The 47,992-nt window shown below is 63.4% G+C and carries 50 protein-coding genes (1 of these 50 only partly in view); 32 read left to right on the top strand and 18 right to left on the bottom strand.

Features of this window, described 5'->3' with window-relative positions; translation table 11 throughout:
• Window positions 1–186: 186 nt before the first annotated feature.
• The 3 genes from RQH14_RS12310 to nucS all read right to left on the bottom strand — a co-directional run bounded on the left by RQH14_RS12310 (window position 187) and on the right by nucS (window position 2,638).
• Window positions 187–390 (bottom strand): cold-shock protein, encoded by a 204-nt coding sequence (locus tag RQH14_RS12310; RefSeq protein ID WP_018776337.1) that lies wholly within the window; start codon window positions 388–390, stop codon window positions 187–189.
• 251 nt (window positions 391–641) lie between these two features.
• On the bottom strand, window positions 642–1,898 hold the full coding sequence (gene nagA / locus RQH14_RS12305; RefSeq protein ID WP_311213501.1) for an N-acetylglucosamine-6-phosphate deacetylase: 1,257 nt from the start codon (window positions 1,896–1,898) through the stop codon (window positions 642–644).
• A gap of 44 nt (window positions 1,899–1,942) precedes the next feature.
• Window positions 1,943–2,638 (bottom strand): endonuclease NucS, encoded by a 696-nt coding sequence (nucS, locus tag RQH14_RS12300; protein ID WP_026540148.1) that lies wholly within the window; start codon window positions 2,636–2,638, stop codon window positions 1,943–1,945.
• Between the two features lie 57 nt (window positions 2,639–2,695).
• Here nucS and RQH14_RS12295 point away from each other — a divergent pair, with 57 nt between their 5' ends.
• Window positions 2,696–3,040: an ATP/GTP-binding protein gene (locus RQH14_RS12295; protein ID WP_311213500.1), complete on the top strand. Its 345-nt coding sequence runs from the start codon at window positions 2,696–2,698 to the stop codon at window positions 3,038–3,040.
• 18 nt (window positions 3,041–3,058) lie between these two features.
• Window positions 3,059–3,853, top strand: coding sequence for an alpha/beta fold hydrolase (locus tag RQH14_RS12290; RefSeq protein WP_311213499.1), 795 nt, complete (start codon window positions 3,059–3,061; stop codon window positions 3,851–3,853).
• Window positions 3,854–3,942: 89 nt separating this feature from the next.
• On the opposite strand, the gene RQH14_RS12285 is transcribed toward RQH14_RS12290, so the two are convergent.
• Window positions 3,943–5,235 (bottom strand): AI-2E family transporter, encoded by a 1,293-nt coding sequence (locus RQH14_RS12285; protein ID WP_311213498.1) that lies wholly within the window; start codon window positions 5,233–5,235, stop codon window positions 3,943–3,945.
• 202 nt (window positions 5,236–5,437) lie between these two features.
• On the opposite strand from RQH14_RS12285, the gene RQH14_RS12280 reads away from it, so the two are divergent.
• The 8 genes from RQH14_RS12280 (at window position 5,438) to RQH14_RS12245 (ending at window position 14,938) form a co-directional block, all read left to right on the top strand.
• Window positions 5,438–7,195 carry a hypothetical protein gene (locus RQH14_RS12280; RefSeq protein WP_311213497.1) on the top strand — a complete coding sequence of 586 codons (1,758 nt, stop codon included), beginning with the start codon at window positions 5,438–5,440 and terminating at the stop codon, window positions 7,193–7,195.
• A 37-nt stretch (window positions 7,196–7,232) separates the two neighbouring features.
• Window positions 7,233–8,246, top strand: coding sequence for a tetratricopeptide repeat protein (locus tag RQH14_RS12275; RefSeq protein WP_311213496.1), 1,014 nt, complete (start codon window positions 7,233–7,235; stop codon window positions 8,244–8,246).
• Window positions 8,246–9,346: an NADH:flavin oxidoreductase/NADH oxidase gene (locus tag RQH14_RS12270; protein WP_311213495.1), complete on the top strand. Its 1,101-nt coding sequence runs from the start codon at window positions 8,246–8,248 to the stop codon at window positions 9,344–9,346. Before RQH14_RS12275 ends, RQH14_RS12270 begins: the two co-directional genes overlap by 1 nt.
• A gap of 40 nt (window positions 9,347–9,386) precedes the next feature.
• Complete coding sequence (locus RQH14_RS12265; protein WP_311213494.1) at window positions 9,387–10,280, top strand: ATP-binding cassette domain-containing protein; 894 nt, start codon at window positions 9,387–9,389, stop codon at window positions 10,278–10,280.
• Complete coding sequence (locus RQH14_RS12260) at window positions 10,262–11,833, top strand: transporter (protein ID WP_311213493.1); 1,572 nt, start codon at window positions 10,262–10,264, stop codon at window positions 11,831–11,833. The genes RQH14_RS12265 and RQH14_RS12260 overlap by 19 nt, the downstream gene beginning before the upstream one ends.
• An 87-nt stretch (window positions 11,834–11,920) precedes the next feature.
• The gene (gene nagB / locus RQH14_RS12255) at window positions 11,921–12,703 is read left to right on the top strand and encodes a glucosamine-6-phosphate deaminase (RefSeq protein WP_311213492.1); all 783 of its coding nucleotides are present in this window, start codon (window positions 11,921–11,923) and stop codon (window positions 12,701–12,703) included.
• An 8-nt stretch (window positions 12,704–12,711) separates the two neighbouring features.
• Entirely contained in the window at window positions 12,712–13,050 is a 339-nt protein-coding gene (locus RQH14_RS12250) for a DUF3039 domain-containing protein (RefSeq protein ID WP_089595519.1), read from the top strand.
• A gap of 112 nt (window positions 13,051–13,162) precedes the next feature.
• A complete protein-coding gene (locus RQH14_RS12245; RefSeq protein WP_311213491.1) occupies window positions 13,163–14,938 on the top strand; it encodes a DEAD/DEAH box helicase in 1,776 nt (591 codons plus the stop codon).
• A gap of 81 nt (window positions 14,939–15,019) precedes the next feature.
• Here the strand turns inward: RQH14_RS12245 and RQH14_RS12240 are convergent, their stop codons facing one another.
• Both RQH14_RS12240 and RQH14_RS12235 read right to left on the bottom strand, forming a co-directional pair.
• On the bottom strand, window positions 15,020–15,646 hold the full coding sequence (locus RQH14_RS12240; RefSeq protein WP_311213490.1) for an isochorismatase family protein: 627 nt from the start codon (window positions 15,644–15,646) through the stop codon (window positions 15,020–15,022).
• A complete protein-coding gene (locus RQH14_RS12235) occupies window positions 15,646–16,974 on the bottom strand; it encodes a nicotinate phosphoribosyltransferase (RefSeq protein ID WP_311213489.1) in 1,329 nt (442 codons plus the stop codon). The genes RQH14_RS12240 and RQH14_RS12235 overlap by 1 nt, the downstream gene beginning before the upstream one ends.
• Before the next feature lie 37 nt (window positions 16,975–17,011).
• Between RQH14_RS12235 and clpS the strand changes: the two genes are divergently transcribed.
• The 6 genes from clpS to rdgB all read left to right on the top strand — a co-directional run bounded on the left by clpS (window position 17,012) and on the right by rdgB (window position 21,328).
• A complete protein-coding gene (clpS, locus tag RQH14_RS12230) occupies window positions 17,012–17,374 on the top strand; it encodes an ATP-dependent Clp protease adapter ClpS (protein ID WP_026540162.1) in 363 nt (120 codons plus the stop codon).
• On the top strand, window positions 17,367–17,933 hold the full coding sequence (locus tag RQH14_RS12225; RefSeq protein ID WP_311213488.1) for a DUF2017 domain-containing protein: 567 nt from the start codon (window positions 17,367–17,369) through the stop codon (window positions 17,931–17,933). Before clpS ends, RQH14_RS12225 begins: the two co-directional genes overlap by 8 nt.
• A gap of 103 nt (window positions 17,934–18,036) precedes the next feature.
• Window positions 18,037–19,068 (top strand): glutamate racemase, encoded by a 1,032-nt coding sequence (murI, locus tag RQH14_RS12220; RefSeq protein WP_396136299.1) that lies wholly within the window; start codon window positions 18,037–18,039, stop codon window positions 19,066–19,068.
• A complete protein-coding gene (locus RQH14_RS12215) occupies window positions 19,065–19,862 on the top strand; it encodes an MBL fold metallo-hydrolase (RefSeq protein WP_311213486.1) in 798 nt (265 codons plus the stop codon). Before murI ends, RQH14_RS12215 begins: the two co-directional genes overlap by 4 nt.
• Before the next feature lie 48 nt (window positions 19,863–19,910).
• Complete coding sequence (gene rph, locus RQH14_RS12210) at window positions 19,911–20,669, top strand: ribonuclease PH (RefSeq protein ID WP_311213485.1); 759 nt, start codon at window positions 19,911–19,913, stop codon at window positions 20,667–20,669.
• On the top strand, window positions 20,666–21,328 hold the full coding sequence (gene rdgB, locus RQH14_RS12205) for an RdgB/HAM1 family non-canonical purine NTP pyrophosphatase (protein WP_311213484.1): 663 nt from the start codon (window positions 20,666–20,668) through the stop codon (window positions 21,326–21,328). The genes rph and rdgB overlap by 4 nt, the downstream gene beginning before the upstream one ends.
• Window positions 21,329–21,392: 64 nt before the next feature.
• Here the strand turns inward: rdgB and RQH14_RS12200 are convergent, their stop codons facing one another.
• The gene (locus RQH14_RS12200; RefSeq protein ID WP_311213509.1) at window positions 21,393–22,154 is read right to left on the bottom strand and encodes a VTT domain-containing protein; all 762 of its coding nucleotides are present in this window, start codon (window positions 22,152–22,154) and stop codon (window positions 21,393–21,395) included.
• Between the two features lie 131 nt (window positions 22,155–22,285).
• Between RQH14_RS12200 and RQH14_RS12195 the strand changes: the two genes are divergently transcribed.
• From RQH14_RS12195 to RQH14_RS12175, 5 genes are all read left to right on the top strand, one after another.
• A complete protein-coding gene (locus RQH14_RS12195) occupies window positions 22,286–22,687 on the top strand; it encodes a GntR family transcriptional regulator (RefSeq protein ID WP_311213483.1) in 402 nt (133 codons plus the stop codon).
• The gene (locus RQH14_RS12190; protein ID WP_311213482.1) at window positions 22,684–23,616 is read left to right on the top strand and encodes an ABC transporter ATP-binding protein; all 933 of its coding nucleotides are present in this window, start codon (window positions 22,684–22,686) and stop codon (window positions 23,614–23,616) included. Before RQH14_RS12195 ends, RQH14_RS12190 begins: the two co-directional genes overlap by 4 nt.
• The gene (locus tag RQH14_RS12185; RefSeq protein WP_311213481.1) at window positions 23,613–24,299 is read left to right on the top strand and encodes a hypothetical protein; all 687 of its coding nucleotides are present in this window, start codon (window positions 23,613–23,615) and stop codon (window positions 24,297–24,299) included. Before RQH14_RS12190 ends, RQH14_RS12185 begins: the two co-directional genes overlap by 4 nt.
• A gap of 96 nt (window positions 24,300–24,395) precedes the next feature.
• A complete protein-coding gene (locus tag RQH14_RS12180) occupies window positions 24,396–25,406 on the top strand; it encodes an exonuclease domain-containing protein (protein ID WP_089595510.1) in 1,011 nt (336 codons plus the stop codon).
• A gap of 66 nt (window positions 25,407–25,472) precedes the next feature.
• Window positions 25,473–26,033, top strand: coding sequence for a DUF4395 domain-containing protein (locus tag RQH14_RS12175; protein ID WP_311213480.1), 561 nt, complete (start codon window positions 25,473–25,475; stop codon window positions 26,031–26,033).
• Window positions 26,034–26,039: 6 nt separating this feature from the next.
• Here the strand turns inward: RQH14_RS12175 and RQH14_RS12170 are convergent, their stop codons facing one another.
• Entirely contained in the window at window positions 26,040–27,110 is a 1,071-nt protein-coding gene (locus tag RQH14_RS12170; RefSeq protein ID WP_311213479.1) for an ADP-ribosylglycohydrolase family protein, read from the bottom strand.
• An 81-nt stretch (window positions 27,111–27,191) separates the two neighbouring features.
• Between RQH14_RS12170 and RQH14_RS12165 the strand changes: the two genes are divergently transcribed.
• The 6 genes from RQH14_RS12165 (at window position 27,192) to RQH14_RS12140 (ending at window position 34,783) form a co-directional block, all read left to right on the top strand.
• Window positions 27,192–27,548 carry a YidH family protein gene (locus RQH14_RS12165; RefSeq protein WP_207593876.1) on the top strand — a complete coding sequence of 119 codons (357 nt, stop codon included), beginning with the start codon at window positions 27,192–27,194 and terminating at the stop codon, window positions 27,546–27,548.
• A 13-nt stretch (window positions 27,549–27,561) separates the two neighbouring features.
• A complete protein-coding gene (locus RQH14_RS12160) occupies window positions 27,562–27,912 on the top strand; it encodes a DUF202 domain-containing protein (protein ID WP_311213478.1) in 351 nt (116 codons plus the stop codon).
• A gap of 185 nt (window positions 27,913–28,097) precedes the next feature.
• Window positions 28,098–29,048 (top strand): aquaporin, encoded by a 951-nt coding sequence (locus tag RQH14_RS12155; RefSeq protein ID WP_311213477.1) that lies wholly within the window; start codon window positions 28,098–28,100, stop codon window positions 29,046–29,048.
• A gap of 71 nt (window positions 29,049–29,119) precedes the next feature.
• Window positions 29,120–30,292: an exonuclease SbcCD subunit D gene (locus RQH14_RS12150; protein ID WP_311213476.1), complete on the top strand. Its 1,173-nt coding sequence runs from the start codon at window positions 29,120–29,122 to the stop codon at window positions 30,290–30,292.
• A complete protein-coding gene (locus tag RQH14_RS12145; RefSeq protein ID WP_311213475.1) occupies window positions 30,289–33,318 on the top strand; it encodes an SMC family ATPase in 3,030 nt (1,009 codons plus the stop codon). Before RQH14_RS12150 ends, RQH14_RS12145 begins: the two co-directional genes overlap by 4 nt.
• A 103-nt stretch (window positions 33,319–33,421) precedes the next feature.
• Entirely contained in the window at window positions 33,422–34,783 is a 1,362-nt protein-coding gene (locus RQH14_RS12140) for an MFS transporter (RefSeq protein ID WP_311213474.1), read from the top strand.
• On the opposite strand, the gene RQH14_RS12135 is transcribed toward RQH14_RS12140, so the two are convergent.
• Window positions 34,774–35,112, bottom strand: coding sequence for a TetR family transcriptional regulator C-terminal domain-containing protein (locus tag RQH14_RS12135; protein ID WP_311213473.1), 339 nt, complete (start codon window positions 35,110–35,112; stop codon window positions 34,774–34,776). The genes RQH14_RS12140 and RQH14_RS12135 overlap by 10 nt on opposite strands.
• Between RQH14_RS12135 and RQH14_RS12130 the strand changes: the two genes are divergently transcribed.
• A complete protein-coding gene (locus RQH14_RS12130) occupies window positions 35,023–35,700 on the top strand; it encodes a sulfatase-like hydrolase/transferase (RefSeq protein ID WP_311213508.1) in 678 nt (225 codons plus the stop codon). The genes RQH14_RS12135 and RQH14_RS12130 overlap by 90 nt on opposite strands.
• 46 nt (window positions 35,701–35,746) lie before the next feature.
• On the opposite strand, the gene RQH14_RS12125 is transcribed toward RQH14_RS12130, so the two are convergent.
• Window positions 35,747–36,721, bottom strand: a complete 975-nt coding sequence (locus RQH14_RS12125) for a helix-turn-helix domain-containing protein (protein ID WP_311213472.1) — start codon at window positions 36,719–36,721, stop codon at window positions 35,747–35,749.
• 235 nt (window positions 36,722–36,956) lie between these two features.
• Between RQH14_RS12125 and RQH14_RS12120 the strand changes: the two genes are divergently transcribed.
• Window positions 36,957–38,432 carry an APC family permease gene (locus RQH14_RS12120; RefSeq protein WP_311213471.1) on the top strand — a complete coding sequence of 492 codons (1,476 nt, stop codon included), beginning with the start codon at window positions 36,957–36,959 and terminating at the stop codon, window positions 38,430–38,432.
• A 75-nt stretch (window positions 38,433–38,507) separates the two neighbouring features.
• Here the strand turns inward: RQH14_RS12120 and RQH14_RS12115 are convergent, their stop codons facing one another.
• Together RQH14_RS12115 and RQH14_RS12110 are read right to left on the bottom strand one after the other, a co-directional pair.
• Entirely contained in the window at window positions 38,508–39,308 is an 801-nt protein-coding gene (locus RQH14_RS12115) for a MoaF C-terminal domain-containing protein (RefSeq protein WP_311213470.1), read from the bottom strand.
• Window positions 39,309–39,446: 138 nt separating this feature from the next.
• The gene (locus tag RQH14_RS12110) at window positions 39,447–40,193 is read right to left on the bottom strand and encodes a helix-turn-helix domain-containing protein (RefSeq protein WP_311213469.1); all 747 of its coding nucleotides are present in this window, start codon (window positions 40,191–40,193) and stop codon (window positions 39,447–39,449) included.
• Window positions 40,194–40,324: 131 nt separating this feature from the next.
• On the opposite strand from RQH14_RS12110, the gene RQH14_RS12105 reads away from it, so the two are divergent.
• Window positions 40,325–41,659, top strand: a complete 1,335-nt coding sequence (locus tag RQH14_RS12105; RefSeq protein ID WP_311213468.1) for an MFS transporter — start codon at window positions 40,325–40,327, stop codon at window positions 41,657–41,659.
• Between the two features lie 68 nt (window positions 41,660–41,727).
• On the opposite strand, the gene RQH14_RS12100 is transcribed toward RQH14_RS12105, so the two are convergent.
• A complete protein-coding gene (locus tag RQH14_RS12100) occupies window positions 41,728–42,396 on the bottom strand; it encodes a phosphoribosyltransferase family protein (RefSeq protein ID WP_311213507.1) in 669 nt (222 codons plus the stop codon).
• Between the two features lie 86 nt (window positions 42,397–42,482).
• Here RQH14_RS12100 and RQH14_RS12095 point away from each other — a divergent pair, with 86 nt between their 5' ends.
• Window positions 42,483–42,896 (top strand): MarR family transcriptional regulator, encoded by a 414-nt coding sequence (locus RQH14_RS12095; protein ID WP_311213467.1) that lies wholly within the window; start codon window positions 42,483–42,485, stop codon window positions 42,894–42,896.
• Window positions 42,897–42,932: 36 nt separating this feature from the next.
• On the opposite strand, the gene RQH14_RS12090 is transcribed toward RQH14_RS12095, so the two are convergent.
• The 5 genes from RQH14_RS12090 to RQH14_RS12070 all read right to left on the bottom strand — a co-directional run bounded on the left by RQH14_RS12090 (window position 42,933) and on the right by RQH14_RS12070 (window position 47,715).
• Complete coding sequence (locus RQH14_RS12090; protein ID WP_311213466.1) at window positions 42,933–43,760, bottom strand: alpha/beta fold hydrolase; 828 nt, start codon at window positions 43,758–43,760, stop codon at window positions 42,933–42,935.
• A 4-nt stretch (window positions 43,761–43,764) separates the two neighbouring features.
• Window positions 43,765–44,094 carry a biotin/lipoyl-containing protein gene (locus tag RQH14_RS12085; RefSeq protein WP_141282646.1) on the bottom strand — a complete coding sequence of 110 codons (330 nt, stop codon included), beginning with the start codon at window positions 44,092–44,094 and terminating at the stop codon, window positions 43,765–43,767.
• Window positions 44,087–45,145: an alpha-ketoacid dehydrogenase subunit beta gene (locus RQH14_RS12080; protein ID WP_311213465.1), complete on the bottom strand. Its 1,059-nt coding sequence runs from the start codon at window positions 45,143–45,145 to the stop codon at window positions 44,087–44,089. The genes RQH14_RS12085 and RQH14_RS12080 overlap by 8 nt, the downstream gene beginning before the upstream one ends.
• Complete coding sequence (locus tag RQH14_RS12075) at window positions 45,138–46,190, bottom strand: thiamine pyrophosphate-dependent enzyme (protein WP_311213464.1); 1,053 nt, start codon at window positions 46,188–46,190, stop codon at window positions 45,138–45,140. Before RQH14_RS12075 ends, RQH14_RS12080 begins: the two co-directional genes overlap by 8 nt.
• A gap of 139 nt (window positions 46,191–46,329) precedes the next feature.
• Window positions 46,330–47,715 (bottom strand): amino acid permease, encoded by a 1,386-nt coding sequence (locus RQH14_RS12070; protein ID WP_311213463.1) that lies wholly within the window; start codon window positions 47,713–47,715, stop codon window positions 46,330–46,332.
• A gap of 174 nt (window positions 47,716–47,889) precedes the next feature.
• Between RQH14_RS12070 and RQH14_RS12065 the strand changes: the two genes are divergently transcribed.
• A protein-coding gene (locus RQH14_RS12065; protein WP_311213462.1) for an Lrp/AsnC ligand binding domain-containing protein crosses the window boundary here: on the top strand, window positions 47,890–47,992 show its start. It continues 371 nt past the right edge of the window; the window shows 103 of its 474 coding nt (coding positions 1–103); it begins with the start codon at window positions 47,890–47,892; its stop codon lies beyond the right edge, outside the window.

Below are 47,992 nucleotides of genomic sequence, written 5' to 3'. Positions count from 1 at the left end.
TGGGCAGGCCGCACATGACACACCCGAGATTTACACACGTTTTGGCCTATAACCCTTTCTTCATGGTTAGTAACAGGCGTTGTCGAAATATCAGACATTACTGGCCTTAAACACATTGACCCCGACTCGAAAGCCGGGGTCAATGTGTTTGTTGAATCTGCAACCAGCAGAATTCAACAGGTAAGGCTAGACGACGGTAACGCCGGTTGCCTGGGGGCCCTTGGCGCCCTGACCGATCTCGAACTGAACGCGCTGGTTCTCATCGAGGGTCTTGAAGCCACCGGTCTGGATCTCGGAGTAGTGAACAAAAACGTCCCCATCCGAGTCATCCGGGGTGATAAAGCCGAAGCCCTTTTCAGCGTTGAACCACTTGACGGTTCCCAGTGCCATGTATTTCTCCTCATTGTGGAACATCAGTCCGATACACCTCGTACCGGCTTTGTTACTCCGCGAGAAGACCTTGGATTCCGTCCGGGGATACCGGTTGGTTTCGCAGGAGCTTCACGCTCGCAACTCGTCTTGCGAGCATGAAAACCACCTACACAAAGACTGCTACAACACTTTCATGTGCCCTGCCGGAGGTCAACGGTCTTTTGGGCAATTCTGGAAAATTTTCGGTAAAAAGAAGGTAACGCGCGCATTCAATTTGCGCTGTGAAGCCACAGGCCGTTGCGCATCACGCTGGTGAGTTCAAGATCTTCGTTTGTCACAACGAGGTCCGCCCGCAGGCCACGGCGCAGTCCACCTATTTCGTCGGAAAGTCCAAGGACAGCTGCAGGAACCGTCGTGGCGGAACAAACGGCGTCGGAAAGTCCGACGCCGGCCGCTACGGTTTTGCGGACAACCTCCAGGAGGGTGGCGGTGCCGCCTGCAATTGACCCTGTGGCATCCAACGTGGCGACACCATCGCTGACGGTCACAGGAGAGGGACCCAGCATGTAGCTGCCGTCCGAAAGGCCGGCGGCGGCCATGGAGTCCGTCACCAAGACAATGTTGGCAGCTCCTACCAGTTGGAAGACCGTAGCTACCGTGCTGGGATCCAAATGAGTGCCGTCGGCGATGAGCTCCACCACGGCCTTTCCCTCCTGTGCCATCCGCAGGCAGGCAGCAACGGGGCCCGGCGCGCGGTGGTGCAGGGGAGGCATCCCATTGAAAAGGTGCGTCACAGTGGGAAGCGAGCTGACGCCGTCGAATCCTGCTGATTCCAGTCCTTCGCGGGCGGCGGCCAGCGACGCCGCCGCCGTGGCGTCGTCGCAATCCGTGTGGCCGAGGGAGGGAGTGACACCGTGGGAGGTCATCAGGTCCACCAGCGCGGCAGCGCCCGGGAGCTCGGGAGCATAGGTCATGGTGGCCAGCTTGCCGGCTGCAGCGCCGACGAGCTCCTCCATCAGTTCCAGGTCCGGTTCCAGCAAGTAGTCCGGGTTCTGGGCTCCGCAGCGGGCATGGGACAAGAACGGGCCTTCGAGGTGGATTCCGGCTACGAGGCCTTCGTCCGCCAGCTTTACATACAGCTGGATGCCACGGAGTAGGTCCTCCGGGGGAGCGGTCACCATGCTGGCCAGGAACGTTGTTGTTCCCGAACGGTGCAGGAAGTCGACGGCTTTGCGCGCCGATGCCTCTTCCCCGCCTGGGAAATCGCCGCCATTGCCACCGTGGCAGTGAACATCCACCAGTCCGGGAATCAGGTAGCTGCCGCTGGGGACTCCCAACCGGACAGCGCTCTGGAAACCTTCAAATGATTCCGGATCAAAGCCAGCAGCAGCTCCGGCATAGGCGATTCTGTCGCCTTCGATGGCAACAAGGCCGTCCTCCACCACCTCGCCGTCACTGACAATCGTGCCTTTGATGATCTGGTGGCTTGGCGCGGAAGAAGTGGGCAAACGATCTGCGGCAGTCATGCTTTCGATTCTAGTGGCCTGCGGCACATGAGCCCGGGGAAAAGTCAGAAGAGCCGGGACTCGCTGTCATCCACGCCGCGCATGGCGTCATAATCAAGCGTTACGCAGGCGATGCCGCGATCGTTGGCCAGGACCTTTGCCTGGGGCTTGATCTGTTGTGCGGCGAAGATGCCTCGAACTGGTGCCAGCAGGGGATCGCGGTTGAGCAGCTCAAGGTACCGCGTCAGCTGTTCGACGCCGTCAATGTCGCCGCGCCGCTTGAGTTCAACGGCCACTGTGGCGCCGTTTGCGTCCCGGGCCAGGATGTCCACCGGACCGATTGCTGTGAAGTACTCGCGCCGGATGAGGGAGTAGCCGGTTCCGAGGGTCTCGATCTGCTCCGCAAGGAGTCGTTGAAGGTCCGCTTCCACTCCGTCCTTGATCAGGCCGGGGTCGGTGCCGAGCTCGTGCGAGGTGTCGTGCAGTTGCTCGTAGATGTTGATGATCAGGCGGTCATCGGTCTTGGCAGACTGGACCGTCCACTGTTCCACCACACCTTCCTCCACGTCCGTCTCCTCCGGCGTGGTCACCCGGAGCGTGGCTGGCGGGCTCATCCAGTTCAGCGGCTTGTAGGAGCCGCCGTCAGAGTGCACCAACACGGAGCCATCGGCCTTGACCAGCAGCAGCCGGGTGGCGAGGGGGAGATGGGCCTTAAGGCGGCCAACATAATCAACAGAACAACGGGCTATGACGAGTCGCACCCGCCCCACATTACCGCCTCACCATCTACAACAGTGTGGCTGGGGCAGAATGGAAGCATGCCCCGCTCCAACCGCCCTCGTCGCAACGCGTCCAGCACACGCTCCGGCAATGCCGGTGGCAAATGGGCCGAGCCGGCACCTGAGCTTGACCTGGAAAGGGCGCGGGGCGGAATTGCCCGGCGGGAAAGCGCACCGGATGGTGACTGGATGGTCCGGACCATGACAGCCAAAAAAGCGGAAAAGGAATACATCTGCCCCGGCTGCTCCACCGCTATCGTCCCCGGCATCGCGCATCTGGTGGTGTGGTCCGACAGCCACCTGTTTGGACAAGCCGCAGGGTTGGCCGAACGCAGGCACTGGCACACCAACTGCTGGACGGGCAGGACGTACCGCTACCGCTGATTCGCTAGTCTTGGAACCATGACTTTCGACCCCGCCTCGTTCGTGTTTACCCCGCAGGCTGCCCCCTCGGAGATCCGCGCATCCACGGTCCTTCCCGCCCGCCGCGAGAATGTGGAGTTCACCACTGAAGACGGCAAGGTATTGCTGGGCGAGCTGGCGTTGCCGGAATCAGGGGAGGTCACCGCGACGTTGATCACCCTCCACCCGCTGCCCACCCACGGCGGCTTCATGGATTCCCACGTCTACCGGAAGGCCTCCTACAGGCTCCCGGCGCTGGCCGGCGTGGCTGTGCTCAGGTTCAACACGCGCGGCACGCAGTCGCCGCGCGGTACCAGCGATGGCCACTTCGAAGAAGGTATCGGGGAGCGCTTCGACGTGGAGGCGGCAGTGCGCTTTGCTGTCGAGCGGGGTTTGCCGAACCGCTGGCTCGTCGGCTGGTCTTTTGGCACCGAACTTGCCTTGATGTACGGAGCTGTGGAGCCGGTGGCCCCGGAGATCGAAGGTGCAGTGCTGCTGTCCCCGCCGTTGCACCGTGCCACGGATGTCCACCTCAAGGAGTGGGCCGCCTCCGGCAAGCCGCTCACGGTCCTGGTGCCGGAGCACGACGACTACCTGCAGCCTGCCGAAGCAGCCCAGCGGTTCGGCCTGGTGCCGCAGGCCCGGCTGGTCGGCGTCGACGGTGCCAAGCACCTGTGGGTGGGCGAGAAGTACGCGGCACGCGTCCTGAATGAAATCGTCGACGACGTCACTCCCGCAGGTGCCGGCGTCGACGGCCTGCCCCGCGAGTGGGCGGGGCCGGTGGCGAACGGATAGTCCAGCAGCGAAGAGTTGTTGTACAGATAATGCCCCTTAACGGCGAGGTTAAGGGGCATTATCTGTACAAAAACCCGGCAGGGGACGAGTCAGTGCCGGTCTTGGCGGATGATGAAAACTTCCTTGATCAGGAGCATGATGGCGGCCGCCGTCGGAATGGCAATCAGCGCGCCCAGGACGCCGAGCAGGCTGCCGCCGGCGATCACCGAGATCACAGCTACGGCTCCCGGGACAGCCACGGCGCGTTGCATGATGCGCGGAGAGATGAAGTACGCCTCGAACTGCAGGTAGGCGAAGTAGGCGATCGCGTAGACGACGGCGGTCTGCCAGCCGGCGGTGAGGGCCACCAGGATGACCACGACGGCGGCGATCATGCCGCCCACCAGCGGAATGAAGGCGAGCAGGGCCACCACAAAGGCCAGCAGGACACTGAAGGGGATGCCCAGGATGGTCATCACAATGAAAGCGAAGATCGCGTTCAGGAGAGCGACGCATGCCTGGCCGATCACGTAGTTGCCCACGGAATCGGTGATGGCTTCGGAGAGCGCCTCAACACGGGGGCGTCGGGACCGGGGAGCGAGGCGGTAGGCCCACTTCTTCATGGACGGCAGGGCGGCCAGGAAGTAGAGGCTCAGGACCAGCACGATCAGGGAGCCGAACAGACCGTTGGCAACCGTGGATCCAAAGCCGACCACGCCGCCGAAGATGCCGCCCATGGCCTCGGGATCCTTGACGAACTTATCCAGCTCGGTGGTGATCCGGTCACGGACGCCGAACTGGCTGTCGGCGTTGCGGAAGAAGTCCGAGTCGAGGAATCCGCGGATCCACTCGGGGGCCTGGCGAACGATTTCCGATACCTGTTCCACGATGGTCGGAATCAGGGTTGCAAAGAACCCTGCCACCGCCAGGACGAGGGCTGAAACGGAGATCAGGATGCCTGCCGGCCGGGGGACCTTGCGGGATTCCAGCCAGCGGACTACAGGGTCCAGGCCCAGGGCTATGAAGAGTGCAGCGACGATCCACAAGATGAGCTGGGTGGTGTTGCTGGCGATATAGAACACTGCCAGAGCGATACCGACGCCGGCGGTCCCCATGAAGCCCACGTAGAGAGGGTGCTGGGACGACATTCGCGGCCCCGGGGCGCCGAAGCCGTGATCGTCTTCGGGCCGGAGGCCGCCGAGGCCCTCGTCGGTGTCGTCTTCCGGGGGCATTTCGAAACGAACGCGGGTGCGGGCTCCGGGAATGGGCTGCCTCAACCGGCGACCGAGGGCGGCGAGTCGTCCGGTGCGGACCGGAACCGTTGCGGCGGTGCCGTCCGAGGAAGCATCCACCGCACTTGACCCGGGCTCATCGGTGGGACGGGGCTCCAAGTGGTCTTTCACGCGGTTTTGCTGCCTTTTCATTAGTGGTAAAGGGCTGATTCAGGCGCTAAAAGGCCCGGATATCATGATCATCGCCACACTATCAGGAGCTCGGAAAGCCGCGATGGCGGCGCGATGGCGGGGTTTTCCCGATGTTGGGGAGATCACCCCGATCTGACTCTCTGATAACAAAACGGTTACCCTTGAAGTTCAACGACCGCTGATGATAGGTGATCCTGTGCGTTTGAAGACTGCAGCCTTGCTGGTGCTGCTGGGCCTGCTGACGATGCTGGCCGGCATTGGCCAGATGACTTTCTGGGCCCCCTCCGAGACCGTAACCGCCTCGGTTCCCAACGATACCAAAGCTGCCCCGCTGACGGTGATCGACCAAAAGTTGATCGACCTCCACGATGGGCCAGTGAAGATCAAGATCCAGGGTGAAGGCAACTTCATGGTCGCCACCGGGCGCCCGGACGACGTCGAAGCCTGGGTGGGTAAGACCGCCCACACCACGCTGACCGGCGTGTCGGCAGACCAGAAGTCATTGGAAGCCTCCTCGGTGGACGGCGAAGCAACAGCTCCCTCCCCGGCGGGATCCGATCTCTGGGTCAGCACCGAGGACGCCAGCGGCGAGTTGGACTACACCTGGAACCCTCCTGCTGATGGTGAGTGGTCCCTTTTGGTAGCCGCGGACGGAACCCAGCCTGCGCCGTCGTCGATTTCCATGACTTTCCCGAACAACGCCACCACCCCCTGGGCCGTGCCGCTGATCGTTCTGGGCATCATCATCATCCTGGTGGGAGCGGCCCTGCCCTTCATCGCCAAAGCCCTGTCCAACCGCCGCAAGGACGGCCAGGACGACGAACCGCATGATGGCGGGGAAACCACCACGCTGCCCGTCCAGTCGACGTCAGGTGACGCCGGCCGTCGTCGTGGTCCGGAAACCGAAGGACCTGCGCTCCGGGTCACCGCCATTGCCGCTGCCTTGGCAGCTGTCATGGTAGGCGGCACGGCTGTCGCCGCCCAGGCAACCACCACGCCTGAGGCGACCCCCACCTCTTCTGCCGCAGCGCCCGCCGAGGGCGACGGCGGCACCCCCGTGCTGCTGGAATCCCAGCTGCAGCGGATCCTGGAACAGGTAGCCAGCACGGTTGATGCTGCTGACGCCGCCAAGGATGCAGCCAAGCTGGCTCCCCGCGTCGACAAGATGGAACTGCAGATCCGTACGCAGAACTACAAGATCCGCACCGCGGTATCGGCTTATGAAGCCCGTATGCCCGTCCGGGCCACGAAGCTCCAGAGCAGCGTCATCAGCACCAAGCGCGAGTGGCCCCGTACGGTCTTTGCCCTGACCCAGGGCGACGGCAACGTTGTGCCGCAGGTCCTGACGCTTGTTCAGCTCTCGCCGCGGGAAAACTACAAGCTTTGGGGCAGCGCGCCGCTGCAGCCCGGGACCAACTTCCCGTCGTTCCCCGTTCCCCGCGAAGGAACCGACCCTGTGCCCGCCGGCGACAACACAGGCTTGGCGTACAGCGGCAACGAGGCCTTGGGCATCCTGGCTGAAATGCTGACCACGCCTGACTCGCCGAACCGGAGCAAGCTGGCTGACGGCCAGGCGTCCCCGTACATCGCCGGTGCCCTGGCCTACCAGGCAGACACCGTGAAGAACGGGACCAGCGCCAACTTCAAATTTACCCATACACCCGCGACCAACCAGACCGTTGTGCTGCGCACCGCTGACGGTGGCGCGCTGGTGGTGGGACGACTGGACTTCAACTTCGAGGGCACGCCCAAGGCGGCAGGAGACAAACTCCTCCTTGAAGATGATTCCGCCGTCTTTGCCGGGGGCAAGGAGACCACTACCGGTATGGTGCTGAACTTCGCTGAGTCCGTGGCTGTGTACATTCCACCGGCAGGATCCGCCGATCCCATGAAGCTCGTCGCAGCTACGCGGGGCTTGGTAGGGGCCAGCTTCAAGTAGGCAATTCCGCTGCAGGGCAGCGGCTAGAGTGGATGGTATGAGTTCGCCCGGATACCGACCCACTCCAGCCGCTGCCAGCCAGCTCAACCTTCGCGGCGCCGTTGACCTCTCGTCACTGCGCCGCCCGGCCGCACCCCCCGCGCCGCCAGCCTCCCCTTCCGCGGACGGTGCTGCGCGCGACGGCGGAACCCCCAATGGTGATGAAACTAATGGTGGCACCGGCTCGGCACCCCTGAGGGTGGATGCCACAGAAACAAACTTCCAGGATCTGGTGCAGCTGTCTGCGCAGATTCCTGTTCTCTTCCTTCTCTGGTCGCGCTATGCACCGGAATCGCCCGCAGTCCTGGACGCCGCTGAGCGCGTGGTGGAAACTTACGCCGGCCGGCTGGTTCTCGCGGCTGCAGACGTCGACGCCTTCCCGCAACTGGCGCAGGCCTTCCAGGTGCAGGCTGTTCCCACCGCGGTAGCCGTGGTGAAGGGCCAGCCCGTTCCTCTTTTCCAAGGTCCTGCCGATGACGCGCAAATCAGGGACCTCGTGGAGGAACTCCTCAAAGTCGCTGCCGCCAACGGGGTGAGCGGAAGCATCCGTGACGCCGCCGCCCAGGGTGGGGAAGCCGAGCCTGAGCCCCTCCCGCCCCTGCATCAGGCCGCCATTGACGCGATCGAGGCCGGTGACTACGCCGGAGCTGCTGCGTCCTACAAGCAAGCGCTCTTGGAGCAGCCTGCAGACACTGACGCCAAAGCCGGACTGGCCCAGGTTGAACTGATGGCCCGGTTGGAGAACCTTTCTGCTCCCGAGGCAGAAAACCTCCGTGACCTTGCCGCCCGGGAACCCGACAACCTCGACGCCCAGTTTGGCGTCGCCGACCTTGACGTTTCCGGGGGGCACATCGAGGACGCCTTCAGCCGCATCATCACGTTCATCGGCAGGAATTTCGGTCCGGAACGCGAGACCGCGCGCGTGCGGCTCCTTGAACTCTTCGAGGTAGTCGGAACTTCGGACGAGAGGGTAGCCAAGGCCCGTCAAGGACTCGCGAGGGTTCTTTTCTAGTGCCGTCCGCGCTGTTCTCTCCGCTGCAGCTGCGTTCACTCACTATCCCGCACCGGGGGTGGGTCTCGCCCATGTGCCAGTACAGCTGCCATCCCGGGACCGGAGAAGGCGTCCCCAACGACTGGCATCTGATGCACCTCGGCTCCTTCGCCGCCGGTGGTGCCGCCTTGATCATGAGCGAGGCCGCAGCGGTCAACGCTGTGGGCAGGATCAGCCCGTTGGACGCCGGGTTGTACTCCGATGAGCAGGCCGCGGGCTGGGAACGCATTGTTGATTTCGTCCACCGGCATGGCGCCGTGGAGTGCAGGATCGGCGCGCAGTTGGCCCATGCAGGTCGCAAGGCTTCGACGTACTGGCCCTTCGCCGATCAGACAGGCTCCGTGCCATCGTCCGACGGCGGGTGGGTCACCGTTGGACCTGCCACCACACCGTTCGACGGCTACGCCGCGCCGGCGGCGATGAGCGAGGAGGACATCCTGGCTGTAGTGGACGACTTTGCCGCCGCGGCCTCGCGGGCTGTTGCTGCGGGTTTTGACACCGTGGAGATCCACGGCGCCCACGGCTATCTGTTGCACCAGTTCCAAAGTCCGCTCATCAATACCCGGACGGACAAGTGGGGCGGCAACGAGGAGGGGCGGAACAGACTCATGCTCAGCGTGGTGGACGCGGTCCGAAACGCCATCCCGGACTCCATGCCGCTCCTGTTGAGGATCTCCGCCACCGACTGGGCTGACGGGGGAGTGGACGCTGAGGCGTCAGTCCGCCTGGCCCGTGCTGCTGCCGGGCGCGGCGTCGACCTCGTGGACGTCTCTTCCGGTGGTGCTGTGGCGCACCAGAAAATCAGGGCCGTGCCTGGCTACCAGGCCGGGTTCGCCGAACAGATAAGGCGCGACGCCGGTGTCCCCACCGGGGCGGTAGGGCTTCTCACCAGTGCCGCCCAAGCCGAGGACATTGTTGCCAATGGCAGGGCAGATGCCGTGTTCATGGCACGTGCGGCCTTGCGCGATCCGCATTGGTGGCTGAGGGCCGCGTACGAACTCGGCCATGACATCCCCTGGGTTCCGCAGTACCAGCGGGCCGTCCCCCGCCACGGCTTCTAGAACCGGCTCCGGCTCCGGTGCGCGAGGTTAGGCTGGTCACATGACGGAACCACGCCATGAACCCACGCCCACGTCCGCGCCGCCACAGGATGCCGCGACTCCACAATTCCCCGCACCGCCTCAAGTCTCCGCACAGGCCCCGCCAACCCAGGACCCTGAATCACCGCCTGCGTCAGCGCCACTGGCTGCCTTGTCCATCCGTGGCCTGGCCAAGCGCTTCGGTGACAAGATCGCCGTGGATGGCGTCAGCCTGGAAGTACCTGCCGGATCCTTTTACGGGATGGTCGGCCCCAACGGTGCAGGCAAGACCACCACGTTGTCCATGGCCACAGGGCTGCTGAGGCCGGACTTTGGCACAGCCTTGATCCATGGAGTTGACGTATGGGCGCGTCCGTTGGAGGCCAAGAAGCTCATGGGTGTCCTGCCTGATGGCGTTCGCCTCTTTGACAGGCTGACGGGCGAGCAATTGGTGACCTACTCCGGACTCCTTCGCGGCATGGACCGCGACGTTGTCGGTGCACGTGTTCCTGAGTTGCTGGCTGCCCTTGACCTTGAAGCCGATGCCGGTTCGTTGGTGGTTGATTACTCCGCCGGCATGACAAAGAAGATCGCCCTGGCCTCCGCTCTCATCCATGCACCGCGACTCCTTGTCCTTGATGAGCCTTTTGAGTCGGTGGATCCTGTGTCGGCTGCCAACATCCGGGGCATCCTGGAGGGATACGTCGCCTCCGGAGGCACGGTCATTGTTTCCAGCCATGTCATGGACCTCGTGCAGCGCATGTGCAGCCACGTCGCAGTGGTGGCTGGTGGACGCCTTCTGGCAGCAGGCTCCGTGGACGAGGTCCGCGATGGCTCTACGTTGGAGGAACGCTTTGTCCAGCTGGTGGGCGGCGGACACCGAACGGAGGGGCTGGAATGGTTGCGCACCTTCTAAGCCTCAAGTGGCGCCTGCTCCTTAATGGGTTCAAGCGCAGTCCGTGGCAGCTGGTGGGCATGGCCCTGGGGCTCCTTTATGCATTGGGATTGCTGGTCCTCCTGGTTGGAGGCCTCATAGCACTGCGGTTGGCTGATCCGGAGATCGCCCACACTGTAGTGGTATTGGGTGGAGCGGCCACAGTCCTTGGGTGGGCCATCATCCCCCTCGTTGCCTCGGCCGCGGACATGACCCTGGACCCTGCGCGGTTCACCACGTTCGCCATACCTTCCAAGCAACTCCTGACGGGCCTGGCCCTCGCGGGTTTCATCGGCATTCCCGGCCTGGCTACGTTGATTGCCGCCCTGGGAACTGTTGGGACCTGGTGGCGCAGTGTTCCGGCCGTCACAGGTGCCGTGCTGGGGGCTGTCCTTGGTGCCCTGACGTGCATCGTGTTGTCCAAAGTAGTCACGACGGCGACAGCCGGCCTGGCGGCTTCGAGGCGTTTCAAGGACGTCAGCAGCATCGTTGTCTTCATCCCCTTGGTCCTGTTGGGTCCCATCATGATGGGCGTGGTGGACGGTGTCCGCGGCAGCGCCGACTACCTCCCGGTGCTCGCCCGAACGGTATCGTGGACGCCCTTGGGTGCGGCCTGGTCCCTTGGCGGTGACATCGATTCCGGTAATCTTGCTGCGGCCGGACTCAAGTTCCTGATCGCGGCGGCCACCATTGCCGCGCTCCTCTTCTGCTGGCATGTGCTCCTGAAGCGTGCGCTGGTGACGCCTGCGTACTCCGGAGGCACGGCCAGAAAGGGCGGAAAGCTTGGCTTGTTCGGGCTGCTCCCCGGTACGCCGGCCGGGGCCGTTGCTGCCAGGGCGCTGATCTACTGGTTGAAGGACCCGAGGTATGCGGCGTCATTGGTGATTGTTCCGATGTTCCCGGTGCTGTTCTACTTCAGCGGCTCACAGAGCGGCAGCTATGGCTTGCTCATGATTCTGGGTCCGCTGACCGCTTTCGTCATGGCGTGGTCCATCTGCGCCGATGTCTCTTATGACAACACTGCCTTTGCCCTTCATCTCGCGGCGGGCGTCAAGGGAGTGGATGACAGGCTTGGGCGGGCCTTGGCCTGCCTGGCCATATCGCTTCCGGTCGTGCTGCTCTTTACTGTGGGGCCCCTGTTCGTGACGGGCGACTGGCAGTGGCTGCCCAACCTCCTGGGGTTGTCCCTCGGAACGCTGTTCACCGGCCTGGGGCTTTCTTCAGTCATTTCTGCCCGGTACAACATTGCCGTCCCCTTGCCCGGCGACAGCCCGTTCAAGAAGCCCCCGGGAAACGTTGCCCAGACCCTGGCCGTCCAAGCGGTGGGGATGGGCCTCCTGGCTCTCCTGTTGGTTCCTGAACTTGCATTGGTGGCAGTCCAGGCTTTCACTGGTGGGCCGGAGGCTGGCTGGATCAACCTGGTGGCGGGCCCGGTACTGGGTGTCATCCTGTTCATCGTGGGCATCCGCCTCGGTGGAAAATGGTTGGACGCACGGGGGCCGGAAATGTTCGCCCAGCTCAGTGTGAACCGTTAGCCGCGTAACAACCGTGCCCGTAGGTGGGACATGGGATAACGTCTCTGTCAGATAGCTCGAAGACCCCAACCAAGAAAGGCCGTGACGATGGAAGTTGTCATTCTCCCTGGCACCAAGCAGATCGGTGCGCTTGCAGCCGATGCCATTGAAGCATTGGTCCGCCGCAAGCCGAATGCTGTGCTGGGCCTGGCTACGGGGTCCTCGCCGCTGCCTGTCTATGACGAACTCGCACGCCGCTACGATGCCGGGGGGCTGGACTTCAGCCAGGCGCACGGTTTCGCGTTGGACGAGTATGTGGGCCTTGAGGCCGGACATCCGGAGTCCTATCGCGAGGTGATCCGGCGCGAATTCACCAATCGGGTGAACATCAAACCGGAGAATGTGCACGGCCCGGACGGCGCCGCCAAGGATCTGGAGTCAGCCTGCCAGGACTACGAGGATGCCATCAAGGCAGTAGGGGGCGTGGACCTCCAGATCCTGGGGGTGGGCACTGACGGGCACATCGGTTTCAACGAGCCCGGATCATCCCTGGCGTCCAGGACGCGGATCAAAACACTGATCGAGCAGACCCGGAAGGACAACGCCCGCTTCTTCGACAGCATCGATGATGTTCCCCATCATGTGGTGACCCAGGGGCTGGGGACCATCATGGATGCCCGTCATGTGGTGCTTGTCGCAACAGGTGCCCAAAAGGCGCAGGCGGTGCGCGATTTCGTGGAGGGACCCGTGGCCGCGATTTGTGCTGCATCAATCCTCCAGATGCACCCCCACGCAACAATCCTGGTGGATGAAGCAGCCGCGTCATCGCTGAAACTGGCTGATTACTATCGGCACACGTACGACAACAAGCCGGAGTGGCAGGGCATCTAGACGGTAAGATGTTTGGCATGACTACGCTTCCTCCGGATCCATTCGAAAACGACCCCATGCGCGAGCTTTCCGGAGCCGGAACGTCCACTGCCACCATTGAGCGCGAGGAAACGCGCCAGGAAGTGGAACCCGGCGACCGCGAGCGTTTTTCCCACTATGTCCGCAAGGAAAAGATCATGGAGTCGGCGTTGACCGGCGAGCCGGTCATTGCCTTGTGCGGCAAGGTTTGGACGCCCGGACGCGACCCCCAGAAGTTCCCGGTCTGCCCGGAGTGCAAGGAGATCTATGAAGGTCTCCGCCCCGGCAACGACGGTGGAAAAAACGGCGGCCCGGGCAACTCCAAGTAGTGGGTGGGAAGAGAACACAGGTCCCTTCTGATCGTTACCGTTTTGTCCTCCAGTCCGGCGGTCACGCCGGGCTGGAGGTAATGGTCGTTGCCATCAGGCCGGGGGAGTCAGCATGACAGAAACACTTTTTGGTGGACCATCCCTGCCTCCGGCGTACCCGGAACGGGCTGCGTGGGGAACTGCGCCCAAGCTCCGTGCCTGGCAGCAGGAGGCCCTTGACCTCTACATGACCCGCAACCCGAAGGACTTCCTGGCCGTGGCGACGCCCGGCGCCGGTAAGACCACCTTTGCGCTGCGCATTGCCACCACACTGCTGGACAGCGGCGTGGTCAACCGGATCACGATCGTTGCTCCGACCGACCACCTGAAGCGGCAGTGGGCTGATGCCGCAGCCAAGGTGGGCATCGCGATCGATCCCAACTTCAAGAACTCCGACGGCCAGCACGGCCGTGGTTTTGTGGGCGTCGCTGTGACGTACGCACAGGTGGCGAGCAAGCCGATGCTGCACCGCGCCAAGACTGAAGCGGCGCGCACGTTGGTCATCCTGGATGAAATCCACCACGGCGGTGAAGCGCTCTCTTGGGGCGATGGCCTGCGCGAGGCATTTGATCCGGCCGCGAGGCGCCTGTCACTGACTGGTACTCCGTTCCGCTCGGATACCTCTCCCATTCCGTTTGTTGAATACGCTGAGGACCGGGACGGCATCCGGCGTTCCAAAGCCGATTACACCTACGGTTACGGCAATGCGCTGCGGGACCACGTGGTCCGCCCCGTGCTCTTCATGGCTTATTCAGGCCAGATGCGGTGGCGAACAAGTGCAGGTGACGAAATGGCTGCCTCGCTGGGCGAAGCTGCCGTCACCAAGGACATCACCTCCCAGGCGTGGCGCACGGCGTTGAACCCCACCGGAGAGTGGATCCCTGCCGTGCTCGCCGCGGCGGACAAGCGCCTCAGCGAGGTCAGGCGGACGGTGCCGGACGCCGGTGGCCTGGTCATTGCCACGGACCACGACGACGCCCGTGCCTATGCGGGCCAACTTAAGAAGATCACGGGCCAGTCGCCCACGGTGATCCTTTCGGACGACTCCAAGGCCTCGAGCAAGATCGAGGAGTTCTCCGCGGGTGAACAGCGCTGGATGGTTGCCGTCCGGATGGTGTCCGAAGGTGTTGACGTGCCGCGCCTTTCTGTCGGCGTCTATGCCACTTCCACCTCCACGCCATTGTTCTTCGCCCAGGCCGTGGGACGTTTTGTGCGTGCCCGCAAGAGGGGCGAGACGGCGTCGGTCTTCCTGCCGTCCGTGCCCCCGCTGATGATCCTCGCCAACACCATGGAGGCAGAGCGTGACCACGCTTTGGACCGCCCGGAGAAGGACGAGGACGGTCTTTTCAATCCTGAAGGGAACCTCATGGCCGAGGCCAACCGGGAGGACAAAGCCTCGGACGAGCTCACCAAGGGCAAGTTCGAAGCACTGGACTCCCAAGCTTCGTTTGACCGCGTCCTCTTTGATGGTGGCGAGTTCGGCACGGGAGCGGACATCGGTTCCGATGATGAACTGGACTTCCTGGGCATTCCAGGGCTCCTCGACGCCGAGCAAGTAGGAACACTGCTGCGTCAACGCCAGCACGATCAGCAGTCGCGCAAGAAACGCCAGTCACCGCTGGCGGCTGCAGCCGCACCCGCTGTGCCTGACCACCGGATGCTCATGGATCTCCGGAACGAGCTGGCCAAGAACGTCGCTGCCTGGGCTGCCCGAACCGGCACCCCGCACGGAGTAGTGCACACCAAACTTCGTGAAGTGTGTGGCGGCCCTGCTGTGGCACAGGCCAATGAGGAGCAACTGCAGGCCCGCCTGCGCAAGCTCCAGGACTGGTTCATCGGCAGGAAGTAGCGAGACCATCATCTGCAGAAAAGCCAGGGGGCGCCGCGTTTGCGGCGCCCCCTGGCTTTTCTGCTGTAACGCTGTTCAGCTTCAGTCGCGTTCGACGTCGACGCCGGCTGCTTCCATTTCGTCGAGCGCATCGGTGAAGTCGTCGGCAATTCCGGCGGTAAGCCCAGCGATGACGGTGGTGTTGTAGCCGGCCTGCACGGCATCGAGCGCCGTTGACTTGACGCAGTAGTCGGTGGCGAGGCCCACCACTACGACGTCCTCGACGTCGTGGCTTTGCAGCCAGTCATCGAGGCCAATGGCATCCTGGTCGAAGACTTCGGCAACGGTGGCCCCGGCCTTCAGGTCTCCCGTAGGAACGTCGTCTTCGGGGGCGAGGACACCTTCAAAACCGGAGTAGGCCGCTGTGTACTGGCCCTTGCGGAAATAGGCCTGGATGTACTCGGGGTCAAGGTCTTCGTGAAGCTCCGCGCCTTTGGTCCGGGCGCGGCAGTGCGGAGGCCAGGAATCCACCATGTCGGGTTCATCGGAGAAGTGGTCGCCCGGTTCGATGTGCCAATCCTGGGTGGCCACGATGTGGTCGAAGTGCTGCTGGTTGGCGTCCACATATTCGGTGATGGCTCCGGCGACGGCGGCGCCACCTTCGACGGCCAGGGTGCCGCCCTCGCAGAAGTCGTTCTGGACATCGACGATGATCAGGGCGCGGGACATCAGTTCTCCTCGTAAACGGTGGGGATGGCAGCCTCGCCGCGCTGGAGGCGGTTGACGACGGCGGGCAGCTCGGCCATGGTGGCCGAGTGCCTTTCCTTGGCGCGAATGACGCCTTCCGGGCCGGTCCAGCCCGGGAGTACCTCGCCGTTCTTGACGAATTGGTGAAGCAGCACGCGGTCGTTGCCGTCATCTTCGGGACGGTGGCCGATGCCCACGACTTCCTGGGTGGCGCGCCCGCGCTCATTGAGCTTGCGGAGGGCGTATTTGCGTCCGCCCACGCTGGCCTTGTTTTTGGCGGCCTTGGCCACGGAGATGAATTCACCGGAATCGTTGGTGCGGCTGACCAGCTTGTAAACCATGCTGGCAGTGGGGGCGCCGGAGCCTGTCACCAACGACGTGCCCACCCCGTAGGAGTCCACTGGAGCGGACTGCAGGGCGGCAATGGCGAACTCGTCGAGGTCCGAGGTCACCACAATCCTGGTGTTGACGTTGCCGAGGTCATCGAGCAACTGCCGTACCCATTGGGCCTGTGCAATCAGGTCGCCCGAATCCAGGCGTACCGCACCGAGTTTGTCACCGGCCAGTTCCACCGCAGTGCGCACCGCTGTCTCGACGTCATAGGTATCAACCAGCAGCGATGTCCCTGGTCCAAAAGTCGCGATCTGCGCTTCGAAGGCCTCCCGCTCGGTGTCATGAAGGAGGGTGAAAGAGTGGGCCGCGGTGCCCACGGTCTTGATGCCGTAACGTCGTCCGGCCTCCAGGTTGGAGGTGCTGGCGAAGCCGGCTATCACCGCGGCGCGGGCGGCCGCCGTCGCCGATTCTTCCTGGGTCCGCCGGGAGCCCATCTCGATGCAGGGGCGGGTGCCCGCGGCAGAGGTCATGCGCGAAGCGGCGGATGCAATGGCGCTGTCGTAGTTGAGGACAGAGAGGATGTAGGTCTCCAGGATGCAGGCTTCTGCGAAGGTGGATTCCACGATCAGGATGGGGGAGTTGGGGAAATAGGCGTCGCCTTCGGCATAGCCCCAGATGTCTCCGCTGAACTTGTAGTCGGCCAGGTAGTCCAGGGTTTCCTGGTTGACCACCTTGTTCTGCTCAAGGAATGCGAGCTCGGCGTCGCCGAAGCGGAAGTCGGCGATCCCCTCCAGCAGGCGGCCGGTACCGCCCACCACGCCATAGCGCCGCCCGTCCGGCAGCCGCCGGGCGAAGGCTTCAAACACCGAACGTCGATGCGCGGCGCCTGAATGCAAAGCGGCCTGAAGCATCGTCAGTTCGTAGTGGTCTGTGTACAAGGAAGTTGCGGGATGGTCCCAGGACGCGGCTCTACTCACGAATTCACTCTAGTGCGAGCCGCCATAGAATGGACAGATGAGCCCTAGCGTTGCGTATGGCACGGACATCGATGAGCGGACCAAAGCTGCAGAGCAGTCCGCCACCGATGTCCTGACAGCCCCTGATATCCCGTGGAACCTTGTGATCTGGAATGATCCCGTGAATCTGATGAGCTACGTGAGCTTTGTTTTCCAGAGTTACTTCGGCTATTCCGAGTCCAAAGCCCACAAGCTCATGATGGAGGTCCACAAAAAGGGCCGGTCCATCGTGGCCCACGGCAGCAAGGAACAAGTGGAGCAGCACGCGGTGGCCATGCACGGGTTTGGCCTGTGGGCCACCGTCGAAAAGGCCGCGAGCGGCAACGAGACACCTGGAAAGGGCGGCCGCCAGCGTGGCTAAGGCATTCAAGTACGGACTCAAGGGCATCACCGGCTACCTCGAGCCCGCCGAGCGCGACCTCCTGCGCGGATTGCTGGACGACGTCATTTCCATGCTGGAGCAGGACGTGCGGGAGAATGAGGACCCGTTGGCGGCGCTCATCGGCCTGGACATGGACGTCAAGCAGCCCAGCGACCGCGCCCTGTTGCGGCTTCTGCCCAACGTCATGAAGGACGACGACGGCGGCTCGCTGGAGTTCCGTCAACTCACCGAACGCTCGGTGCGGGAAAACAAGATCGGCGCCCTCAGGGCTGCGGCCATGGGGCTCGACAAAGACGAGCTGATCCTGACGCCGGAAGACGCCACCCGCTGGTCCATGGCGCTGAACGATGTCCGCCTGGTCCTGGCCGAGCGCCTGGACATTCGGGACGAAGCGGACGCGGAACATATCCACAGCATGCAGGACTGGAGCCAGGCCGAGGACGTGGAGAGCTACTTGGCACTGGTTTACAACTTCACTACGTGGCTGCAGGAGTCCCTGGTGCAGGCCATGATGGCCGCAAGGCAGGCGAAATCCTGATCCGGACGGCCGGGCCGTGCTCCCGCCTTGTGACACATCAGACACGAGGCGGAGGCCACAGGTAATGGCCGCACACCAAGGGAAGCCTTATTCTCGAATAATTATGACTTCAGCATCGGGTTCACCAAGCGGCACCCTGGGCTCTGACGCCCCCATCAGCACGGGGGAACTTGTCGGGACGCGCCCGATCGGCATTTTCGACTCCGGAGTGGGCGGCTTGACTGTAGCGCGTTCCATCATCGATCAGCTCCCCAATGAATCAATCCTGTACGTCGGTGACACCGCCAACGGCCCTTACGGACCGCTTCCCATCGCCGAGGTGCGCGCCAACGCCCTGGGTGTCATGGATGAATTGGTGGACTCGGGCGTGAAGTTGCTGACCATCGCCTGCAATTCGGCGTCGGCGGCTGTGCTCCGGGACGCACGGGAACGTTATACGGCCCGCTACGGCATCCCGGTCATCGAGGTTATCCAGCCTGCAGTGCGGCGGGCTGTTTCTGCTACGCGCTCAGGCCGGATCGGTGTCATCGGAACCTCGGCCACCGTGGGATCGCGTGCCTATGAGGACACCTTTGCTGCTGCCCCGGACCTCACCATCACGTCCGTGGCATGCCCGGCGTTCGTGAACTTTGTGGAGGCAGGGATCACCACCGGCCCTGACCTGCTTGCCGCCGCCAACGAATACTTGGAACCGCTCAAGCACGCCGGCGTGGACACCGTGGTTCTGGGTTGTACGCACTACCCGCTGTTGACCGGTGTCATCTCCTTCGTGATGGGTGAGGATGTCACGTTGGTTTCCAGCGCGGAGGAGACCGCCAAGGACGTATACCGTGCCTTGGCCACCCATGGCATCCAACGGACGGAGTCCACTACGCCGAGCCACGAGTTCATTGCCACCGGTGATGCCGCACAATTCGAGACTCTCGCCCGCCGCTTCCTGGGGCCGGAAGTTCTTTCCGTGAAGCATGTGGACCATGTGGCGGCGCAGTACCCCACAGGCAGCCTGGCCCGCATCACGCCCGAGATGTTGGAAGCAGCACGGTCAGGAACCGGGTTCTCCCGACGCTCATATTTCGTACAGCCGGACCGTGGCCTGAGCGGCAGTGCGGGCACAACCCTGGGGCGTGGACTGTGAAGCTGACCATAGTGGGCTGCACCGGTTCCTTCCCCGGTCCCGGCTCGCCGGCGTCGTGCTATTTGGTGACGGCGCACGACGGCGAACGCGAGTGGAAGATCGTCATGGACCTCGGCAGTGGAGCACTGGGAGCGATCCAGCGCTACACCGATCTTGAAGACATCGACGCGATATTCCTCACCCACCTTCATCCGGACCATTGCATGGACCTCTGCGGACTCCACGTGGCTGTCAGATGGAAGCCCGGCGGATGGGGACGGGACCGGTTGCCGGTGTGGGGGCCTGCTGCCACAGCGGACCGGATGGCGACGGCCTATGGCCTGGACCTGGATCCCGGCATGCACGAGGAATTCGACTTCACCCACTGGGCCGAGCGCCGGCCCGTCACTGTGGGTCCTTTCACCGTGACGCCGTATGCCGTCAACCACCCGGTTGAAGAGGCGTACGCGCTGCGCGTGACGGCCACCGAACCTGGCAAGGACGGCGTCCCAGTGACCAAAATCCTGACGTACTCCGGTGACACCGACTCGTGCCAGGGGCTTGAAGATGCAGCCAAGGGCTCGGATCTGTTCCTGTGTGAGGCAGCGTTCGAGGAAGGCCGGGACGACGACATCAAAGACGTCCACCTCACCGGCAAGCGGGCAGGCGAGGCAGCAACGAACGCTTCTGCAAGGAGGCTGCTTCTCACCCATATTCCTGTGTGGACGTCCCAAACCAAAGTGCTGTCAGAAGCAAAACCGGTGTTTGCCGGTGACGTCGCCGTCGCCGTCGCCGGAGTCCACTACACGATCTAGCACCTTGCCGACGTCGGGAGGTGCGCCGGGCTTGGCTAAGCTTGAACCATGACTTCTGAAGCTACATCCACACCCGTCATCCGCGCCGATGGCCGGACACCTGACCAACTGCGTCCCATCAGCATCACCCGCGGCTGGTCAAAGCAGGCCGAAGGTTCGGCATTGATCGAGTTCGGCAATACGCGGGTCCTGTGCACAGCTTCGCTGACCGAGGGCGTGCCGCGTTGGCTCAAGGGCGAAGGCCGCGGCTGGGTCACCGCAGAGTACGCCATGCTTCCCCGTGCCACGAACACCCGCTCGGACCGTGAGTCCGTCAAGGGCAAGATCGGCGGACGCACCCATGAGATTTCACGCCTGATCGGCCGTTCCCTGCGCTCCATCATTGATACCAAGGCGCTCGGCGAGAACACGATCGTCCTGGACTGCGACGTCCTGCAGGCCGACGGCGGCACCCGCACCGCTGCGATCACCGGCGCCTATGTGGCCCTGGCAGAAGCCATCCGTTTCGCCCGCGAGAACAAGCTCATCGCCCGCAACGCCGAGCCGCTGGTGGACACTATCGCAGCCGTGTCCGTAGGGATCATCGACGGCGTACCCATGCTTGACCTGCCCTATGTGGAGGATGTCCGCGCTGAGACTGACATGAACGTGGTGGTGACCGGATCAGGGAAGTTCGTTGAAGTCCAGGGCACGGCTGAAGGCGCCCCCTTCGACCGCGATGAACTCAACGCACTGCTGGACCTCGCCTTGCTGGGCACCACGCAGTTGTCCGCCATCCAGCGCGAAACCCTGGCTGAGGCCCCGTGAGCGGCACTGTGCCAACTCAAGCGCCCCGCCTTGTCCTGGCCACGCACAACAAGGGCAAGCTGAGGGAACTCCGCGAACTGCTCCGGGGCCAGGTTCCAGGGCTCGACGTCGATACCCAGGTGGTGGACGCCGCTGCGGCAGGTGCCCCGGATGTTGCGGAAACCGGTGTCACGTTTGCCGAGAACTCACTCCTCAAAGCCCGGGCCGTAGCGGAGGCGACAGGCTTGATAGCCATAGCCGATGATTCCGGGCTGGCCGTTGATGTCCTGGGCGGAGCTCCCGGAATCTTCTCTGCCCGATGGTCCGGAACCCACGGTGACGATGCCGCCAACCTGAACCTGCTCCTGGCCCAGCTCTCCGATGTTCCGGACGCGTTCCGCGGAGCAGCGTTCGTCTGTGCTGCCGCATTGGCCGTGCCGGGTCCAGATGGCATCGCCCACGAAACCGTGGAGTATGGCCAGCTTGAGGGGACGCTCCTGCGTGAACCTCGCGGAGAAGGCGGCTTCGGCTACGACCCCGTGCTGCAGCCTGCCGGGATGGACCGCAGTTGTGCGGAGCTGAGCCCGGAGGAGAAAAACGCCATCAGTCATCGCGGCCAGGCGTTCCGGGCCCTGCTTCCGGGGATCGTCTTGGCATTGTCCGAGTCCGGCTCGAACTAGCTTCTTCGACAAAAAAGGCACCCCGCCATGCGGGGTGCCTTTTTCAGTGCTTGGGCGGTGATCCTCAGTGCTCGCCGTGCTTGCCGCCTTCGTGTTCTTCGATGAATTCCTCCACGGGGTCGGTGCCTGCTGCTGCCGCCTTGCGCTTGGCGACGAAGCCACGGCCGACCTCAATGAAGATCGGGATGACCGAGATCAGGACTATGACGATGAAGATGATGTCGATGTTGTTGCCAACCCACTCGAACTGGCCAAGCCATGCGCCGAGCAGGGTAACGCCGCCGCCCCAGAGGACGGCACCGATGACGTTGAAGAGGAAGAACTTGCGCTTATCCATCTGCGCAACGCCCACGATCACCGGTACGAAAGTGCGGATAATGGGAACGAAGCGCGCCAGGATCAACGCCTTGCCACCATGCTTCTCGAAGAACGCATGGGCGCTCTCCACGTTTTCTTTCTTGAAAAGCCGTGAATCCGGCTTGTTGAAGATGGCCGGTCCGGCCTTCGATCCAATGAGATAACCGGTCTGGTTACCGATGATGGCGGCCACGATGATCATGCCGCACATAGCCCACAGGTTGAATTCGATGGCGCCGGTGGAGACCAGCAGCCCCGCCGTGAACAGCATCGAATCGCCCGGCAGGAAGAAGCCCACCAGGAGGCCTGTTTCAGCGAAAACAATGGCGCAGACCAGGAGGACCACCCACGGTCCCAACGGGGAATCGCGGAGGAAGACGTCGGGGTTCAACCAGTCCGGCAGGAACGAGGCCATGGAAGGCTGAACCGGTCCCGCGCCCCCGAAAGTGGATACGGCAAGGTCGTTTATCGCAGAAAAGATCACCCATCAAGCCTACTTGACGGCCGTCGTCGTGATTTTCGGGGGAGAGCCCTTGACTCCTGCCTCGCTGCTTGTATGGTTAGTTACATGAGTAATGAACCAATGAGGCGGTGGTGCTCATGATCGATGACAGCAGGCCGATCTTCCTTCAGATCGCCGAACTCATTGAGAACGGAATCGTGGACGGCACCATGGCCGAGGAATCCCAGGTGCCCTCCACCAACGAGTTTGCTGCCTTCCATCGCATCAACCCGGCAACTGCTGCCAAGGGCGTCAATGTGCTGGTGGATTCAGGAATTCTGTACAAACGCAGGGGGATAGGGATGTTCGTAGCAACAGGAGCCCGCGCCCAGCTGATAGCGCGCCGCACCGAAGAGTTCGTGGAGCAGTACGTCAAGCCGCTGGCGCTGGAGGCCCGGAAGTTGGGCATTTCGGCGGAGCAGCTGAACACGATGATTGAACGCAGTTCCGGGCTTGCTCCGGAATCCGGGACAGACAAGGAAAGGAGCGCGGCCCTGTGAACGAGACCATCGTCGAGGCCCGTAACCTGATCAAGCATTACAAAGACCTGAACGCACTGGACAACGTCAACCTGAGCCTCTCTGCAAACCGTATCTATGGCTTGCTCGGACGCAACGGCGCGGGCAAGACCACGTTAATGTCCATCCTGACCGCCCAAGCGTTCGCCACATCCGGTGAAGCGCTGGTCTTTGGAGCCAGTGCCTATGAGAACGAGGACGTTCTGTCCCGGATCTGCTTCATCCGGGAGGCACAGAAATATCCGGATGACTTCCAGCCCCGGCACGCCTTCCGATCCGCAGCCCTGTTTTACAAGAACTGGGACCAGGACTTCGCCGACCGGTTGGCCGAGGACTTCCAACTCCCCGTCAAGCGCCGGATCAAGAAGCTCTCGCGCGGCCAGTTGTCCGCCGTCGGGGTCATCATTGGCCTCGCCTCCCGTGCAGAACTGACGTTCTTCGACGAGCCCTACCTGGGGCTCGACGCCGTCGCCCGCCAGCTTTTCTACGACCGCCTGGTGGAGGACTACGCAGAGCACCCGCGCACCATCATCTTGTCCTCGCACCTGATCGATGAGGTAGCGAACCTCCTTGAACACGTAGTGGTGATCGATCGGGGGCGGATCATCATGGACGCCGATGCCGAGGAGATCCGAGGTTCGGCTGTCACCGTTTCAGGTTCTGCGGAAAAGGTGGACGCCTTCCTTGCCGGCAGGAAGACCCTGCACCGCGAAACCCTGGGATCCTTGGCCTCCGTCACGGTGGACGAGGTGCTCAGCAGTCGCGAACGAACCGAAGCCCAGGAGCTTGGCCTCGAACTATCACCGGTTTCATTGCAGCAGTTGGTGGTACGGAAGACCATGGCCGGGGCAGGCGCAGCAGGTCCAGGCAGTGGAGAATTCGCCGATGAGACGATGGAGGCAAGGCGATGAGCAGGACATTGGCAGTTGCCCGGATGCAGCTGATCAACAAGTGGACGTACATCGGATGGCCTCTGACCATCCTGGCGGCATCCTTCCTGATGTCGCTGGCCATCTTCGCACTCATTCCTGTCACCGAGGGGAAAAATGGCGGCGGCAGCCAGGCACCCCTCTGGTACTTCCTGGTCCTTGGAATCCAAAGCATGACCTTGGTGTTTCCGTTCTCCCAAGGACTGAGCATCAGCCGCCGTGCGTTCTACCTGGGAACCCTTGGCCTCTTCTCGCTCATCGCACTGGGGATGACCGTGCTGTACATGCTGGGCGGTGTCCTCGAACGGGCCACCAACGGCTGGGGAGTGTACGGCTACTTCTTCAACATCCCGTGGGTCACCGACGGTCCTTGGTACTCCACCGCTGCGTTCTTCTTTGTGCTGATGATGTTCATGTTCATCATCGGATTCTGGTTCGCCACCATCTTCAAGCGCTGGGGCACTACCGGAACCTTGGTCTCCACTTTGGGGACGGCGATAGCCCTGATCGGCATAGCCGCCCTCACCACCGTCTTTGAAGGATGGGGACACTTTGGAAACTGGATGGTCCAGCAGACTCCGCTCAGCATCAGCGGGTGGGCCGCGCTCCTGTGCGTGGTACTCGCAGCAGGATCCTACACAACTCTGCGCAGGGCCACACCGTAGGCATCGAGATGTCGCGTTGACCACAATGCAGGCCGGAAAGGCCGCCCCACCGAGCAAATCGGCAGGGGCGGCCTTTTCCGGCTGTAACCTTGTCCAGTGGCATTGGACTTTACGGCGATCGACTTTGAAACAGCCAACGGCTTCCGGGGGTCGCCGTGTTCGGTAGGACTCAGCAAAGTCCGCGGTGGAGTTGTGGTGGAGGAAGCGTCCTGGCTGATGCGCCCGCCGGAGAACCACGATCACTTCGAGTTCCACAACACCCGCATCCACGGCATCCGCGCCGAAGACGTTGCAGGCCGGCCGCGGTTCGGCGAACTCTTCCCGGAAATCGGCGCGTTCATAGGTGGCGACGTCCTCGCCGCGCACAACGCAGCTTTCGATCTCGGCGTCATTCGTTCCGGTCTGGAAGTATCGGGCCTTGCCGGACCGGCCTATGACTATGTCTGTACGGTAATGCTGTCCCGACGCTGCTACTCGCTGGTGTCAAACTCCTTACCGTATGCCGCGGAAGAGGCCGGCGTGCCCTTGGTCAACCATCACGATGCCGCCGAGGACGCCCGTGCCTGCGCCGGTATCCTGGTGGACATCGCCCGGCGGAACAATGCCAACAGCATCGCCGAACTCTATCTTTCCCTGGGCCTTAACCTCCCCCAGCAGCCAGCGTTCGATCCCGCGCAGGGCCTCTCCAAAGCGACCCTCTCTGCGCTCGCGGCCAAAACGGGAAGTGCTGCGGAAGGTGCCCTGGAACGAGCCGTTGGCGGCCCCAGCGGATGGTCGGCCTGGCCTGAGGAAGGGCCCAACCCCTTGCCCAATCCCGCAGCGGAGCCGGGGCATCCTCTGTTCGGGCAGACGGTGGTTTTCACGGGTGATCTCGCGATTACGCGGCCGGAAGCCAAATCGCGGGCCGCGGACATGGGAGCCCGCCCCGAAAGCCGGGTGACGGCAAGGACCACCGTGCTCATTGTCGGCGATGGCTTTGTGGCAGGCGACCTACGCGCCGGACGACTCACCGGCAAAGCCAAGCGGGTCCTGGAACTGCACGCCAAGGGCCAGCAGATCGAGGTTGTCTCCGAAGGCGAGTTCCTGCAGATGGTGGGCGGGGCCTGACCCGCAAACGGTCATACTGCGCAACAATGCTTCCCGACGGAAGAGCCACGCTCCTAGCCTTGGGGCATGACCAAGCCCGCATTTCCTCCAGCACCGGTTCGCCAGCAAGCCGATGTTCCTGAGCGTTCCGCACGCCGTGGGGCTGGTTGGCGGGCTGTTTTCGCGTTTCCCAACCCCGTGAACGAATACGCCGCCCGCATCACGGCCGGCCTGGTGGTGGTTCTGGCTGTCGCAACCCTTCTGACCGGCTGGGGCTGGGGTTTGGTGGTTCTTGCCGCCGGCTTCTGGCTCCGCGTCCTGTTTGGTCCCCGGATCTCTCCGCTGGCGCTGCTCTCTGTCAAGGTCCTGGCACCACGGATCGGGCATGCCAAGCTGGTGGCCGGTCCGCCCAAGCGTTTCGCGCAAGGCATCGGCGCCGCGTTGACGAGTGCCGCCGTCGTGCTGTTCTTCATGGGCTACCAGCCGGCCGCGTGGCTCCTTCTGGCGCTGCTGATCGTGGCGGCCTCCCTGGAAGCGTTCGTCGGCTTTTGCCTCGGCTGCGCGATCTTCGGATTCCTGCAGCGCCGTGGCCTTATACCGGCCGATATTTGCGAGGCCTGCAACAACATCACGCTGCGCAGCAGCTAGTACCTGTCAGCCAGTGGTGACGGCGAGGAGCCTGCCCGCCATGCCGCGGATGACCTCGGGCGCTTCCAAAGCCTCAAGCCAGTCGCCCGGGAGGCATTCTTCGCCGTAGAAGGCGCCCAGGATGTTGCCGGCGATCGATCCGGTGGAGTCACTGTCGCCGCTGTGGTTGATGGCGAGGCCGATTGCGTTGCGGAAATGGTCCGCAGGTGAGCTGCCGCTCGTGGCCAAAACGGAGTAGAGCCCGACGGCGAGTGCCTCCTCGGCGATCCAGCCCTCGCCGAGCGCTGCGGTCAGGTCTTCAGGGTTCAGCGCAGTGGACTGCTGTGACAACTGCAAGGCGGCTTCCAGCCTTTCGCCAAGCTCCGGGGCCTTGGTGGGAACACCGTTCACGTAGACGAGTGCCTCGTTGGCAGCGCTGCGGACGTCGTGCCCGGCCACGATGTGATGGATCAGCACACTGAAAGCCGCCGCACTGAGGCGGGCCGACGGGTGCCCATGCGTCAGGGACGCGGCATCGGAGCTCAGCTTGTAGACAGCTTCCCGGGAGATGTGCGGAATCAGTCCGAAGGGAGCCGAGCGCATCACGGTGCCGCATCCCTTGGAATCGGGATTGACGGGGCGCGCAACCGTACCCATCTGACCGGTTGCCAGGCCGCTCAGGCACGCGTTCCCCGGTGCACGGCGGTGCCGGAGCACTTCCTGGGCGTCGATCCACCGGGGCTGGGGTACGGGGGCGGAAGAGGCGACTGCGACGTCCTGGGTGTTGAGCCACCGCAGGTAGGCGAGCCACAGGCAGGCGATCTCGTCCGCTGCCACGCCGTCGTTCGCCCATTCGAGGGCTTCCACCAGGCCGTCAACGGTGTAAAGGGTCATCTGGGTGTCGTCCGAAAAGTGGCTTGCACCCTTGAGCTGTCCAAAGCTGGTCAGTCCGGCAGCACCATAGTGCGCGCGGATCGCGGCGATGGAATCGAACTCCACTGCGTAACCAAGGGAATCGCCCAATGCTCCTCCCAAAAGTGAGCCGTGGACACGGGATTCGAAGGACGGCGCAACGGGGGAGGAAGGTTCAACACTCATGCCAGTAACTTACCGTGCCCGCGAACGCCCGCTGGTATGGTGGGGAAGCTGCCCGGCACCGATGAACCTTGGAGAGACTGCGTGCGTGAACCTGCTTGGCGACGGACCGGCAAGACACCTGATTACAGGTTCTCACTTGCCAACGAACGTACCTTCCTCGCGTGGATCCGCACCTCCTTGGCCCTGCTTGCCGGCGCGGTAGCTGTTGACCAATTGGCTCCCAACATCGCGCCCACCCCCGTTCGACTGGTCCTCTGCGTCTTGTTGGCGCTGGTTGGAGCGGGCCTGGCCGCCTTGTCCTACCGCAGGTGGGGGCAGATGGAAGCGGCCATGCGCAACGACCAAGCACTTCCGTTCTCCCGGGTCATGATGTTCATGACCATCGTGGTGGCTTTGGCAGCCTTCGCCTTCGCGGTGCTGATCCTGGTGGCCCGGTGATTAAGGACATCCTGTGAGTGTGGAAGTCCGCGATCCAGGCCTCCAACCGGAGCGAACAACTCTGGCATGGCGCCGGACCTTGATCTCCTTGGTGGTGGTTGACCTGTTTATTTGGCGGAGTTGGCTGACGTCCGAGCCATCCACTGCCAGCGTCGTCGCCAGGCTCCCGGGACTTGACTACCAAGGGATTTGTGCGCTCATGGCTGCCGCCACCACCATCATCCTGGCCTCGGTGGTGTGGGTTCGCTCACGCCAACTCCAGACCGGAAACAACGCTGCTTCCGCGCGGCTGGTACTGCTCAGCACCGTGGCCGTGATGGGCCTTGCCGGTACGGCGATCGCGGCCATAGCCTTGGGCGGCTAAGCTCAGAGGCAGGATTCAGCAACTGCCCAGACTCGGCTGGCACAATGCTCAAGGGCCTTTGGCTTCCAAACCGGCGGACCAACGCCTTGCAGCCCCGGCAGTAGCCAGCGCTGGATCAGCGCGTGCAGCGCGCTGCGGGGGCCGACCAGGCCAGCATTCAGATCAACCGTAAGGACACATTCGACATGACCTCTCCTGTGCAGGCCACACCCGACCACCAGCCGGGCCTCACTGCCCGGTTGTCGGCTGAAGCTTTGGGCTCGATGTTCATTGTGGTCGTAGCGGTGGGTGTAGGGATTTTCTCCAACCCCAGCGGGGCTCCCGTACCGGTGGCCCTCGCCGCCGGGCTCACAGTGACCGTGGCAATGCTGGCGTTCGGGCATGTCTCCGGAGGCCACTTCAACCCCGCCATCACCCTGGGCAACCTGGTTGCCGGCCGGATCAGGGCCGTATCCGCCGTGGCCTACTTGGCGGCGCAGCTCATCGGCAGCGTTGCAGGTGCGGCACTGATCTACTTCGTGGTCACCACAGTCCCCGTCCTGAAGGACGCCCGCGCCGCCTTCGATGTCGTGGCGCCGGGCTACGGTGAGCATGCTGCGGCCCAAACGCAGATGGCCGGCGTCCTGATGGTTGAAATCCTGGGATCTGCACTGCTTGTTGCAGTTTTCCTGGGGGCGACCGCCGGTCGCAGGGCTCTGCCCGCACTGGCTCCGTTCGCTGTGGGCCTGGCCATGGTTGTGCTGCTTCAGTTCGGCCAGGTCCTGGGCAACCTCCCCTTCAACCCGGCACGGGCAACGGCCCAGGCATTCTTCAGCTCTTCCTGGGCCATCGAAGGACTGTGGCTCTTCTGGGTGGCACCGCTGCTGGGCGCTGCACTGGCCGGGCTGGTCTTCCGTGGCTTCCAGAGCCTTTCGGTGGCCAACGAGGCCGGGTCAGCTGATGTCCAGGCCGCCCATGACGACGGTGTCAATGATGCCTTCGACGCTGATCGCGACCTTACCGGGGAAGACACCGAAACCCGTGGCGCCAAGGACCAGCAGGATCAGGCGAAGAAGGGCACGGTCACCCCGGCACCCGCACCTGCTGCGGCCGCCGGCGATGATGCCCGTGACTTCTTCGACGGCAAAAAGGGCTAGAAACCAGACGGGATCGACGGCGGTCGGCTTGCCTGCGCTTTATTGTCGGTGCCCACGGTTAACTTGGGAATATGCGGTTACTTCACACTTCGGATTGGCACCTCGGCCGGTCATTTCACGGCGTCGGCATGCTTGGTGCCCAGCGCAATTTCGTGGACCAGTTGGTATCGGCGGTAGAAGCCAGGTCCATTGATGTCGTCCTGATAGCCGGAGACGTTTACGACCGCGCCTTGCCGGGCCTGGACGTGGTGAAACTCCTCGATGATGCCCTTGTCCGGGTTACGCGGGCAGGCGCCGCCGTCGTCCTGACCAGCGGCAACCACGACTCCGCCATCAGGCTTGGCTTTGCGTCCCGGCTGTTGGAACGCGGGGGAGTGCACCTCCGGACCCGGGTGGAGGACTTGGACGTGCCGGTGGTTTTGCCGCTGGGATCGGACCGCAGCAGCGGGGACGTAGCCATTTACGGCATTCCCTATCTGGAGCCCCGGCTGGTGGCTGAGCGGTTGGGCGTCGAAACCGCCAACCACTTCGATGTCACCTTGGAGGCTGTGGAACGGATTCGGCGTGATGTGGAGCGCCGCCGGGAAACCGGACCGGTCCACCCTGTCGTCCTTGCGCACACTTTCGCCAGTGGCGGCATTACCTCGGACAGCGAGAGGGACCTCAGCATTGGTGGACTGGGAGCCGTGCCGTTGGATCTCTTTGACGACTTCTCCTACACCGCCTTGGGTCACCTCCATGGGCGCCAGGAACTGGCTCCGAACGTGCGCTACTCCGGCTCGCCGTTGGCCTATTCCTTCTCCGAAGCCAAACACCACAAGGGCGCCTGGCTCGTGGACATTGGCGCCGGCGGCGAAGTCGGGGTTGAAGAGGTTCTGTGGGAGTCGCCCAAACCCCTGGCGATCCTGCGCGGTCCGCTGGATGGCCTGCTGGCATCCGAAGAGCATGCTTGGGCGGAAGGTGCATACTGCCAGATCACGTTGACGGATACCCAGCGGCCTGCCCAGGCGATGGAGAGGGTGCGCGCCCGTTTCCCGGACACCTTGGTCCTTGCCTTCGAACCCGAAGGCGGTGAGTCCCGGGCCAGGACAAGCTACAGCAGCCGGCTCGCCGAGGCTGAAGACGACCTCGACGTTTGCTGCGGCTTCCTGGAACATGTCCGGGGGCGCGGTTCCGGAGATGCCGAAGAAGCCGCATTGAAAGAAGCCCTTGAAGCTGTCCGGTTGGAGGAGGCGGAGCTGTGAGAATCCACCGTTTGGATATTGAAGCGTTCGGTCCGTTCGCCACGCCCCAGCACATCGACTTCGACCAACTAAGTGCGCAGGGACTGTTCCTCCTCAACGGCGCCACCGGGGCCGGGAAGACCAGCATCCTGGATGCCATCTGCTTTGCCCTTTACGGGTCCGTTCCAGGAGCCCGTCAGGAAGGCAAGCGGCTCCGCAGCGATCACGCGGCCCCCGCCGCGGAACCACGCGTTGTGTGTGAGTTCTCTGCCCGGGGACGTCGTTTTGAAGTGATGCGCTCGCCCGCATGGGATCGACCCAGCGCCCGTGGGCGCAATGGCTTCACCACCCAACAGGCCAAAACCCTCCTCCGCGAACGGGTGAACGGAACCTGGGAGGAGAAGTCCTCCAGGAATGACGAGGTAGGGGCTGAGCTTTCCGACGTCCTGGGAATGGATCGGGAGCAATTCACCAGGGTAGTCATGCTGCCGCAGGGTGACTTTGCAGCGTTTCTCCGGTCCAAGGCAGGCGACCGTCTGGAACTCCTCCAGAAACTGTTCGGCACGCAACGCTTTGAATCCGTTGAACGCCACCTCGCCCAGCAAGCTGCTGACGCGGCCGGCGCAGTGCAGGAGAACACGGCGGAACTGGCCATGCTGCTGGACAGGGTTGCCGCTGAGCGCCAACAGTTGGAGGACCACCACGCCGTGCCAGGTGATTCAGCACGCACCTCTGCCTCCATCCCTGCAGGACAAGAACCGGAGGAATGGCTCGCCGAGTCGGAAGCCGAGGTGACCGCCGCATGGCAGCGTCGTCAGCTCGATGCCACAGACGCGGAGTCCTTGGCCGCCCGATTCGCCGCGAAATTCCAGGAAGCCCAGGATAAATCGCTGCGTCATGGGCGCCTGGGCGCGGCAATGCAGCGGCGTATCCTGCTTGAGCTGGCGGCCCCCCGGGCACATGAGAACAGGGAGAGGCTTGGCCGGCATCGCCGTGCTGCCGTTCTCAGCGGCCAGTTGGAAGCCGTTGATTCCACAGCACGCAAGCTCCAGGCCGCCACAGAGCTTGCGGCCGGCATTCGCTTGAAATTGGAAGAAGCGGGCATCGACCCCGGGAACGCCGCCACTTCCCTGGAGAGTGTCAAGGCAAGCTGCGCTGTGCTGGAAGCACGTCTTCCCGAGGAACAGCGTCTGGACGGGATGGCAGCACGGTTGGTGGCCAAGGGCGCCGAGTCGGCTGAACATACCGCAGCATCGGAAGCGGCACGCACGGCGCTGGAACAGCTTCGTGACGACGTGGCCACAGTAGAGACACAGATCGGGCCCCTTGAACCTGTCGCCGGGAAACTGGCAGAGCTGGAAAGGGAAGCGGCGGAGGCCACCGCATTGGTGGATATCGTGGCCCGCTATGCCGCTGCCGCCGAATATGTGGAGGAAATCACCGGGAAGCATCTCCAAGCACGGTCCGCATCGCAGGATGTCCGCCAGCAGTGGCTCGACATCCGCGAGCACCGCCTGGCCAACGCGGCAGGGGAACTGGCAGCAGCCTTGGAAGACGGCACACCGTGCGTTGTGTGTGGCAGCGAAGACCACCCAAATCCGGCTGCTGCAGTACGATCAGCCCTCTCCCTTGCCCAGGAAGAGGAAGAGCTGAAGGAGCGTTTTGATGCCAGTGAGAAAGTCGTGGGGGAGCTCGCTGAGCAAGTTTCCACGGCGGCCCAGGTTCTCGCCGGGCTGAAGGCGCAAGGAGGTTTTGCGGATGCCGCCGACGCTGAGTCCAAGCGTGAGGATACCCAGCGGGCCCTCTCTGCGGCCCGTAAGGCAGCAGCGTCCTTGGAGACTCTGCGCAGCCGGCACCAGGCCCTGAGCCAACGAATCGTCCTCGTGGAGGAAGAACTGGCCCGCTCCTTGGCCGCCGCAGCCCAGGCGTCTTCGGAGGTGTCCCTTCTCCAGGAACAACACACTGACCTGGAGAAGGACCTGGCTGGTCTGAGGAGCGGCTTCCCGAGCCTGCGTGAAAGGTTGCACGCCCTGTCGGCTGAGCGCGCGCTGCTGCAGGCGGCAACGGATGCTGACCGGAACGTCGAAAGTGCCGGGCAAGCACAGGCAGATGCCATCGCCTCCCTGGGCCGGGTCTTACCGGAATCCGGATTCGGATCTGCCGAAGAAGCGCGTCGTGAACTCCTGCCGCCTGCCGACGTCGTAGGTCTTGAAAAGGACCTCGCCGATTTCGACGCTGAATCTTCCCGCCTCGATGAACTGTTTGCCGGCGAGGACCTGGTCCTGGCAGCAAAGGAAGTAAGTATTGGCGAGCTTCCGTTGCCGGAGGCCGAACTTTCCGGGTCAAAACTGCTGGCAACCGATGCTGCCGAGAAGGCCCGGGCCGCTGCTCTGGCTGCAGGCCTGGCTGGAAAGTCGTCCGAAGCTGTGACCCGGTTCCGGAAGGCGTACCTGGCTCTTGCCCACGCTGGCAAGGAGCCCCGGAACAAGGCGCGGCTGCTGGCAGAGTTGGCGGACACCGTGAGGGGATCCGGCGATAACAGTTACCGGATGAGCCTGAACACTTACGTCCTGGCCGGTCGACTTGAACAGGTTGCCATCGCCGCCTCCGAGCGGCTCGTTGCCATGAGTGATGGCCGCTACACCTTGCAGCATACGGACGCCAAGGCAGCGAGGGGCGCAAAGTCGGGACTGGGGCTGGAAGTGGTGGATGAGTGGACTGGTCAGCGCCGTGACACCTCCACCCTGTCCGGCGGTGAATCCTTCATGGCATCGTTGTCCCTTGCTCTTGGCCTTGCCGATGTTGTGCAGCAAGAGGCCGGTGGCGTGGACATCGAGACGCTGTTCGTCGACGAAGGTTTCGGAAGCCTCGACGAGCAAGCCCTGGAGCAAGTGATGGATGCTTTGGAGGGACTGCGCGACGGCGGCAGGGTGGTTGGCTTGGTCAGTCACGTTGCCGAGATGAAGCAACGCATCACCAGCCAGGTGCAGGTGGTGAAGGGCCGCCATGGATCTACCGTGCGCATTGCCGAATTGGTTCCTGCCTAGGGCGTGGTTCCTGCCAGGCCATATCCGATAGACTTAACCCGTTACACCGGGTCGCGCGCATCGGGAGGAGGGACGATGCGCATCCTTTAGCGAACCCGGATTAATGGAAAAATCTTCTGTGGCTTCCCAGCCCCTGTCTTCTGCACCCTCACGCCCCTCCCGCCTGCCCGGCCGTTTTGCGCGTCTCCCGGAACTCGCAGGGCCGGGCTTCCTGCCTTTGGGCCTTTTCGCCCGGCTTCCGCTGGCCATGCTCACCGTCGGAACCCTGACGCTCGTCACGGCTGTCAGCCAGTCGTACGCCATAGGCGGCATGGCTGCTGGAGCTGTCGGCGTTGGTTCGGCCTTGGGCGCCCCTGTCCTCGGCTCCTTGGCTGACCGCGCAGGGCAGCGGATCGTGCTCCTGGTGGCCGCTGTCATCAACGCCCTTGCTGTAGCTGGACTACTTGCGGCGGCCTACCTGACGCCGGCCTACGGTTCTGCAAGTGACGCTGTTGGTGTCCTCATCGTGGCATTCCTTGCCGGTGCCAGTTGCCCGCAAGTTGGTCCGATGGCCAGGGTCCGTTGGATGGCTTTGACTACCCGCAACCTTTCCCCCTCGGCAGCCAACGGCAGCAGGAGCGTGGCAGCAAACCGGGCCGACCTTGATACCGCGCTGTCCTACGAGGGGACCGCGGACGAGGTCACCTTCGTCCTTGGCCCGGCGCTGGTGGGTGTCCTGGCCAGCATGGTGGCCCCGTGGTTGCCACTCGCCCTGGCTGCGGTCATGACCATCACGTTGGTACCGGCTTTCGCCGTCCACCCCAGCCAGCATGCCGTGGTTCCGTCACCTCGCAAGCCGGCTTCCGGCGTCGTGCTTTCGGAGGAGCAGTCCGCACAGGCTGGCCAGCAACGCCGGAATCGTTGGGCCGGTGCCGTAGTTGCCGTGCCTGTCCTGGCAATGGTCTGCATGGGAACCTTCTTCGGGGCGACGCAGAATGCGTTGAGTGCGTTCTCTGCCCAGTACGCCACCGCCGAAATCGCGGGAATCCTTTACGCGGTGATGGGCTTGAGCTCTGCGGTGGCTGCGTTGTCGGTCGCATTCTGGCCACAGCGGTTCAGCCTGGCCTCCCGTTGGGTTGCGGCTGCACTGGCGATGTCGGCCTTGTCGCTTTTGCTGCTACTGCCCGGCGGTATTTGGCCGATGGTCTTTGTCTTGCTGGTTTTGGGTATTCCCGTGGGGCCTGTGATGGTCACTGTCTTCAGCATCGGCGGGGTGGTGGCTCCGGCCGGCCGCATGGCGACGGTCATGACAGCGCTCGCCAGCGGAATCGTCGCGGGTACGGCGCTGGGCGCATACCTGGCCGGGCAACTGGCCGAGACGCAGGGGCCGGGTGCAGCCTTCGTCGTTTCCATGGCAGCCGCGGCTGGCCTGCTGCTGCTGGGTGTCGTGACGTCCCTGGTGATGAAGCGCCGGCCTCAGTCGTAGTCGAGCGCTCCGGCGAGTGACTTTGCCATGAGTTCAACCAATCGCACAGAGCGTTCGTCGTCGGGGTCGGCCAGATGTTGCATGCTGATGCCGTCGATTCCCGAAATGAACAAGCGCGTGATGTCCTCCAGATTGGCGGGGACGGGTTCGCCGGCTGCTTCAGCCGCTCCACGGAACAACTCCAGGGTTGAGCTGACCCAGCCGTCGTACATTGATCGGTTCATGAGCAAGGCCCGGGGCTGGTCTTCCGCTTCGACCCGGAACCGGAAGAGCAGTACAGGTTCGCGGCGGCTGCCCAGTTCGGCCTGATCACCATGATGGACGAACACATCGGCCGGATCCTGGATGAGCTGGACCGCCAAGGATTGGCCGAGGACACCATTGTGGTGTTCACCAGCGATCACGGAGATCTCTTCGGGGACCACGGCCTCATGCTCAAGCATTTTGTCCACTACCGCGCTGTGACCAATGTTCCCTTGGTGGTGCACCTTCCCGGGACCTTGCCGCGGCGAAGCAGGGCCCTGGTTTCCAGCGCGGATGTGGCCCCCACGCTTCTGGAGCTCACTGGCTCCAAGGAGTATCGCGGAATACAGGGTTCCTCGCTTGTGCCTCTTCTCCAGGGGGAAGCCGATCATCATCGGGACTCGCTCTTGGTGGAGGAAGAACAACCATTTGGCTTGGAGGGACTGCCGGGACCTGTCCGTATGAGGACGGTCATCACCGCTGAGGGCAGGCTGACCCGTTACTTCGGCACCGGGATCACCGAACTGTACGATCACCGCGAAGACCCCGGGGAGCTGGTCAACCGTGCGGGCAACCCTGATTATGCCGGATTGGAAGAGCGGCTTTTGCGAACCATGCTCGAAGAGATGGCAGCCCTCACGGACGAGGGCACGGCCCCGACGGCGGCGGCTTAGTCAAAAGTTCGACGGCGGCCGCTGGGGTCTGTTGGCCAGCGAGCCGTCAGTGGCTGTTGCGGTAACCGGTGGGGGAGTTCCCGAAGGCTGCCCGGAAGATACGGCTGAAATGTGCGGCATCGGTAAACCCCCACCGTGCTGCGATGGCCGTCACGGGGCGGTCGGTCAGCACAGGATCCCTCAGGTCCCGCCGGCACCGTTCGAGCCGCCGTTGCCGGATGGAGGAGGCTACGGTGGTGCCGATTTCCTGGAAGAGATCGTGCAGGTGCCGCGTGGATATGTAATGGGCAGCGGCAATGGTTCCCGGCGAGAGTTCGGGATCACCGAGGTTTGCCTCGATGTAGTCGTGGATACGCCCCAGCAGCAGCAGATGAGGATCCCGGCCTGTCTCGATCAGCTGATCCAGCTCGCCATTGAAGAGCGTGGTCACCAGGTCCAAAGCGTTGTGCACCAGCCGGAGCCCATTGGTACCCGACAGGGCTTCAAGGTTGTCGGCCAGTCTCACCAGGAAGGGGCTGATGAGCTGGCCGAGGCCCTCATCGCCCGGTATGCGCAAGGCAGTGACGTGGCCCATGGCCTCGGCCGGCAGGTCCAGCAAAACGTGCGGGAACATCAGCACCAAGGTGCGGAAGTCGTCGTCGAACGTTAGTTGATACGGGCGGGAGGTGTCGTAGATGGAGAGATCACCGGGGCGCAGCACGGCCTCGCGCTCGTCCTGAACCAGGCGGCCCGAGCCAGCGAGCTGGATGCTGAGTTTGAAAAAGCGCCCTGTGGACTTGGCAATCAGCTCCGGTGTGCGCAGGACAGTGTGCGGTCCGGCGGTAATCTCCACCACGGAGATCTGCCCCAGCACGCGGGCACGCATGATCCCGTGGAAGGTTGAGCCCTGGAAGGATGAACTGTTGGGACCCGTTGCCATCAGGGGCACGAACGAGCTGGAGATTGCCTTGCTCCACTCCTGGAACGACTCCGCCACGATGGTTTCCACGGTTGCGGGGCCCGTATCGGCCGCGACGGTCATCAAACTCCCTTTCAATGGCCCGCGGCGCCGCTGCCACTGGGGCGGGAATGCCGGTTTGTGCGGACGTGAGCTTGCCCACGATTCTACACTGGGGCCTGCCTGCGTCCGTGCTTGCGTGCAGCGACAAACACCCTGCCGTGTGAGACAAGTCACGCAAGGTCCCTGCGGTGGAAGATTGCGGAATGACAGACACCGTGCCGCGCAATCTCCCGCGGCACCGAGGCAGGAGCACACTATGAGCGTGGACAACCCCGTCAAGGGCAGGGCGGCCGGAGCCGTAGGCACCAAAAGGCGGCTCGGCGTACCAGCAGTAACCTTCATGATCATCGCGGCCTCGGCGCCGCTGACCGTGCTCGCGGGCGGCGTCACCACCACTTTCGCGGTCACCGGTGTCACCGGCGTGCCGCTGTCCTTCCTGATCCTTGGCGCAATCCTGGCGCTTTTCGCCGTGGGCTACGCCGCCATGAGCCGGTACGTCACCAACGCAGGGGCGTTCTACGCCTACATTGCGCAGGGCATCTCAAGGCCGGCCGGCGTGGGAGCATCACTGATCGCCCTCATGGCCTACAACCTCATGCAAGTGGGTATCTACGGCCTGTTCGGCTTCACCGTGTCCTCGCTCCTGTCCGCGCGGCTGGGCATCAGTGTTCCGTGGTGGATCCCCGTGCTGGTCTGCATCGCCATTGTTGGGTGGCTGGGAGTAAACCGGGTGGACCTGTCCGCCAAGGTACTGGGCGTTCTGGTGGCTTTGGAGTTCCTGGTGGTCATTGTGTATGACGTCATCAGCCTTGCTGTGGCCCCCGAAGGCATAAGTGCAGCAACTTTCAGCCCCGAAAGCCTGTTCGTTCCGGGAATCGGAGCAGTTCTGTCCTTCGGAATCGCCGCCTTCATGGGCTTCGAATCCGCCGCGATCTATGGTGAGGAATCCAAGGACCCCAAGCGAACCGTTGCCAGGGCGACCTTCGCAGCCGTGGGCATCATCGCGGTGTTCTATGCCGTGTCCGCATGGGCCATGACCGTGGGCGCGGGACCGTCCGCCGTGGTCGAGGCGGCCACCACCAATGGCCCGGACATGATCTTCGCCTTCCTGGGCACCCACGGCGGCGTACTGCTCAGCGATATCGCCCAGATCCTCTTCGTCACCAGCCTCTTCGCAGCACTCGTCAGCTTCCACAATGCGGTAGCCCGGTATTTCTTCTCCCTCGGCCGCGAGCGTGTCCTGCCGTCGTCGCTGGCCAAGGTGCGGACAGAAAGCGGGGCGCCTTTCGCCGGTTCGCTGACGCAGACGGTGATTGCCGTCGTCGTCACCGTCGCGTTCGCCATTGCCGGCTCCGGATCCGAACTGGGCGAGCTGTACCCCGTCCTGACCATGTTCACCTGGCTGACCAACAGCGGTGCAATCGGCCTCGTGTTGCTGATGACCGTCGTATCGGTGGCCGTGATCGGCTTCTTCCGCCGGGAAAAGCACGGCGCAAGCCTGTGGGTCAGGGTGATTGCCCCGGGCCTGGGGTTCGTACTCCTGGCCGTGGTCTTCGTGCTCATCATGGCCAACTTCAATGTCCTGCTGGGACAGACAGAATCGACGGCAGTGACGTTTGTCTTGCCGATGCTGGTCCTGCTGCCCGGAGTTGTTGGTGTCATCTGGGGCTTGCGTCTGCGGCGCTCGCAGCCTGCTTTGTACGCACGGATCGGCCATGGGGCCGAGGACTGAGAACCACCTCAAGACACAAAGGAGGCCCCGGCGGTTTGTGAACCGCCGGGGCCTCCTTTTAATTCTGCAGTTGGGCTACGTCCGGTTGGCCGGGTTCAGTTCCATGCTGTGGTGACTGATGCTGATCAGCCGGCCATGGGCGCCGAAGGTGAAGTGCACGGGTTCCGTGCCTGCCTCGTCCCATCCGAAGAGGCTGCCGTGGGACCTGATGGCGTGGGGATCGCGGTGGTCAGCGATGGTGACTGAGCCGCACGGTATGACTTTCTCCCGCCAGGTGAAGACGAAAATTCCGGGGCGGATCTGCAGCACGGTGTTCGAATCCGTGTCGGCCAATCCCCGCTCCGGGCCTGCCAAACACTGCCATGTGTACCAGGTGGGGCTGAGGTAGATGTGTTCATACGCGTGGGATTCGCTGTAGACCCATTCAACGCGGCGACCAATAAGTGCGTTGCTTTCTGCAATTGCCGCCCCCGAGGTGTGGTGATCATCGAGTGTCCCTGGGCGGAAATCGTGGTGGACGGCGACGCTGGAGGCTGTTGCCTTGCCGAGTGCGGCGCCAATGTAGAGCGCCCTGCCGTGCAGCAGGTCCAGGAGCAGGGAAACGGCGAGTTCGGGATCCTGCTGACTCTGCCATTGGGCGTAGTACAGGTCCTTGGCTACCAGGAAGGCCTCATAGGGGGCCGTTCCTGAGTGGCCGGCCGCAGCCCATTGGACCTCTTCGTCGTCGAAGCTGAACGTCATGGGACCGCCGTCATTGCGGAGGGAGAACTGTTTTCCTGCCAGGTCTTGCACTGTGGGCGCCTTGTAGGCGTCGAAGCCGGGGGCCAGTCCGTCCAGTGGCAGCCAGTTGGAGGTGTCGAGGAGATTCAGGCTCATGGGTTCCTTCTCGGGCTCGAATGAAGGACCGGACGGCGTGTCCGGCCCTTCATTCGAGTATTCGCTTCGTCGCAGTCATCGTCTTGTGCTGTGGGGCACGTCACTTGACCTGCAATGAAAGGTTTGCCGAAGGGACGTTCAGGCCAATTGGCTTTCGATCCGGGCAGCACTGGCTGCGAGCGCTTTGCCGACGGCGTCGGCGTCTTGATCCAATCGGATGTAGACGACGGCGATCGCGGCCGGCCGTCCCCCCGGGACCTGGATGGGGGCGGCGATGGAGGACAGTCCGGCGATGACCTCGTCATGGCTGGTGGCGTAACCGAGGCGGCGCGCCTCGTGGGCTTCGGGGCGGTAGGGGTTGCCGGCGCCGGCCTGCTGCCATCGTTCCTCCGTCATGGTTGATTGGATGGCTATTCCGGGAGCGCCTGTGCTGACCGGGTGGCGGCTTCCGGGGTGTTGGGCGAGCGCCGCCCCGGAGTGTCGTGGTTCAACGGTGACCAGGGTGACGCATTCCTGGTGGTCCCATACGGCGACGAAGGCTGTCATGTGCAGGGTGTTGGCGAGTTGGGTCAGCTCGGGCAGCGCCGCGGTTTGAAGGTTCCGTGAGACGCCGCTGGCCAGTACAGCCAATCCGGGTCCGGGCTGCACCCGTCCGGAGTCGTCGCGCACCAGCAGGGAATGGTCTTCCAGTGTCCGGAGAATCCGATAGGCCACAGAGCGGTGCACGCCCAGGGCTTCGGTGAGTTCGGCGATGCTGAGTGGCCTGTCTGCGGCAGCGAGGATCTCCAGGGCGCGGATTCCCCGGGACAGGGTTTGTGACGGCGGGGCTTGTGTCGCCGCTTCCGTTGGAGGGTGGACGTCGCTGCGGGGATTCATGCGAACCATCCTATGTTGGCGCGAACTTCCAGGGGTCTGTGCTTTGGGTCACAGATTGTAGTATTCTTTCCTAACTGACCGTTCTGTCGGTTAATGCAAGTCACGTGCCGAACAGTCACCCTCACCCCAATGGAGTTCCAATGACCGCAACTTCCACTGTCGACTCTCCGTCAGGACCCAGCAGCAAGCGCGAGGAGCGCCGGGTTCTGGCCGGGACACTGGTGGGCACCACCATCGAGTGGTACGACTTCTTCATCTTCGCCCAGCTCACTGCGACGCTGCTGGCCCCGCTGTTCCTCTCGCCTTTGGAGAAGTCCAACCCGGGTGTCGCCCAGCTTTTGTCGTTCGCCACGATCGGTATCAGCTTCCTCTTCCGTCCCCTCGGGGCTTTCGTTGCCGGACACCTCGGCGACAGGATGGGCCGCAAGGCCGTCCTGGTCATGACGCTGGTCATGATGGGTGCAGCCACCGCGCTGATCGGTTTGCTGCCCACCTACGCAACCATCGGCGTCTGGGCCCCCATCCTGCTGATCACCTTGCGCGTAGTCCAAGGATTCTCCGCCGGCGGTGAGTGGGGCGGTGCCGCTCTCATGGCTGTGGAGCATGCACCCATCAAGAAGCGCGGACTCTTCGGCGCCTACCCGCAGATCGGTGTGCCCATCGGCATGATCCTTGCCACCGGCCTCCTGTTCCTCCTGCAGTCGGGCATGTCCAAGGAAGAGTTCGCGGCCTGGGGATGGCGCGTGCCGTTCCTGCTGTCCGTCGTCCTCATCGTGGTGGGCTACCTTATCCGTCGCGCTGTTGGAGAAAGCCCGGTCTTCAAGGAAATCGCCCAGCGCAAGGCCGAAAGCAAGGCGCCCCTCGGAGATCTTTTCCGCAACAACAAGAAGGAAGTTGTCCTTGCAGCGTTGATCTTCATTGCCAACAACGCCGCCGGGTACTTGCTGATCGCCTTCTTCATCTCCTACGCCACACGGACGTTGAAGATGCCCACGCCGCAGGTCTTGCTTGCCACCACCATCGCCTCATTCGGCTGGCTCATCTTCACCATGGTGGGTGGTTGGTTGTCGGACAAGATCGGACGAGTCAAGACGTTCCTGATCGGTTACGGCTTGGTCTTTGCCTGGATGATCCCCATGTTCGTGCTGATCGATTCCAAGGACATCGTGCTTTACGGAACCGCTTTGTTCGTCCTGACCATCGGGTTGGGACTGTCCTACGGTCCGATGTCCGCCATGTATGCGGAAATGTTCCCGGCCCAGGTCCGCTACTCCGGAATCTCCATTGGATACGCCCTGGGTGCCATTCTGGGCGGTGCTTTCGCGCCGCTCATTGCCCAGGCACTCCTGGACACCACCAAGTGGTCCGGTTCGGTGGGCATCTACATCATGGTTCTGTGCGTCATCTCTGCAATTGGAGTGATCCTCGCCAAGGAAACCCGTGGACGGCCCCTGGGTTACAGCGTTCATCACTAGAAGCTGCAAAAAAGGCGGGGGCGGTCCCTGTGGACCGCACCCGCTTTTTGCGTGGGGAACGACGCCGGTTACGTGCGGCCGCCGGCACCGGCACCTTCGAGTTGGCTGACGACGTCGTCGTCGGAGAGCTGCTCAAATCGCTCGTAGAACGCGCCGACAGCGTGGAATTTACCGGGTGTGTGAAGGACCATCACTGCGTCGCACACCCGGGCCAACGACGTCGAGGCCTCCAACGATGCAACCGGCACCGCGGCTATCACAGTGCGTGCCCCGGCTGAACGAACCGCCTCCACAGCCGCCCGCATGGTGGCACCGGTGGCAAGTCCGTCATCGGCCAGCACCACGGTCTTCCCGCAAAGGTCATGGCCGGTGCCTGGGTACTCCTGCGCGCGACGGAGAAGCTCGGAACGTTCATGGGCTTCCACAGCATCGAGCGCGGCCTGGGAGATGCCGTGGGCGAGGATCAGCTCCCTCAACGGCTTGTTGACGATACGCAGGACATCCCCCTGCGACCAGGCCAAGGCGCCGAAGGCGGTTTCGTCGCGTCCGGGGATGCCGAGCTTGCGGACCAGGACAGCGCCGAAGGGCAGGTACAGCTCCGTGGCGGCCGCTGCGGCCACGGGAACTCCACCGCGGGCCAGGCCCAACACGATGGTGTCCGGCTGTTCCCTCAGCTGGGGGAGGGCTTCAGCCAGGCGTCGACCGGCTTCCGCACGGTCCTTGAAACGCATGCCCATCTGCTCCACTTCCACGAAATTCGTTGCAGTTCCAAGCCTACCGTCCAGACCTTGCCCGGCAGCGTCTCCGCTGAAAGCATGGGCTTGTGAACAAGCCAATCGGATATTGGATCAAGAGGCTCGACGCCGCGCTGGAAGCCCAACTGGACAACATTCTGGCCAGAATCAAGCTCAGCCGCCGTCAATGGCACACCCTCAGTGTCCTGTCCGAGGGCGCCATGCTTCCTGACCAGCTGGAGGAATCCCTGCACCCGTTGTGGGGAAACGATGTCCGGATGCGGGAGAGGGAACTCGCGGCCTTGGTCGGTCGGGGGATGATCACCATGGTCGATGACCGGCTGGTCCTGAGTGACCGCGGACGGGAAAAATACCACGAAGCCCAGCGGCTGGTGGAAGCGGCGCGGCAGGACCTGTCGATGGGGATCGGCATTGACGAGTACGCCATGGCATTGAGCGTGCTGGAGCGCATGAGCCTTAACGCGGAGCGGCTGGCCCGCTGATCACCGTCAGCTGGGCCAGCCGGTGCGTGGGGCCGGCTAGACTCCGAGGAATTCGAGGGCAGCTTCCTTGAAGGCCCGGCTGGTGATGACGTTGGTGTGGGTCCGCCCGGGAATGACCAACGTTTCCACCAACCCACCCCTCTTGCCTGCAATGGCGGCGAGTTCCGGCATGGTCGCTGCCCGTTCGTCCTTCTCGCCGGCAACCAGCAACAGGGGCATGTGCGGGGCAGCCTCGGCGGGATCGAAAGGTTCTCCCTTGATGGCCTCGATGAGGGACAGCATGGCGAACAGGTTGTTGCTGGGGAGCATTTGTGCCATTTTCAGCAGCCCTGCCGTAGACGCGTCCTCCACGGGCGTACCGTCGGCCAGGTGCCGTTGGGCGGCAACGAGGTCGAAGGCTGCGAGCGGGTCTGCCGAACCCGGTCCGCCCAGGACGATCCGGTGCACCAGGTCCGGCTGCGTAGCGCCGAATTCCCACGCCAACCGCGAACCCAGTGAGTAGCCCACCACGTCCAGGCCCGTGGAAGGGTCACCTTCGCGCAGGGGCCGGGCCCCGGCGTCGGTCACTATCTGCAGCAGGTCGGCGCGGATTCGGCTGGGCGTGTACGAGTCCAGGTCCTCAGGGGAGTGGCTCCGGCCGTGGCCCGGCAAGTCGACGGTGATGACCCGGCGGCCGGCGTCCTGAAGGGTGGTGATCCAGCCGCTGTCAGCCCAGTTCAGCTTGCTGGAGGATGAAAAGCCGTGGATCAGCAGGACAGGGCGCAGGCCAGCGTCAGTGGCGGGTTGGTGCACTTCGACGAACAGTCCGGGATCGGTGCCCTCCACTGTGTGCCTCTGCTGTTCCACTGTGTGCCTGCCGGTCATGGTGTCAGTCCTCATCGAGTACGGCGCTCAGGCGGACCCGGCGCTTGGGTGCTTCGTCCTTCGGAACAGTGCCCACGATCCCGGCGGTGTCATCCGGAACCTCGAACACGATCAGCGGCTCGCCAACGTTGATGGTGTCACCGGGCGCCCCGTGAATACGCACCACTTTACCCGCCTGAGGGCTGGGCAATTCGAGCGCTGACTTGGTGGTTTCGAGCTCCACGATCGGCTGGTTGCGTTCCACCTGCTGGCCGGGTTCCACCAACCACTCCAGCACGGTTGCCTCAATGAGGCCCTCGCCGAGATCGGGAAGCGGGAAGGAAATTTCAGCCACGGCGGTACTCCAGTACGCGTTGGATCCCAAAGAGGATGCGGTCGATGTTGGGGATGTATTCGTCCTCCAGGTCGCCGGAGGGATAGGGGACGTCGAAGCCGGTGACACGCTCCACCGGCGCTTTGAGCGTTGCGAAACAGCTCTGCGTGATGAGTTGGGCCACCTCTGCGCCCAGGCCCGATGTCAGGGGCGCTTCATGAACGACGACGGCGCGCCGCGTCTTCCCGACGGACCTCGCCAATGCTTCGGCATCAATCGGTTTCAACCAGCGCAGGTCCAGGACCTCAACGTCGATGCCGTCCTCGGCAGCCAGTTCAGCCACCTGCAGGCAACGGGAAACCATGGCACCCCAAGCTACGAGGGTCAGGTGCCGGCCTTCCCTGGCCACGCGGGCGCCGGTGAGGCCGCCGTCGTCGTGCGCTGCTGTGCCAGGGGTGGCGGTGGTGACATCCACGGGCCCTTTTTGCCAGTAACGGGATTTCGGCTCCATGAAGATCACCGGGTCCGGGCGCGTGGCAGCGTACTTGAGCAGGTGGTAGGCATCATGCGGGGTGGAGGGGGAGACTACTTTGAGGCCGGGTACGTGGGCGAACAGGGCTTCCAGGCTTTCACCGTGGTGCTCGGGTGCGCGGATGCCACCGAAGCTGGGGACGCGGAGCGTGATGGGCATCGGCAGGGTGCCGCGGCTCCGGTAGTTCATCCGGGCGATCTGGCAGACGATCTGGTTGATGGCCGGATAGGCGAAGCCGTCGAACTGGACTTCGGGGATGGGGTGGAAGCCCGCCATGGCGAGGCCTACCGACATGCCCAGGATGCCTGACTCAGCCAGGGGGGTGTCAAAGACGCGGTCTTCGCCGTGCTTGGCCTGCAGCCCGTCGGTGATGCGGAAGACGCCGCCCAACCGGCCGCAGTCCTCGCCAAAAATGACGGTCTTGGGATTCCCGGCCAGGATTTCATCCAGTGCACGGTTCAGCGCCTGTTGCATGGACAGCTGCTCAACACTTGCCGTGCCCGCTTCAGGGCTGCGAGGTTCGGTGATGGTCTCAGACATGTTCGGACTCCTCGCGCCACGCGGTGGCTTGGGATTGAAGGGTGGGCGTTGGCTCCTGGAAGACCAGGCTGAACATCTCAGAGCCTGGACGCGGGCCGAGGTCGGCCATGCCCGCCCGGACGGCCTCTTCTTCCTCTTCCGCCCGTCGCTGTGCTTCTGCGAAGAAGGCGTCGTCGGCCGCGCCGTCCTTGAGGAGCCGCTGCTTGAAGCGCTCCAGCGGATCCTCGCCGGCGTCCAGGCGTTCCTCGTCCAGCGTGCGGTATCTGCCGGGGTCGTCAGCGGTGGAATGAGGTCCGCGTCGGTACGTCATGGCTTCAATCACCACGGGGCCGTTTCCTGCCCGGCAGTGCGCGAAGGCAGAGCGGGTCGCTTCAAAGACAGCCACGACGTCGTTGCCGTCCACCTGCAGGGACGGGATGCCGTATCCGGCCGCGCGCGCCGCGACAGAGCCGCCGGCCACCTGGCGCTCCGTGGGGACTGAGATGGCCCAGCCGTTGTTCTGGATGAAAAACACCACGGGGGCCTTCATGACGGCCGCGAAGTTCATGGCCTCGTGGACGTCACCCTGGGAGGAGGCGCCGTCGCCGAAGTACGTCATGGCGACGCCCATTTCACCCGCGGCGTTGCCGGAGAGGGTTTGGCCGTGGGCCCACCCCACAGCGTGCAGGACGGAGCCTGCCACCACAGCCTGGATGGGAGCGAACCTGGACTCCAACGGGTTGTACATGCCGCCATGCCAGGTGGCTTTGTGAGTGGACATGTAGCCCACCATGTCCAGGCCCATTGCGCGGGCAACGCCCATTTCACGGTAGGTGGGAAACACAAAATCGCGGGTCCGGTCCACCGCGTAGCCGCTGCCTACCTGCGCGGCTTCCTGGCCGAGTTCGGGGGCATAACCGGGAATGATGCCTTGGCGCTGCCAGGCCACTGCTGAAGTGTCCAGGTGCCGGACTGCTGCCATCAGGGTGTACAGCTCACGGAGTTGATGGTGGGTGAGCGGGGCCGCGTCGTCATCGACGGCGGCCACCACAGGTTTGGTCGTCATGGCTGTGACCCTAGTCACCCACTATGGGTGTGCGCAATCAGCACAGTTCAAACGAAACACTTTGTACAATTTGGGTATAAGAAGAAGCCCTGCACAGTACAAACTGTGCAGGACTTCTTGGTGGTGATGAACAGCCGGTTTACTCCACGGGTGTGGACTGCTTGGCGGCTTTGGACTTGGCGTTGATGAAGCAGCCCGCCGCGATGACCAGGATCAGGATGAACGTTCCGATTAGCTGTCCGGCACTTTCCGGGTTGGCGAAGCCCACCACCAGGATGAGGCCCAGCAGCATGAGGCCAACGATGGTCAGGACGGGGAAGCCCTTCATGCGCAGCGGCAGTTCTGTGCCTTCCCTGTCAGCCCTGCGCCGCAGGATGAACTGCGACACCAGGGCAGTGCCCCAGACCACCAGGCAGGTGGAGCCCACGAGGTTCAGCAGTGCGGGCAGGATCTTCTCGGGGAACAGCAGTTCCAGGACCGTGGCAATGAAGCCGAAAGCGACCGAAATTCCGACGGCGGCGACGGGAACCTTCGAAGCGCTCAGGCGGGACAGGAAGCGGGGAGCTTCCCCGCGTTCGGAGAGGGAGAAGATCATCCGGGAAGCGCCATAGAGGTTGGCGTTCAGCGCAGAGAGCAACGCGACGACGGCCACCAGGGTGATGGCAGCGCCCGCGCCCGGGATGCCGGCCATGTCCAGGACTCCGGCGAACGGAGACTTCAGGCCGTCCGAGCCGACCGGGAGGACAGCTGCGATAACGAACACCGAGCCGATGTAGAAGACCAGGATGCGCCACACTACGGTGCGGATGGCCTTGCCCACGCTATGGGCGGGGTTCTCGGTTTCAGCGGCAGCAACGCTGACAATTTCCGTCCCGCCGAAGGCGAAGATCACCACGAACAAGGCGGCGGCGATGCCACCGATGCCGTTGGGGGCGAAGTCCCCGAAGGCCGAGAAGCCGGGGGAGGGGACGTTCGGCAGCCAGCCAAAGAGGAGGGCTGCACCGATGATCAGGAAGATGACGATTGCGGCCACCTTGAGGATGGCGAACCAGAACTCGAACTCGCCGAAGTTGCGGACGCCTACAAGGTTGATGCCTGTGAAGACCACCATGAAGACCAGCGCAAGAACCCACACGGGAATGACGGGCCAAATGGAGAACAGCAGTCCGGCTGCCCCGATGGCTTCGGCGGCAATGACCACCACCAGTTGGAGCCACCACAACCAGCCGATGGTTCCGCCGGCCGTCTTGCCCATGGCCTTTTCTGCGTACACGGAGAACGCGCCGCTGTTGGGGTTGGCGGCTGCCATCTCGCCAAGGGCCCACATGACCAGGATGATCAGCGTGCCGGCGACGAGGTAGGAGATGAGCACGGCCGGACCTGCGGCTTGGACGCCTGCGCCTGAGCCGAGGAAGAGGCCGGCGCCGATCGCACTGCCGAGCCCCATCATGGTGAGCTGGCGCGGTTTGAGCGAATGGCCGAGACCGGATGTTGGGGCAGGAGCCGCGATGGACTTCGTTGTCATACGTGTCTACCTTCTATGGATTACATGCTGGTTTGGCGTGTTGGCCTCATGGGCTTGGCACGCGGGCGTCGACGACGCAGCAAGAGCCGTGGAATAATTCTCGCAGTTTGTAAGATACATCACTTTTTGCTGTAGCGATGTGATGGGTACGGATCCCCGGGGACAGGAACTTTGATGCTGGTCGATGCGCTTGATGCAAAAATTGTACGTTTCTTCACTGATTCACCGCGATCCTCCGTGCTGGAGGCCTCGCGCGTGCTCAGGGTCGCCAGGGCTA

The sequence above is a fragment of the Arthrobacter sp. WCS2018Hpa-7 genome (assembly GCF_031843805.1).
In the GTDB taxonomy this organism is placed as follows: domain Bacteria; phylum Actinomycetota; class Actinomycetes; order Actinomycetales; family Micrococcaceae; genus Arthrobacter.
This window is presented reverse-complemented; position numbering and strand designations above follow the sequence as displayed.

Coding starts and splice junctions, on each gene's coding strand:
- RQH14_RS12310 (WP_018776337.1), bottom strand. CDS start 390: ATGGCACTGGGAACCGTCAAGTGGTTCAACGCTGAAAAGGGCTTCGGC.
- RQH14_RS12175 (WP_311213480.1), top strand. CDS start 25,473: ATGACCAAGCCCGCATTTCCTCCAGCACCGGTTCGCCAGCAAGCCGAT.
- murI (WP_396136299.1), top strand. CDS start 18,037: ATGACTTCAGCATCGGGTTCACCAAGCGGCACCCTGGGCTCTGACGCC.
- RQH14_RS12280 (WP_311213497.1), top strand. CDS start 5,438: ATGATAGGTGATCCTGTGCGTTTGAAGACTGCAGCCTTGCTGGTGCTG.
- RQH14_RS12110 (WP_311213469.1), bottom strand. CDS start 40,193: ATGGTTCGCATGAATCCCCGCAGCGACGTCCACCCTCCAACGGAAGCG.
- RQH14_RS12195 (WP_311213483.1), top strand. CDS start 22,286: ATGATCGATGACAGCAGGCCGATCTTCCTTCAGATCGCCGAACTCATT.
- RQH14_RS12295 (WP_311213500.1), top strand. CDS start 2,696: ATGCCCCGCTCCAACCGCCCTCGTCGCAACGCGTCCAGCACACGCTCC.
- RQH14_RS12290 (WP_311213499.1), top strand. CDS start 3,059: ATGACTTTCGACCCCGCCTCGTTCGTGTTTACCCCGCAGGCTGCCCCC.
- RQH14_RS12080 (WP_311213465.1), bottom strand. CDS start 45,145: ATGTCTGAGACCATCACCGAACCTCGCAGCCCTGAAGCGGGCACGGCA.
- RQH14_RS12075 (WP_311213464.1), bottom strand. CDS start 46,190: ATGACGACCAAACCTGTGGTGGCCGCCGTCGATGACGACGCGGCCCCG.
- RQH14_RS12070 (WP_311213463.1), bottom strand. CDS start 47,715: ATGACAACGAAGTCCATCGCGGCTCCTGCCCCAACATCCGGTCTCGGC.
- RQH14_RS12155 (WP_311213477.1), top strand. CDS start 28,098: ATGACCTCTCCTGTGCAGGCCACACCCGACCACCAGCCGGGCCTCACT.
- RQH14_RS12105 (WP_311213468.1), top strand. CDS start 40,325: ATGACCGCAACTTCCACTGTCGACTCTCCGTCAGGACCCAGCAGCAAG.
- RQH14_RS12265 (WP_311213494.1), top strand. CDS start 9,387: ATGACGGAACCACGCCATGAACCCACGCCCACGTCCGCGCCGCCACAG.
- RQH14_RS12150 (WP_311213476.1), top strand. CDS start 29,120: ATGCGGTTACTTCACACTTCGGATTGGCACCTCGGCCGGTCATTTCAC.
- RQH14_RS12100 (WP_311213507.1), bottom strand. CDS start 42,396: ATGGGCATGCGTTTCAAGGACCGTGCGGAAGCCGGTCGACGCCTGGCT.
- RQH14_RS12245 (WP_311213491.1), top strand. CDS start 13,163: ATGACAGAAACACTTTTTGGTGGACCATCCCTGCCTCCGGCGTACCCG.
- RQH14_RS12120 (WP_311213471.1), top strand. CDS start 36,957: ATGAGCGTGGACAACCCCGTCAAGGGCAGGGCGGCCGGAGCCGTAGGC.
- RQH14_RS12240 (WP_311213490.1), bottom strand. CDS start 15,646: ATGTCCCGCGCCCTGATCATCGTCGATGTCCAGAACGACTTCTGCGAG.
- rph (WP_311213485.1), top strand. CDS start 19,911: ATGACTTCTGAAGCTACATCCACACCCGTCATCCGCGCCGATGGCCGG.
- RQH14_RS12115 (WP_311213470.1), bottom strand. CDS start 39,308: ATGAGCCTGAATCTCCTCGACACCTCCAACTGGCTGCCACTGGACGGA.
- RQH14_RS12260 (WP_311213493.1), top strand. CDS start 10,262: ATGGTTGCGCACCTTCTAAGCCTCAAGTGGCGCCTGCTCCTTAATGGG.
- RQH14_RS12275 (WP_311213496.1), top strand. CDS start 7,233: ATGAGTTCGCCCGGATACCGACCCACTCCAGCCGCTGCCAGCCAGCTC.
- RQH14_RS12250 (WP_089595519.1), top strand. CDS start 12,712: ATGTTTGGCATGACTACGCTTCCTCCGGATCCATTCGAAAACGACCCC.
- RQH14_RS12090 (WP_311213466.1), bottom strand. CDS start 43,760: ATGACCGGCAGGCACACAGTGGAACAGCAGAGGCACACAGTGGAGGGC.
- RQH14_RS12140 (WP_311213474.1), top strand. CDS start 33,422: ATGGAAAAATCTTCTGTGGCTTCCCAGCCCCTGTCTTCTGCACCCTCA.
- clpS (WP_026540162.1), top strand. CDS start 17,012: ATGAGCCCTAGCGTTGCGTATGGCACGGACATCGATGAGCGGACCAAA.
- RQH14_RS12170 (WP_311213479.1), bottom strand. CDS start 27,110: ATGAGTGTTGAACCTTCCTCCCCCGTTGCGCCGTCCTTCGAATCCCGT.
- RQH14_RS12125 (WP_311213472.1), bottom strand. CDS start 36,721: ATGACCGTCGCGGCCGATACGGGCCCCGCAACCGTGGAAACCATCGTG.
- RQH14_RS12185 (WP_311213481.1), top strand. CDS start 23,613: ATGAGCAGGACATTGGCAGTTGCCCGGATGCAGCTGATCAACAAGTGG.
- nagA (WP_311213501.1), bottom strand. CDS start 1,898: ATGACTGCCGCAGATCGTTTGCCCACTTCTTCCGCGCCAAGCCACCAG.
- nagB (WP_311213492.1), top strand. CDS start 11,921: ATGGAAGTTGTCATTCTCCCTGGCACCAAGCAGATCGGTGCGCTTGCA.